Raw genomic sequence first — 57,671 nt, 5'->3', positions numbered from 1 at the left:
ATAAGCGGACTCGCGGGAATATACGCGGGCGGCCTCCCACAGTGCCTTCCAGACATCCGAGCCGATTTCGGGCAAGGGCTCGTCGGCGAAGAGATCGGCGGAGGCGGCGGCTGCGGCAGCACGCGCGGTTACGACGCGCGTATGCGCCTTGTCCAGTGCGGTCCGGTTTTCCTCGGTGGCGGCCGTGATCAGCCGCTCAAGCTGTTCGATTATCGTCTTAATGCGGGCTTCCTGCGCCTGGAGTTGGCGAACGGTTCGAGCGGGGTCGCTGGCGAGATCGGAGGTGAGGGTCTGGAGTCGAGCCTCTTGCTGCGCATTCAGCCCCGCCAGCGTCTCAACGGTCTCCGGCTTGGTCTTGCCGGATAGCGAGGAGATCAGTTTGCCGACCGCCGTATCCGGCTTGCATTCTGGCTTCGCCAGGACGACGGGCGTCTGCCGCTCGAGCGCCTGGGCGTCAGCGGTCAACTTCGCCTTCACCTCCTGGCAAGCCTGCGCGAGACCGGCGAGAATGCGCAACGGAAGGGGGGTGTAAGCGAGATCGTTGGTGTTCTCGACATGGACATTAGCCGTGCGCGAGTCGAAGACGCTGACGGCCGACAGCATCGGGTCGGTTGCGCCGCCTTGGGTCCAGGACGTGTTTCGCTTCTGTCCGCCGATGAAGAAGTCGACACTTGCGGTCGGCGTGCCGCCTGTGGCCGCGTAGATGTTGGGCAGGATCGCGTCGCCCTTCGGTGAGCGGGCGCGGCAGAGTTGCTTCAGAACGCGGGCGTAGCCGGATTTGCCGGCACCGTTGTCGCCGTAGATGACGGTGAGGCCGGTCTTGCCGAAGGACAGGCGCTCGCCTGGCGCGAGGGCGTTGACGTTCGATAGGCCGTGGAGAGCGCCGAGGCTTACGACCGCGTGGCTTGCGGCCGGGTCGCGGATGTGGCTGGCGTCGAGCGGGGCGGCCTGGTCGGTGGCTTTGCAGATAGCGACGAGGGCCGTGATGTCGGCAGGTTCCAACTTGGTCTGACCGCAAAGCCGGCGCAATGCGTCGCGTTGCCAGGCCGGCAGGTCGGCCGACCATTTAAGGATATCGGCCAGCGCCGCCGTCTCGTTCGAAAGGTCGCTATCCTGTGCTCCCATATTCTTGTGCCTCCCCAGATATTGCCGCGCCTGTTGCGGCGGGCCGTTTCCCCTTGATGCTTATTTCCTGCGGCCTCCCTTTCAGGTGCCGCCAATGATGCGTCGCTCCTCACCGAGCGGGATGATCCAGCCGCCGGCGCGATCGGGCCGGGCAAACTCGTCGGGACTTGCCGTATCGGCGAGACGGCTGCGCACCGCTTGAGCCTCGGCGTCGATGGCCGCGCGAATGCGATCACGCTCGACTCCTACAAAGACGGGGCGGAGATTGAGTCGGGAGAGCGTCTCCTGATCGGCGGGGTTGACGGCTGCGTCGGTGATCGGGCCAGCGCGGGTAACGATCCCACCCACCAGCCCGCCCATGGCGCTGGCCTTCTCCATGTCTCTTACCGGGGCTGTATCGACAAGCGCTCTGGCGCGGGCGATCCAGTCGGGCAGGTCGCCTCGGGAAAGGCGTTGGATCTTGACCTGCCTTCGGCGATCCAGATCGATTGTCCGGCTGCCGAGGTGGGCGAAGATCGAAAGATTGAAGTAGCGCTCGAGATTGGCGCGAGCGACGAAGCGCCCGAACAGGCCGGAGAGAGCGACTTTGACTTCGCGCGCCTGTCCGAGGGGCTCCCTGAAGATGAAGGGTGTGCCCGTGCCGGTTGGCGTCAGCAGCGCATCCAGAATGGACCACGCGCCATATGCGGCGCCCGGCGTCTGAAGCACCTCCCGAATACCGGCGTCCTCGATGTCCGAGACGTCCAGGTCAACTGTTGGGCCGGCGACGGGGCTCGCGGTTGCCGGCTCGAAACTGTGAAGGAAGCTTCTCGTCATAGCGCCAACGCCCGCTTGAGATCGTCGTGCTCGAAGGCGCTGGCCATGCGGTTAATCTCCGCTGATCGGGCGCCGACCACCTTGGCAGTGTCGCGCCAGGTCGCCGTGACCGTCGCGACCTCTCTGATGATCGTGCGTGCCTGCGGCAGTGCGAGCCCGAAAAACTCCGAAGCCGCTTCCAGCAGATCGATCGAGCAGGTGCCCTCGTCGAGGTCGATGTTCGTCGTGAGCACCCGCGCTTTGAGATCGGTCGGCACGGGGTTGAGGTCATAGGCGGGGGAAAGCAACCACCCTGTCTTGCCGAGCCACAGGAAGCCGTGGTTGCGGAGGTGGTCGTCAACATTCGAGATCAGGACGTTGAAGACGACACGCCGATAGAGAGCATGCGCGTCGGTCTTGCCTTGCGCGCCGTGCTGCACGAGCGCGTCGACGATTTCCGGGTAGCTGCCGCGTTCGCCATCCTTCGATCCTGTCATCGCCATAGCGGAGAGAAATGGGATCCGAATGGCTCCGGCTCTGTCGAAGCGCCGCGAGAGCAACACCGCCTTCCCGGCGACCTGCAGCAGCTCATGATAGGGGGTCGCGATGCCGGCACGCGCGGCCAGCCGCAGGGCGATCTCCTCCCAGGTTTCCATACTATAGTCGTCGGTCTCCTTCGGAAACTTGGCGATGGAGAGGTGCCCATGCTGATCGATGACCGATGCCTTGGGCCGTGCGCCGCCGAGGGACGATCCCGGCGCAAAGATCAGTTGGAGATCCTCGTCCGTTTCTTCGTCCCGGAGAATCCGCTCGGTGATCTGGAGCAGGCGGCCGAGTTCGATCAGGGCGGGAACACCAGCGCGGATCGGCGCCTGGAATGCCTCTTCGCCCACCCAGCGGAATCGGAGCGCGCCAAGACGTGTCTCGTCTGCGACGCCGAGCAGATAATCGCTCTCCGCCAGAGTGCGGACGGCGCGGCCTTCGCGTTCGGCGAGACGTCGTTCGGCTCGTTGCATCAGGCGGCGGCCCCACGTGTCGGGCGCGGAGTCACCGATGGAGCCGAAGGTGGCCTGCCCCGTAGGAGGGGCGAAGGCACCTCGGGTCAGGGTAAGAGCGGGCTCAAGAGAGAAGCGTTCGGGGTCGTCGAGCCATCCGGCGGCATATTCGAAGAGCACGGTTTCCGTGCCTCGGACCCGATTGCTTCTCGCCAGCCCGACCGGCCGTGTGCGGCCATCCAGCTCGATATGGATCTCGAAGTCAGCCATCGTTGGACGATCCGGCTGTTCGTTTGAGGTGGACGTGCTTGGGCAGATCGGCGCTTGCCAGCGCCTGTCCGACGCTGTCGTTGCTGATGTCGGCGACCTGGCTCAGGCCCTCGAGCAAGCCGAGCGCCTGAAGGACAGCGGCGTAGATGCCGATGCTGACATTGGTGTCGCCGGCTTCGATCTTTTGCAGGGTCGAGCGGGACGTAAAGGCGCGCTCCGCCACCACCGCCATCGGCAGCCGCCGCCGACGCCGGGCGTCGTGGATGTCCGCGCCGAGCTTGCGTAGGGTGCGGCGCACGGCGGCAGGAGGGTGGTGTGGAGTGGGCATTTGATATCTTCGCGCTACGGATCGACGAAATATGTAGCACGAAGCTTACAAGAACTCCAGCCCTCGGGGCGGCGGTGTCGAGAGGCCGACCTCCAGAGGGAGGGGGCCTATATGGTGGCCGTGACGGTATAGCTCTTGGCGCACCGATTGCCGCCCGCGTATTGCCGCGAGGCTACGGGGAACGTGCGATGAACCGCGGTTTCCATCGGGTTGGAAACTCTCCGAGAATGTCGTCGGAGCGCGCGAGTTCGAAGCCGGCGGGATCGAGCCACCGAATGTTGGTGCAAGGCATGCCCCCGACCCAATGGCACCCACTTCGTAAGCGTGGTATGGATCGGTGAGGGTACTTTTCGAGACGGAGTCGGGCGCGCCGCCGGACGCCGCAGGGTGCAAAAATCGTCCGACTGGTCCCGATAGTTGGCGAAACCTCAAAATAAATTCTACGGCGATTTTCCCTTTAAAATCAAAAGCGTAACTTTTTGACGGCCTCATTGCCGGAGTTCGCGCGTCGTCAGATTAAATTTACGAGTGATTTCAATTGGTTATAGGCTGTTTAAACAATCGAGTGGGGTTCGTACCAGCGGCGGGCCTGCGCGATCTCCGCCGGCCATCCGTCCTCGCCGGCGCCAAGCCGCAGCAGGGTCTCCGTGAAACTCATCCAGTCGGCGCCGGCGCGCGGCGGCGCCGGCATGGCGGAAAGCGCGGAAAATGGATCCGGCCGATCCGCCATCAAGTCGAGCGCACGCTGCGCCGAAGTCGGCCCGACGCCCGGCAGCAGCTGCATGAGGCGAAAGCCGGCGACCCGGTCGCGCGGGTTTTGCGCGAAGCGCAGCATCGCCAGCATGTCCTTGACATGGGCGCTGTCGAGGAATTTAAGCCCGCCGAATTTGACGAAAGGAATGTTGCGGCGGGTCAGTTCGACCTCGAGCGGGCCGCTGTGATGGGAGGCGCGGAACAGGACAGCCTGCTGCTTCAGCGCCGCGCCGCCCTCGCGGTTCTCCAGAATTCTTTCGACCACGTAGCGCGCCTGGTCGGCCTCGTCGCGGACGCTGACGAGGCGGGGGCGATCGCCCGACTGACGCTCGGTCCAGAGGTTCTTGGTGAAGCGTTCGGAAGCAAGATCGATGACGCCATTGGCGGCGGCGAGGATCGGCTGGGTCGAGCGATAATTGCGATCGAGCGTGATGATTTCGGCCGGCGGGCTGAACGTAGTCGGAAAATCGAGAATGTTGCGCACGGACGCCGCGCGGAAAGAATAGATCGATTGCGCGTCGTCGCCGACGACCGTGAGGCCCTCGCCGCCGGGTTTCAGCGCCTTCAGGATCGAGGACTGCAGGCGGTTGGTGTCCTGATATTCATCGACCAGCACATGATCGAACCGGCCGCCGATATCGCCGGCGAGCAGCGGATCGCTGACGGTCTGCGCCCAGTAGAGCAGGAGATCGTCGTAGTCGAGAACGTTCTGCGTCTGCTTGGCCTCGACATAGGCCGCGAACAGCTCGCGCAATTGCACGCTCCATCCGGCGCACCACGGATAGAAATCGCGCAGCACGTCGTCGAGCGGCAATTCCGCGTTGACGGCGCGGGAGTAGATCGCGAGACAGGTCCCTTTGGTCGGAAACCGGCTCTCCATCTTTGAGAAGCCAAGTTCGTGCCGGACGAGGTTCAATAGGTCGGCGCTGTCTTCGCGATCGTGGATCGTGAAACCCGGGTCGAGCCCGATCTGTTCGGCGTAATCGCGCAGCAGCCTTGCGCCGATCCCATGAAACGTCCCCGCCCAGGCGAGCGCGTCAGTGACGGCGCCGGCCCCGCCGCCCAGCGCCGCGCCGCAGATGCGCTCGACGCGCCGGCTCATTTCGGCCGCCGCCCGGCGCGAAAAGGTCATCAAGAGGATGCGCCGCGGATCGGCGCCGTTGACGATCAGATGGGCGACGCGATGCGCCAGCGTGTTCGTCTTGCCGGAACCGGCCCCCGCGATGATCAGCAGCGGACCGCCGATGGCGCCATCGGCGCGGCCAATCCCATGCTCGACGGCGCGGCGCTGTTCGCTATTCAATTTCTCCAGATGCGCCGCGCTCACCAATGCCCCGCTATCTTGCTGTTATTTTGACGCGATCAGGCGGCGATCCTTGATTTTCGCCATTCGATCTTCCGGGTCCGCGGCAATGAAGATTGATGCGGCCGATTGACTCGCATGGCTCGTTAAGAACGTATAGGGAACATATCACCGCGAAAACCCATTGGGAAGACCGCCGGAGGCCTTTTGTCCTGTGAATGAAACCGCCGCCAATCCAGTCGTCGCCGAGCTTCGCGAGCGCATTCAGCGCCTCGAAGGCGGACCGGCGCGCCGTCGCGCGGTGCTGCCCTTCGGGATCAAGGAGATCGACGGGCGTCTGCCGGGCGGCGGGCTGGCGCTCGGCGCGCTGCATGAGGTCGCGGGCGGCGGCAATGGCGCGATCGACGGCGCCGCGGCGGCGCTGTTCTCAGCCGGGATCGTGGCCCGGATACGCGGAAAAATCCTGTGGTGCGTCACGCGCCAGGATTTGTTCGCCCCGGCGCTCGCGCAAGCGGGGCTGGCGCCGGGTCGCGTGATCTATGTCGAGGCCGGCGACGAGAAGTCGGTTCTCGCTTGCTTCGAGGAGGGCCTGCGTCACGGCGGGCTTGGCGGCGTCGTCGCCGATGTCGCGCGCCTCTCGATGACCGCCTCGCGCCGGCTGGAGCTCGCGGCCGAGGCCTCCGGCGCCATCGGCATCGCCATCCGGCGCTGGCGGCGACACGCCGAGGCCGCCGATTTCGGGCAACCGACAGCCTCCGTCACGCGCTGGCGCGTCAGCGGGCTTCCTTCAACCGCTTTGCCGGTCCCGGGCGTCGGACGCGCAAGGTGGCGGCTCGAATTGATCCGCTGTCGCGCCGGCGAGAGCGCCGATTTTGAAGTGGAGGCCTGCGATGGCAAGGGTCGTCTCCATATTCCTGCCGACCTGGCCCACGGATCGGATCAGAAGACTATTGGGCGCCGCCGCGCCGCCGGCTGAGCCGCCGCTCGTGCTCATCGGCAGGGAAGGGCGACGGCGCGTGGTTCTGGCCGCGGACAGAGCCGCTGGAGCCGCGGGCCTCTATATCGGCATGCCCGTGACCAAGGCGCAGGCGCTGGCGCGAGGCCTCATCGTCAAGGACGCCGATCCCGCCGCCGACGCCGAAGCGCTCGAGCGCCTCGCCCTTTGGGCGCTCAAACGCTATGCGCCGATCGCCGCCGCCGACCCGCCGGACGGCATCGTCATCGACGTTTTCGGCGCGGCGCATCTCTTTGGCGGCGAAGACGCCATGGCGAGGGATATGGTCGCGCGGATCGAAGCTTCTGGCGTCGCCGCCCGCGCCGCGCTCGCCGACAGCTGGGGCGCCGCTCATGCGCTGGCGCGTTTTTCCGCGCGTCCAATCCTCGTCGTCGCGCCGGGCGAGAGCGCCAGGGCGATCCTCGATCTGCCGATCGCCGCCCTCCGCCTGCCGAAGCATATCGTGGACGGCCTTCGCGTCCTCGGTTTTGAGGCAATTGGGGAATTGGCGGCAAAACCCCGGGCCCCGCTCGCCCTGCGCTTTGGTCCCGAACTCGGCCGCCGCCTTGATCAGGCCTTGGGACGGCTCAGCGAGCCGATCGATCCAGCGCGGCCGCCGGAGCTTATCGAGGAACATTCGTGCCACTGGTCTTCCAGCCTGGCGAAGCGTTTCAGTTCGATTGGAGCGAGGACTGGGCCATTGTCGCCGGCGAGCGAACCAAGCTGCAGGTTGCCCATACCAAACTGTCGCACAGCCGGGCGTTTATCGTACGGGCCTATTTGCTTCAGACCCACGAGATGCTGTTCGACGCGCTGGCCCAGGCATTCCGGGTGCTGGGCGGCGTTCCCCAGCGCGGGATATTCGATAATATGAAGACCGCGGTCGATCGCATCGGGTCGGGCAAGGCCCGGCAGGTCAATGCCCGGTTCGCCGCCATGGCCAGCCATTATCTGTTCGAGACGGATTTTTGCAATCCGGCCTCTGGCTGGGAGAAGGGGCAAGTCGAGAAGAACGTGCAGGATGCAAGGCGCCGGCTATGGCAGCCGATGCCCAGCTTCCCCGATCTGGAGGCGCTGAACGCCTGGCTCGAGGAACGCTGCATCGAGCAATGGGGACAGATCCAGCACGGCATCCTGCCCGGCGCGATCGCCGATGTGCATGCCGAGGAAGTCGGGCGCATGATGCCGCTGGGGCGCCCCTTCGATGGCTTCGTGGAACATACCAAGCGCGTATCGCCGACATGCCTCGTGAACTTCGAACGCAATCGCTACAGTGTGCCGGCCTCCTTCGCCAATCGGCCCGTCAGTTTGCGCATCTACCCGGAACGGATCGTGGTGGCCGCTGAAGGGCAAATCCTGTGCGAACACCCGCGGATCATCGATCGATCCCATCATCAGCCGGGGCGGACGGCCTATGACTGGCGTCACTATCTGGCGGTGATCCAGCGCAAGCCCGGCGCCCTGCGTAATGGCGCCCCCTTTACCGAACTGCTGGAAGCCTTCAGGCAGTTGCAGAGCCAGCTCCTCAAGCGTCCCGGCGGGGACAGGGAAATGGCCGAGATCCTGGCCCTGGTTCTATGCCATGATGAGCAGGCCGTGCTCTGCGCGGTCGAACTGGCGATCGAGGCTGGCGTCGCCACCAAGACCCATGTTCTCAATCTGTTGCACCGGCTGACCGACGGCAAGTCGCCTCCGGCATCCCCGATCGACGCGCCCCAGGCTCTGGGCCTGAAGCGGGAGCCGCTTGCCAATGTCGAGCGCTATGACGCCCTTCGTGACAGGAGGCTACGCCATGCGTCATGATCCCGCCAGCGCCGCCGTCGTGGTCATGCTGCGCGGCCTCAAGATGTATGGCATGGCGCAGGCCGTGAGCGACCTGATCGAGCAAGGAGCCCCGGCCTTCGAGGCCGCCGTGCCGATGCTCGCCCAGTTGCTCAAGGCGGAAATGGCCGAGCGCGAGGTCAGGTCCATTGCCTATCAGATCAAGTCGGCCCGGTTCCCGGCCTACAAGGACCTGGCCGGCTTCGACTTCACCGCCAGCGAGGTGAACGAAGCTCTGGTCCGGCAACTGCATCGCGGCGAGTTTATGGACGGCGGCGACAATGTCGTGCTGATCGGCGGGCCCGGAACAGGCAAATCTCACATAGCCACCGCCCTTGGCGTCCAGGCCGCCGAACATCACCGCAAAAAGGTCCGCTTCTTCGCCACGGTCGACCTCGTCAATGCGCTCGAGCAGGAAAAGGCCATGAACAAGGCAGGCCAGTTGGCCGAACGCCTGCTGCGTCTCGACCTCATCATCCTCGACGAGCTCGGCTATCTGCCGTTCAGCCCGTCAGGCGGCGCCCTCCTGTTCCACCTGCTCAGCAAACTTTACGAGCGCACCAGCGTCGTCATCACCACCAATCTCAGCTTCAGCGAGTGGGCCGGGGTGTTCGGCGACGCCAAGATGACCACCGCACTGCTCGACCGGCTAACCCACCATTGCCACATCCTTGAGACAGGCAACGACAGCTTCCGGTTCAAGGCAAGCGCCGCAGCTCCCAAAACACGAAAGGAAAAATCCGCTGCTTGACCCACCGCCCGCAACGCGGGACACATCATCCACCCGGGTCAATTCTCGGCTCTGACGCATTTTTGCTGAAGGCGATCAGCTACCCCGCGCCGATCAGTCGCGCCTGAAGCAGATCGATTTTGGCGCGCCCGTACATCTGGCGTTTGATGAGTTTCAGACGAGTGATCTGCCCCTCCGTCTGTCCATTGGACCAGGGCGAGATGATCGCATTTCGGACGGCGGCCAGATCTTTCTCGACACCATTGGCGAAAGATCCGACAAGGGTTCCCTTCCCAGCTTCGAGCCACGCGTCCAGCTTGGCGGCCGCCTTTGATCGGATCATGGATTGGAACTCCATGATGGCCTCGCGAGCAACAACCAGATCCTGGACATTTCCTTCAATGGCCGCCACCAGAATGGCTTCAGACTTTGTCAGGTCGTCACGTGCCGACGTCATTAGACGGGCGATGATCCGAGCTGACGGCGTTCGCGCCAGCGCGTTTTGACCTGCCTTTTCCGCAAGGCGTCTGCGTTGCGCCCATTGTGACACCACGCCGCTTCGCCCGGAAAAGCCCGCCACACGCATTTCGCGCCAAAGCGCCAGCGCATTGCGCTCCCCTTTCTCCCAGCGCTCATTCAGCCAGGGCGACCAGCTATCCAGCGAACTGGGCTTTGTCCGGAAGACATCCGTCCGCTGGCCGCGCAGGACGTCGCGAACAAGCTTGCGGCTGTGTCCCGTCTCCCTCACGATTTGCCTGATTGGGGCGCCTTGCTTCGACATTTTCAGAATGGCCTCATTTGTCTCTTGCCGACGCAGATATCCCTGGTACTGGAGGCGCTCAGCACAGGTGAGAAGCTTGGGATCTATGACGCTGCTGCCGATGGCCTTTCTGATCTGCCGCATGGATTTGCCAACCGCATCGAGAAAGGCTCGGCTCGAGTTTTCCAGGAGATGCCAACGATCCGCGACTTGTTCAGCGTGCGGCAGGGCTTTGGCGATGGCCTCGCCGTAACCGCCGCCCCGGTCCCGGGCGACCGTAAGTATTGAAGGCCGCTCAGCCAGCCACGCCCGAGAGGTGTCCAGCGCCCGATCTGGCAACAAGATCACGGGGCGACGGCGCTCAAGATCGCAGACGATCGTTCCATAGGTCTGTCCTCGACGAAACGCGAAGTCGTCAATGCCGATGACCGTAAGCTCGGCGCCATCGGTCTGGGTGCTGCGGCGACGCACGACACGCAGAAGCGTGTCGTTGCTGACGGGCATCATCAAGCGAAGGGCGAAAGCCGCCGCAGGTCTGCCACCCAAGGCCAGACCGAGATGATGGACGATAGTCTCAAGCCTTCCGGTGCGCCGGCCGTATGGGGAAAGGACGCCAGTCTCAAATCGTTCGCAAAAGATGCGCCGACCGCACAAAACCGCGTCGCACCAGAACCGTCGCGCAATAACCATCAGTTCGACTTGGCGGCCGCCAAGGGGAAGGTCGGCGGGGCGGCGCAAATACCGACTCTGAATCCGGCGGCTTCTTCGACCGCAATCTGGACAATGACCAAACGGCCGAAGGGACCGCAACCGGATCTGGAGCCGGGCGCCTTCCACCGTGACACCATCAACTGCAAAGCCATCTGGCGCCAGGCTGGCGCGTTGAAATTGCTGACCCATTCACAGCTCCTCCGACGAATCAGCAAGAGCGTCCCGGCGAACCGCAGCAAATATGAGTCAGAGCCAATTCTCGATGAAAATCCCGGGTCAATTCGAAGCGGAAATCAACAATCTGTGCGGCGACGGGCGAGGCATGGGTCGGATCAAGTCTGCGCGTGGACACCCAGAAGAACAGGATTTGGTTTGAGCTCGGCCTGGGAAAGAGTCCCCATGCCGCACTTCAGGCCGCATGGAATCAGCATGGCGGGTCTGTGTTCCGGTTCGAGGAGCTTGAACGGCTTCGGGAAGATTTCCCCGAACTCGAACGCGACGACGAGCTCAAGAAGCGCCAGGCCCTCTGGCAATCGCGGCTTCAGGCGTCGGCCGTATAATGCGTAGGCAATCTGCCGTCGTTGTTCACGAAGTCGATCCCTTTCGATGACTGCGGGATCTATCTTCGCCGCGCTCGCGTGCCAGAACTCCCGCGCGATTTCCGCTCCCGGCGAAGGCGCCTTTCGGTTACACTTTCGCTCGCGCCGTGGTGGTGGTGGAGGGCATGACCGTCAGACCTTTATCTCACGGAGTTCGCCGCCATGATCATCTTTGGACCTCGGCTCGTCATCCTCGGCATCGGCTTCTTCTGCTGGCTGCTGTTCACCCTTGCTGTCTTCGCGCTGCCATTCTTCGTCGGTCTGACGATCGGCATATGGGCACTCCACACCGGGGCCGGCGTGCTCGGTGGAATCGCCGTGGGCCTCGTCGCGGGCGGCCTGACATTTGGCATTGGCCAGCTCGCGCTCGCCTTCGTGCCGTGGGCGTGGCTTCGACTCCTGATCATCCTGCTCTACGTCGCGCCCGCAACCGTCGCCGGTTATAGCGCGACGCACGGAATTGCGCAGATGGCGATGCCTTCACCAACCTGGCAGACGATCTTCGCCGTCATCGGCGCGATCGCCGTCAGCGTCACGGCGTTCGTCCGCTTCACCGGAATGGCCGCGCTTGAACCAGCCGGACATGGCTTAGCGCGGGGCTGAAACCGTCACACCGTCCGGGTGAGCCAAACTAGGATGCCAAAACGCCACGGTCCTTTGTCAGGAGCTAAACCGGCTGCAGGTAGAGCGACCTAATCCGCAGCCTTTCGGTGAAAGAAACGATCAGTTCTGAGCCTTTCGTGATCTGGTTGCCCATGTGAGTCGACTTACCAACTTGCTGGTGGCTTATGCGGCAAAGTTCTGCGGAAACATCGCGCGCTTGGCCTGCTCATCGAGTTCGGACTTGAATGTGTGTTTTGCCTTGAGCTCCAAGGCGCGCACGACGGCGGGCCGGACGTTCATCTCTTCCACGAACCGCGCCACATTAGGATAATCGCCGAGGCCTTTCTCGCCGAAGATGAAGCCTGCGGAGGCCGCCCAGCCGAAAAGAGCGATATCCGCGATGGTGTATTCGCCTCCGGCGAGAAACTTCGACCCACCCAAGCGCTCATCAAGAACGCGGTAGTGTCGCTCGACTTCTCTGACGTAGCGGTTCTTCGCGTAGGGAAACTCATCCGATGCATAGTGCAGAAAATGGGCCGCCTGACCGGAAAACGGTGACAGGCCGGTAGCAACGAATTCAAGCCAAGAGAAGGTCGCCGCGCGGGCCGCTATCTCCTGCGGCAGATACTTGTGATGCTTCTCGGCAAGGTAGAGCAGGATTGCGTGAGAGTCGAAGACGGTCACGCCGTCGCCAACGATCGCCGGCACCTTAGCGTTCGGGTTGATCTTCCGAAACTCCGCAGTGTGCTGCTCGCCCTTCATGATATCGATGGTCTCGACTTCGTACGGCAACTCAAGCTCCTCGAGGAGCACCGCGACCTTCGTCGAATTCGGCGTGGGATGATAATACAGCTTCAGCATCTTGGTGTCTCTCTGTTACAGCGCCTGCGCGCGAATCGGGACTAGTGGCGCGGTTTCGGCGGGCCCTGGTCATCCAAGATCCCTCAGCGAACCCGGCATGGCCACCTCGTTAGAATTCGATCCTGCCCGTCCAATACGCAATTCACCAATCGATCTCACCGATAGGACCTATTTCCATCGCTGGTTTGTGGGCCTTTCCAGCCGTCCCTAAGTTTTAGGCGACGGTCAGATGACGACCTGTCCTTGCGCTACAAGAGGTTTCGATGGGTGGATCTAGGCCAGTATTCCAAATCGGCGATGCGTCACTGGTGAAGGTCGAGGAGCAGCTTCTTCACGCTATTCCTCCCTCGTTTCTCTATCCCGGAATGACGCCGAAGGAGTTTGCGGCCGTTCAGCCAACACTCACAGCAAGCGATCTCGAACCATCTCGAGATGCGCTGGTATTGAGCGTGCATACCTGGGTGGTGCGAACGCCACGGCATCTGATTCTGATCGACACCGGGAGCGGGAACGACAAAGAACGGCCGACCAACCCGCTCTTTCACCGCCAAAACTTGCCATATCTAGAACGTCTGGATCAAGCCGGAGTCGATCCGGAGGCTGTAGACTTCGTCTTCAATACCCACCTTCATGTCGACCATTCCGGATGGAACACTCGTCTGATCAACGGCAAATGGATTCCCACGTTTCCCAATGCGCGTTACGTCTTTCCGAAGGCCGAGCGTGACTATTATTCCAGCCCGACCAGCCACAACGAGGCCAACCGTCCGAGCCTTGGCGTGTACGAGGATAGCGTCCTACCCGTGATCGAAGCGGGCCTTGTAGACTTCATTGCCCCCGAGGGCGGCAAGTACCTCGACATCTTCGAATTTATCCCGACGCGCGGACACAGCATCGGCCATATGTCGATCGGACTTACCTCCGGCGGCGAGACCGCCATTTTTGCGGGCGACGTCCTGCATACTGCGCTGCAGTTGGCGCGCCCCGACGTGAACAGTGTCTTTTGTGAATTCGCTGCTGACGCTCTGGACTCGCGCCAGAGGCTGCTCAAGCGCGCCGCCGAGACGCGCGCGCTCTACCTATCTTCCCATTTTCCTGGGTCTTCCGCCGGCTTTGTCGCAGCGGACGGGGACCGGTTCACCTGGCGCTACGTATAAGGAGGATCGTCATGACATCGTCAGATCGCCCCGATCTTGGTCAGATCGTCTTTGAAGAGCACCGCATAGCGGCCGGTACGCCGGGCATCCTCCTTTACCTCCGCAACAAGCACCCGCGATCGATGACGCAGTTCTCCGCCGAGCGGACGATCGTCATGGTGCATGGCGCCACCTATTCGTCTGGCAGCCTCTACGACGTGCGCCTGGGCGGTTTCTCGTTCATGGATTACCTCGCGGCTCAGGGCTACGACGTCTTCGCGGTCGACGTGCGGGGTTACGGGCTTTCCAGTCGCCCGCGAGCCATGGAGGAAGACGAGCGGCTGAATCCTCCGCTGATTGGCACCGACACGGGCGTGTCCGATTTCTCCACCGCGGTGGATTTTGTTCTTAAGCATCGTGGATTGGATCGAGCGAATCTCTTCGCGATGTCTTGGGGCGGTACGGTCGCGGGGGCCTACGCCGCCGCCAATCCGGCGAAAGTACGCAAACTTGCCCTGCTGGCGCCGCAGTGGTTGAGCGACAAGCCGATCCCGCTCGACACGGGGGGCGAACTCGCTTCGTACCGCCTGGTTCCCGTCCTTGAGACTCTGCCGCGATGGCTGGGGACAGCACCCGAACATGCGCGTGAGAGCATCATCCCGGACGGTTGGTTCGGACAGTGGGCGCGCGCGACTCTCGCCGAGGATCCCTGGGCCCAGGAAAGGACTCCGGACCGGTTGCGTGCGACAAACGGCCCGATCGAGGATATCCGTAAATATTGGCGAGCCGGTAAGCCGTACTATCAGCCATCGACTATCGTCGTCCCGGTTCTGTTGCTGCACGGTGAATGGGACATCGATGTGCCAATAGAACTCGCGCTCGCCTATTTCCGCGAGCTTCAATCGGCGCCTTATCGCCGCTGGACGGAGATCGGCGAGGCGACGCATATGGCCCTACTTGAAAGGAACCGACTGCAGGCGTTTCGCGCCATCACCGATTTCCTGCTCGAGGACTATCGGCCCGAATAATTGCGGGTCGAATCGATCGGTCATTCTCTCCGCCAGCTACGAGTCGAAGAACGTATGAACCCCATCGATTGGTCCGATCACCCGGCGCAATTTCTCACGCCTTGGGTCGGTCCCTAAGTTTGTCGAACCAACACTCAGACAAATGGTCCAACAGATGATTATTCGTTCTACTTTGGCTATCGTTGCCGTATCGGCGATACTTAGCTACTCGGCTCCAGTCTTTGCGGAAACGCTGGCGCACCCGCCCGAGATCGCCTTCAGCGCCGGACAACTCTATCCGGAGACCGCGAGCTGGTCTGAGAAGGAAAAGGCATTTTTCGTTAGCTCCGTTCGCCACGGAACGGTCGGCAAGGTCACGCTCGACGGGAAATACACACCCTTCATCACCGACGACAACCTCGTGTCGACTGTGGGGCTCCTCGCCGATGATGCGCACAACACGTTATGGGTAACGAACTCCGACCCCGGCGCGGGCGATCGCACCAATGCGGCGACCCAAGGCAAGCTGGCCGGCGCTGCAGCCTACGATGAAACCACCGGCGTGCGCCGGGCCTATTACGACCTGAGCAGTCTGAGCCCGGGCGCGCATTTCGCGAACGACATTTCGATCGATGACGACGGCAACGTCTACGTCACCGATAGTTTTTCACCAACCGTCTTCCGCATCGGCGCCGACGGCAAAACATCGATTTTCGCCCAGAACGCATTGTTCGGCGATAGCAGCGGCTTCAATCTCAATGGTATCGCCTGGCACAACGGTGGCTTTCTCCTCGTCGGGAGGTACAATACTGGCGAATTGTTTCGCGTAAACGTCGCCGATCCAACCAAGGTCGATAGGGTCGAGCTGTCGGAAGTGTTGAAGGGCGCTGACGGTTTTCATCTCATCGATAGTCAACATCTCATCGTCGCGCAAAACCTCGGAGTCGATCGGATTGTGGAGTTGGTTTCTACAGACGGCTGGAAGTCCGCCAAAGTTGTCCGACAACTGAAAAGCGTGTTGTCGATGCCGAGTTCGGCGACTCAAGTCGGGCAAGACATCTACGTGCTGGATTCACGCATCGACACCCTCTTTGACCCGAAGGCTGTGAAGGTCGGCGACTTCCTGCTGCAGAAGTTCTGATGTGGTCGCTGCTTGCTGGGCGAAGACACTCAGCAAGCAGCAGCGCACCTGCACGATTAGGATCTGCGTTGCCGGCTGGTTGCTTGTGTAATTTGGTTGCGCAGCCAGATGTGAGCTGGATCAGTCTGCAACCGGGGATGCCAGAAGAGGATCATCTTAATGGGCGATAGCAGCAACGGCGGCGCGTAAATCTCGAGAACGTCCGTGAAACGCTCTAAGAACCTTCTCGGCAATGTGCAAATACAGTCGCTATTGCTCAAGACGAGCGGTGCTAAGGCGTAACTTTGGATCGAGACTGACACGGAGCGCTCGCGGCCCTCCTCTGCAAGGGCTGCATCGATCATGCCTTGGAATTGGCCTCCGCTCGTCGAGATCAAAAGATGATCTAGCAGGCTGCTGAAAAACCCTTTCGCTTAAGCCGCGTTCATGATTCCCTCGCGTTGCGAAGGGAGCGAACGAATGCGCGGGTCGGACGAACAGGCGGGGCGGCTTTTCAGCTATGTCGATCTGGAGACGAGGGTGCGGCGGGATCATCCGCTGCGCGCGATCCGGGCGATTGTGAACGATGCGCTGTCGGCCTTGGCGCCGGATTTCTCGGCGCTTTATTCGAAGACCGGCCGGCCGTCGATCGCGCCGGAGCGGCTGTTGCGCGCCATGCTGCTGCAAGCCTTCTATTCGGTGCGCTCCGAGCGGCAGTTGATGGAGCGGCTCGACACCGATCTTCTGTTTCGCTGGTTCGTCGGCCTTTCGGTCGACGATGCGGTGTGGGACGCTACCGTGTTCTCGAAGAACCGCGACCGCCTGCTTGAAGGCGCCATCGCGGCAAAATTTCTGGCGGCGGTTCTGGCTCGGCCCCGCGTGAAGAGGCTTCTGTCAAACGAGCATTTCTCCGTTGACGGCACACTGATCGAGGCCTGGGCGTCGATGAAGAGCTTCAAGCCCAAGGACGGCTCGGGCAAGGAGCCGCCGCCCGGCTCCGGACGCAACACCGAGGTTGATTTCAAGGGCGAGAAGCGCTCGAACGAGTCGCACGCCTCGACCACCGATCCCGAGGCCAAGCTCTACCGCAAGGGCGCGGGCATGGAAGCCAAGCTCGCTTTTCTTGGCCACGCCTTGATGGAGAATCGCTCCGGCCTCATCGTCAACGCCTGCCTGACCCCAGCCGACGGCCAAGCCGAACGAACCGCCGCGCTCGTTATGATCGAGCCGCTCGCCAATCGCCCGTCCGGCGTGACGCTTGGCGCCGACAAGGGCTATGACGCCCGCGTTTTCGTCAATGAGCTGCGCTCGATGAACGTGCGGCCGCATGTGGCGCAAAACAACAATGGACGCCGCTCGGCCATCGACCGGCGCACGACGCGCCATCCCGGCTATGCGGTCAGCCAGCGCATCAGAAAACGTATTGAAGAAGCGTTCGGCTGGATGAAGACGGTCGCTGGTCAGCGCAAGACAAAATTTCGCGGGGTCGATCGGGTCGCCTGGTCCTTCGCCTTCGCAGCCGCCGCCTATAATCTCATCCGATTGCCGAAGTTGATGGGGGAAACCGCGTGATGGAGCGCTAAGCCCAATCTCGCGCCGCTGCGCGGCGCCTCAACCGCACGGCGCGGGGGCGCCCGACGCCCGCGAAAATCACGCCCCAACCCCGAAAATCGCAAAGGCAAGGCGTTTTTCAGCAGCCTGCTAGGGAGCAGAACTCGTCGAGGGTTATTGGCTGTTTACCGCGCGGGTGGCCGATCCGCTGGGCCGTCACAAACTCGTCTTCGAACAGGGTTGTGGCGATCAGTTCATTCGAGCCGTCCTCCATCGTACCGACAAAAAGATCAATATCCCCCTGTTCGAGGTGCGTCGCAATCCTTGCCTTGTCCGGCAACGTGAAGGCAATCTTTATCTGAGGGGCTTGCGCTTTGATCATCGGGATCAAATCGGGCGCGAGGATCGCGGCTGGATTGTCGGTCGCCGCGATTCTGAACACGCGCTCGCTGTTTTGCGGATCGAACACATGTGCCGTCTTGATGAAATTGCTTAATCGATCGATGAGCTTCGCCAATTCGGGTTGAAGCGCGCTGGCATGAGGTGTCGGTATCATTCCGCGCCCCGATGCGGCAGGAATGAACAACGGATCGTTGAGGAGCTGACGAAGGCGCGTCAGCCTGGCTGAAAGAGCCGACTGAGTTATGTTGAGCCGCGCTGCGGCGTGCGTAACATTCCGGTCCTTCAGGAGGGCGTCCAGGGTCAGCAGCAGGCCAGTGTCAAAATCCGTAAACGCTTGGGCCACGTATTGCCTCCAGTCGCGGCGTGAACAAACCCCGACAGGCGGGTCCACGGCGATCCCTTCAAGAAAAAGCTAGGCCCCGGCGAATCGCCGCAAAGCCGGTGCCGCCAATAATACCCCAAGAGCTTCTTGCATTCATTCGAAAGGCGGTATTCGACAGGAGGGCCATTCGCCAAAATCGGCGCCCCTCGATAGTCTATCTGATTCAAGTTCTCGCGGGCGTTGCGTTAATATCTTCTGGAAAACTCGCGCTGCCCTTTTTCACCGGCCTGACGATCGGCTGTTGATTTCCGCTGAGATGTGACCCAGGAAGGCCAGAAATTTTCACTGAGAACTGGCTCTGACTCATATTTGCTGCGGTTCGCCGGGACGCTCTTGCTGATTCGTCGGAGGAGCTGTGAATGGGTCAGCAATTTCAACGCGCCAGCCTGGCGCCAGATGGCTTTGCAGTTGATGGTGTCACGGTGGAAGGCGCCCGGCTCCAGATCCGGTTGCGGTCCCTTCGGCCGTTTGGTCATTGTCCAGATTGCGGTCGAAGAAGCCGCCGGATTCAGAGTCGGTATTTGCGCCGCCCCGCCGACCTTCCCCTTGGCGGCCGCCAAGTCGAACTGATGGTTATTGCGCGACGGTTCTGGTGCGACGCGGTTTTGTGCGGTCGGCGCATCTTTTGCGAACGATTTGAGACTGGCGTCCTTTCCCCATACGGCCGGCGCACCGGAAGGCTTGAGACTATCGTCCATCATCTCGGTCTGGCCTTGGGTGGCAGACCTGCGGCGGCTTTCGCCCTTCGCTTGATGATGCCCGTCAGCAACGACACGCTTCTGCGTGTCGTGCGTCGCCGCAGCACCCAGACCGGTGGCGCCGAGCTTACGGTCATCGGCATTGACGACTTCGCGTTTCGTCGAGGACAGACCTATGGAACGATCGTCTGCGATCTTGAGCGCCGTCGCCCCGTGATCTTGTTGCCAGATCGGGCGCTGGACACCTCTCGGGCGTGGCTGGCTGAGCGGCCTTCAATACTTACGGTCGCCCGGGACCGGGGCGGCGGTTACGGCGAGGCCATCGCCAAAGCCCTGCCGCACGCTGAACAAGTCGCGGATCGTTGGCATCTCCTGGAAAACTCGAGCCGAGCCTTTCTCGATGCGGTTGGCAAATCCATGCGGCAGATCAGAAAGGCCATCGGCAGCAGCGTCATAGATCCCAAGCTTCTCACCTGTGCTGAGCGCCTCCAGTACCAGGGATATCTGCGTCGGCAAGAGACAAATGAGGCCATTCTGAAAATGTCGAAGCAAGGCGCCCCAATCAGGCAAATCGTGAGGGAGACGGGACACAGCCGCAAGCTTGTTCGCGACGTCCTGCGCGGCCAGCGGACGGATGTCTTCCGGACAAAGCCCAGTTCGCTGGATAGCTGGTCGCCCTGGCTGAATGAGCGCTGGGAGAAAGGGGAGCGCAATGCGCTGGCGCTTTGGCGCGAAATGCGTGTGGCGGGCTTTTCCGGGCGAAGCGGCGTGGTGTCACAATGGGCGCAACGCAGACGCCTTGCGGAAAAGGCAGGTCAAAACGCGCTGGCGCGAACGCCGTCAGCTCGGATCATCGCCCGTCTAATGACGTCGGCACGTGACGACCTGACAAAGTCTGAAGCCATTCTGGTGGCGGCCATTGAAGGAAATGTCCAGGATCTGGTTGTTGCTCGCGAGGCCATCATGGAGTTCCAATCCATGATCCGATCAAAGGCGGCCGCCAAGCTGGACGCGTGGCTCGAAGCTGGGAAGGGAACCCTTGTCGGATCTTTCGCCAATGGTGTCGAGAAAGATCTGGCCGCCGTCCGAAATGCGATCATCTCGCCCTGGTCCAATGGACAGACGGAGGGGCAGATCACTCGTCTGAAACTCATCAAACGCCAGATGTACGGGCGCGCCAAAATCGATCTGCTTCAGGCGCGACTGATCGGCGCGGGGTAGCTGATCGCCTTCAGCAAAAATGCGTCAGAGCCAATTCTCGATGAAAATCCCGGGTCAATTCGAAGCGGAAATCAACATCGCCACCTCCGGCGGCCAGATGGAGCCAACCGGCAAGGCGACGCTGGATCCAACGAGATCGAACGTGCTCCACGTTCGGCTAGGCCGGGTTTTAAAGCCCGGCGTTTATTTCGTGCGCGGGTGATGTCCCGCAATAACCCCAGTTCAGGCGATTACCGCTTTACAATTATACCCTGAAAAAGGCCTGCTTCGATTGGGCAGCTGCGCCGCTTTGCGGCGCCGGCGAGCGCATCGACCGTTGGAACTTGCGCGTCGAGACGTTGATTAGCATCTGGTTCATTGCCCATTTGCCGAGTCAGTCTTCGCTTTGCGCGGTTCCACAACTGGGAAGGGCCTGCTCCTTGCCGTCGAAGCCACGAAGCCGGGGACGCGCCATTCCACCCTGCCGCCGCGGAAGCCGATCTTGCCCGTCGTCTTGCCCCAGCATGCGCCTAGCGCCGGCGGCCCCGTTCATGGCGCTCACTACAAGCCGCCAGCGCGTCCTGCTCAGTGGCTTTCAAAGAACGAGAAATAGCCCATGATGCGCTCGATGAGGGTCGCCGCCGTGCCTATTGATGATACTTCGAGTCCTTCATGGCATGGTCGACAGGACACGACCGTCGGCGCGCACCAGCAGGGCTGCGAGGCCGAGACGAGAGGCGAGCTCCAGACCGTGATCGGCGCCTGCGACCATCAGGGCCGTAGCCCATGCGTCGGCCGCCATGCACGTCTCGGCGAGGACGGTGACGGCGGCGAGGTCGTTCTCAAGCGGCGCGCCGCGGCGCGGGTCCATCGTGTGCGACAGGCTCCGCCCGTCCACCTCGACCGTGTGGCGGTAGACGCCCGATGTGGCGACGGCGGCGCCGGAGAGTTCGAGCACGCCGAGGATGGCGCGTTCGCCGGGATCGGGCTTTTCGTGGGCGACCGCCCAAGGGCGTCCGTCGGGCTTCAGGCCCATGGCGCGCATCTCGCCGTCGATGCCGACCAAACAGGAATCGAGGCCGGACTGTTGCGCCTTTCGCGCAAGTTCATCTACGCCGAAGCCCTTGGCGATCCCTGAGAGATCAAGCCGCAGCGGCGCGAGGCGCCGCGCGCGGCGGGAAGCGAGGTCGAGCTTCAGCGTCTTCGGCGGTTCGAACGACGCCCGCCCTGCGAGGCTTGCGATCAGCCCGGCGATTGGCGCGCGCGATCCGCCTCCAAAGCCCCAGGCGCGGACAAGGTCGCCGACGCCGATGTCGAAGGCCCCGCCCGAAAGACGGCCGATCTCAAGCGCGGCGGCGAGCACGACTGAGAGTTCGTGCGGGATCTCGACCCAGGCGCCGATCGGCGCGGCGTTGAGGCGCTCGAGATCGGAATCCGGCCTCCATGTCGACATCTGCTGTTCGACGCGATCGACGGCGCCCTGAAGGCTGCGGCCGAGCGCAGCCGCATCGAAGTCGTCGGCGGCCCAGAAGACAGCGGACCACCGCGACCCCATGGTCGGACCGTTCAATGCGTGACGACGAAGCGCCGCAGGATTGGAGAGCGTTTCAATAGACATCTTCGACATAGCGTCCCGAGGATTTGAGGATGGCGAGGTCGAGGCCAAGCGGCCGGACGACCGGGTCGAGCGCGTGGGTTACGGCCTGCGCCATGTCGCGCCCCCCGCACACCAGAATCTGCGCGCCTTGCCGGATCAGTTCGCGCAAGCGGGGCGCGTCCGCGGCGATGCGGTCCTGCACATAGGCCCCGCCGTCCGGGCCGCGCGAGAAGGCGGTCCTGAGGGAGGTCAGGCGCTTTTCGGCAAGGTGCTGGGCAAGTTCGCGCTCGTAGAGAAAATCCGACGCCGCGCTACGGCCGCCCCAGTAGAGGTGAACCGGCCGACCGGCTTGATTGGCGCGCACGAAGCCAGCCAGCGGGCCGATGCCGGCACCCGCGCCGATCAGAATAAGCGGCGCGCTGCCCCTGTTTGGCCGGAAGGCCGGGTTTTCGCGGACGAACGCCTGAATGAGGTCGCCGGGCGCGAGAGCATGGAGGAAGGTCGAGCAGAGCCCGCCCTCGCGCAGCCGCACGCAGATTTCGAGCACGCCATCGCGCGCCGCCGACGCCAGCGAATAGAACCGCGGCATCGGACCGCCCGGCGGCAGGACGCCGACGAGATCGCCCGGCTCGAACGACGGCAGGCGGCCGGCGTTCGCGCCAGTTCCGGGCGCCCGAAAGCGCAGAATCGCAACCGGCGCGCCGACGGCGACGCCATAATCCTCGCGCTCGACGAGTTCGAGCGCGAAAGTCTTCGGCGGCTCGCAGACATGCTCCAGCGCGAGATCATGACCGAGCGCGGCGCCGAGGCCATGGCCCCATTGCGCGAATTCCTGCGCCGAGCAGCGATCGATCCGCTTCATCGGCAGGATCTGCGGCCAGCCCTTCGCCGCGATCGCCGCCGATACGTCATCCGCAAAGCCGCAGAAGCGCCCGAAATTGCGGTCGCCGAAGCCGAGCAGCGCCACCGGAACCGGATCGTTCAGCGCGGCGAGGCGCACGAGGAAGTTCTTCGCCGAGGCGGGCGCCGCGCCGTCGCCGCAGGTCGCCGCAAGAATCAGCAGGCGCCCGGCGCTCGCGTGGACCGGCGCCAGATCGTTCATGTCCCCTGTGTGGATATGGTGACCGGCGGCGGTCAGAGCCGCGTGCAGCGTTGCGGCGAAACCCCAGGTCGAATTGCCTTCGCTGCCGACGAGGATGATCGTATCGGCGGAGCGGGCCGAAACATTCCTCGCGATGCGCGGGCGCGCGGCGCGCCGGCGCCGCCACGACAGGAAACCCGTCGCTGCGAAAACCGGGACCGTCGCCGCCGAGAGGCCGAGCCACAGGCCGAGCGCCCAGGCGCCTCGCCCCGTGTGGAGCATGCGGACCAGATCCTGGAGGCGGTCGAGCGTCGTCGCAGGCGCGAAAGCGACGGCAGCGCCTGTCGCCGCGTCGATCCGCGCCTCTCCCGCCGAACTGCGCAGCCGGTAGACGTCCGTGCTGTCCCCGGGCGCCGGGAAGGTCAGTTCGCGCAAGTCGGCGACGTCGGCGACCTTTAGCGCCGCGAGAGTCCCGACGGGCGCCGGCGGCCCGGCGCTCGCCACGACGTCCGGGATCGCGGCCTCGCTCTCGGGGATGAAGCCAAAAGTGCTCGCCGACATCCAAAGTCCGGTCAAAGACGACAGCAACAGGCCGGCGGCGGCGAGACGGCCCAGCGCGCCGTGCCAGCGCTGCGCGGGCGCGCCCGGGATCGGGCGAAACAGCGCGCGCGGTCCGCCGAGACGACGGACGAGCATGACCATGCCCGATGCCGTCAGCGCGAGCATGGCGAGCGCGCCGATCCCAGCGGCCGCGCGGCCCGCGTCGCCCGCCAGAAACGAGCGGTGCAAGTTGGTGATGAAGCGGGAGACTTCCGACGCCCGGTAGTCGCCGAGCCCCATCCCGGTAGCCGGATCGACCCTTTCGACGCCGGCTATGTCGCCGTCGGCGAAGGCGACGGTGATCGATCCGTCTGGCCGTTTGCGGATCGAGTCGATGCTTTGGTGACGGGCGGCGACCGCCTCGGCCAGAGCGGCGACGCTGGCGCCGCGCACGATTGCGGGCGTCGCCAGACGGTCGAGCGCCGGCTGCACGGAGAGCGCCGCCCCGGTGAGGGCGATCACGGCGAGGCCGAGCGCAAGCGCGACGCCCGTTAGCGAGTGAAAACGGCGAAGCATGACGGGACTTTCCGATCGGTTCAGAAGGAGACCGAGAAGGACTTCACATAGCCCTTGCCCGGGACAGGCTTGCCGGAGGTTGAGGCGTCGAGCGGCAGGACGGCCTCGGAGGGATTGTCCCTCCCGTCCTCGACCGCGGTGTCGACGTGGAGCTTGTACCCTGCGTCGATCATGGCGTCGGCGAGGTCGAAGCTCATCTTAAGCGTCTTGCCCGAGCCGATGCTCGCGCCGGTGACGCCGTCGATCTCGGCCACCGCGCCGCCCGAGGCGCGCTGCCAATCGGAAAGATGCCGGTAATATTTCGCCTTGCCGCCGGCCATCCAGAGGGTCCCCCTGTATTTGCCGGCGGCGTCGGTAACATAGAGGACGACATAGGCGCCGTTGCCGCCATAGTTCTTGAGCGTCGTCTCGATGGTGATCTGGCGGGCCTCGGCGAAGCCCGGAGCCATCAAGGCGGCGGATGCGGCGATGGCGGGCAGGACGAATTTCATCGGTCTGTTCCTCGAAGGAGATTGGGGAGGGCGCGGCGGTCGATCACTGGACCTCGACCTTTGGGCGGGCATGGCCATTGAAGAGGCCATTGTCGGGAACCGGCGCATTGGGATCGGTGGGGCCGGCCTGCGGGATCGCGCCGCGGCCGCCGCCTTCATCGTCATCGTCGCCGTCATCCTCTTCAGGGCGGCTTCGCGCGGAATATTCCCGCCCCTGCGTCTCTTCGGCGAGGCGGAGCGGAGCCCGCTCTGCGTCGACAGCCTCGACGCCGTGACGCGCTTCCTGGCGATGGCCTTCCGGAAAATCGCGGTCGGTCGCCGCCAGCGCGACGCCAATGGCGACTGTGGAAACGAGGAGCGCCGCTCCGATCAAAATGGGTTTCTTCATAGGATGTCTCCGGTTGCATTGACCGGAGCATTGTCGCCATCGCGCCTGACGGCCGCCTGAAGGAAAAGCTGAATTGCGTTCAGCTTCCCGTCAGGCTTGCGGCGCTGGCGTGGCGAAGCGCACTGTGGCGCGCAGGCCATCGGCTTCGCCGGGGATCGGCGAGGCGAGGTCGAACGCGAGGCCCGCACCGCGGCAGATGGCGGCGGCGATCGCAAGGCCAAGGCCGGACCCCTCCGACCGCGTCGGGCCGCGCTCGAACGGCCGGACGAGCCGCTCCAGCTGTTCCGCCGGCACGACGGCGCCGTGATTTGAAACCTCGAACAGCCCCTCTGCGAGCCGCACCGAGACGGGCGCATCGGGGGCGCCATGCTTCAGCGCATTCTCGATGAGGTTGCGGGCGAGAATCGCGAAGGCGTCCGGATCGAGATCCGAAAGGGGGCCGCCGTCCGGCGTGATCGAAACGGCCAGCGCGTCGCCACGGTCGGTCTGGCGGTCGATTTCCTCGATGACGTGGCGCAGCACTAGCCCGAGCGGCGCCGGCGTCTCGGCGAGAAGGCCGCCGCCCTCGGCCTTAGCGAGCTGCAGGAGCTTCTCGGAGAGGCGCGAGAGGCGCCGCAGCGCGGTCGCGATGGAGCGGGCGCGGTCGCTGGCCGGGCTCTCAGGCAATTCGGCGATGAGGCGCTGGGTCTGCGCCAGCGCGGCGGCGATCGGCGTTCTAAGTTCATGGGCGCTGTTGGCCGTGAAGCTGCGCTCGGCTTCGAGGGCGCCGCGCAAGCGCTCCATCAAGGCGTTGACCGACGCCGCGACGGGCGCGATCTCGTCCGGCAGCCCAGCTGCCGCGACGGGCGCGAGATTGCCGCGGCCACGCGCTTCGATCGCGCTGCGGAAGGCGATCACGGGCTTCATGGACAGCCGGATCGTGAGCCACACGCCAAGCAGGGCGATCGGCACGAGGGCGACGAGGGGCCAGATCAGGGCGGCCACGGCGCGCCGGACCGCCGCCTCGCGGTGACGCAGGTCCTCGGCGGTCGTGACGAAGATGGTCCCCCGGACCGCGGCCTCGGTATAGGTGCGCAGCCGGTCGGTGGAATGGTAGCCGGGCGCGAGGCCGCCTGGAATGCTCATGAGGTCGGCGCCGCTGGACTGGAGCAGTTCGTGCCCCCCTTTGTCGCGGACCACATAGGCGATGTATTCCCTGTGCGGACCGATCGGCGCCATGTGCTGGGTCGCACCGCCATCCTCGCGCGAGAGCAACTCGGAATAGGCGAGGGGGAGCACCCGCTGCGCGACTTCCTGCAGCGCGCTGTCGAACACTTCATCGATCTCGTGGCGCAGCACCAGGCCGGCCACCGTCGCTGCGGCGAGCCACAAGGCCGTGACCGCGACGGCGAGCCATAATCCGATGCGTCGGCGCAGGCTCCATCCAGCGGACGGACGCCCGCCGCTCACGCGCGCGTCCCCGGCGAGCCGAGACGGTAGCCTATGCCGCGAACCGTCTCGATCGCCTCCGCTCCAAGCTTCTTGCGAAGGCGCCCGATATAGACTTCGATCGTATTGCTCTGGATCTCGGCTTCGAAGGAATAGAGCCTTTCCTCGAGCTGCGATTTGGAAATCAGCTGATTGGGGCGCTGCACGAAGGCTTCGAACAGCGACCACTCGCGGGCGGTCAGCTGAACCAGCCTGCCGCCGCGCCGGATGGAGCGGGCGGCGAGATCGACCTCGAAATCGCCGAAGGCGACAAGCGGATTGGGATTGCCACAATAGCGCCGTCCGACCGCGCGGATCCGCGCGGACAGCTCGAAAAGGTCGAAGGGCTTGATCAGATAGTCGTCGGCGCCGACGTCGAGGGCGGCGATGCGGTCCGAGATCTGGTCCAGCGCCGTCAGCACCATCACCGGCGTGACGTCGCCCGCCGACCGCAGGCGTTTCAGGAAGTCGAGACCGCGTCCGTCCGGCAGCATCAGGTCGAGCAGGATAAGTTCAAAGGCGGCGGCATGGATCGCGACGCCGGCTTCGTCGAGACGCTTTACCCAGTCGGCGGTATGTCCGTCGTCCATAAGCTGGTCACGCACCGCCATTCCAAGGATGGGATCGTCTTCGACCAATAGAATGCGCATGCGTCGCCTCGGCGTGTCTTGTGCAAACTTATCCTGCCGGGCTGGCGAAGTAGTCCTAAAATTGTTTGAGTCGTTCAGGAAGGCGTCAGTTTGGCGTGCTTCCTCGGCTATCCGGGGCGCCAGCAGGAGAGCATCAGTGAAAAGCGCGTTGGGTGCGGCAATTTTGGCCCTCATGGCATGTCTTGGCGCCGCGCGGGTCGCGGCGGATCAGGCCTGCAGCGCGCCGCTGGCCGACTGGCAGCCGCGCCAGGCTTTACAGGCGAAGCTCGAGGCCGAAGGCTGGACCGTGCTGTCGATCCGCTCCGACGACGGCTGTTACAAGGTCAGGGCAACGAAGGCGGGAGGGGAGCGCCTCGACGCAAAGTATGCCCCGGCGAGCCTCGAACGCGTCCAGCGCAAACAAGATGAAGACGATGACTGACGGCTCCGAAGCGATCTGTTTCAGTTCCGCCGCCCCAGCGCCGCCGGGGGGCATTGTCACATTGGCCAAGAATAGTCGATTTTTGAGCGATTTATCAGAGCAACGAGCACCATAACGCATTGACAATGTGTACATTTTGGCTTTGAACGCCCGTCGCGATTGACAAGTAAAACGGGGCGAACGTGACGATGGCGATTTTGGACATCGTGGAGAATAAGCGCCAGAGAGCGGAGCCTGGCACAGGCACCGTGACAATGCCCACGGGAGCGTTTGCAGTGACCGCGTGATAACGACCGTGCGAGTCATCTATTCATCTATCGACTCAAGCGTCAGTTTTTTTTATCCGCTCAGGCCGCGCAAAGGCCCCTTCTGGTAGCATTTTCCGCCGCCCCCTAGCCCTAACGCTTGAGCGACACTCCTCCAGCGTCGAGAACCCGCAGTGGCTATGCGCAACTGCGCCTAATCGCTCTGGGCCGCCTACGTACTTGGCGCAATAGGTTGCAGCATCGGCAGAGCCCAGAAAAGCACCCATCCCCATGACCGTCGCTATGATTGTCAGACGAAGCATGACTGCCTACCCCTCAAGCCTAAAGTTAGTCGGCGCGCAATGCGCTGAATCAATTCTGAAGACGGTCCCCATCAATCGCTTAAGTCGCGTTCGTCGCCGTGCTGCCCGGCATCCATGGTGACCGGGCCTCAATGTGAGGGTGACTATCCAGCCTGGGCGGGTCCTCCGCAGAGGGTCGACAGCGGGGGGCGCCGCCCCGGGATTTCAATCAATTCTCAGTGGAAATTTCTAACAGCCTTCACGGTAACGGCGCCGCAGGCGTGGCGTGAAATGCAACGTGAGCATGACAGCCAATTATTTTTTTACATGTTCGGTTTGCTGCGATAAAGATCCCAACGGTCCCAAGAGCGAAGGCGGCGGCAACGCTGATCGATGTCCATGGGCTCTCGGAATCGAGAGCCACGTGCCTATCACTCGACCTTTTCAAAGGACGAGCATTGCCCGTTCGCCCCAGCGACCTGGTCGCGCTTCTGTTTGTCAAGCAGCGGTTGGGTCGCTTGCTTATCGTCTCTCCTGCGCTGCGGCGATTTTGGCCGCTCGGGCTATGGTGCAAAAGTTCCGGGAGCGCACAACGAAACGGCAAGGACAGAACTGCATTCCAGGTTTTGCGGCCTGTGCGAAACTGGCCGCTGGCCGCGGCGATCACAGAGGAGGTCGTCACGCGCCGAGTTGCCGCCGCCGCCCGAGCCGTTGTTGCCCTCTCGATTGATGCTTGAAAGGGGCGCGGATCAATTTTGGCGCAAAACTGGCCGACCTTGATGCCGGCGACGCTCTCGCAACCAATGGACTGGATTTCGCCCGACTCCCAGAGCGGATTGCTACGGCCTCGAATTGGCTTAATGACGCTGATCGCGGCCGCCATGCGGTGCCTCGGGACCTGGCGAGGCCTCATGCGCCGGAGCGGTGCGGCGCACCGACGATGCGAACCATGCGCCGCCGAGGACCAAAATCGCCAGCGCGGCGGCCGCAACGCGGGGCGCCTATCCGGTTCTTATGGCGGCGCGGCCTTTGGCCGATTTCGATTTGCCTGCACCGAGTCAGCGCTTCTCGGCGATCCGCTCCGAACCGGCGTTTTCATAGATGTCCTGCTCCTGGGCATTATGAATCCGAACCAGCGATTCGATGGATTCGATAATGCGTTGCCCATCCCTGATCAGAAATCGATCAGCGTCATTCGGACCGAGCCCATCGACGAGGCGGCCCAGAAGTCGCGCCATGTGCAGGATCTCGCGATGGGCGCGGCTCATGGCGAAGAGTCCGGAGCTATCGGATAGAAGATTCAAGAGCTGCGGATAGACGTAGCTTTCGTCTGCGCGTTCATGCTCGACGATCTCCTCTGCGACGATGCGATTGGCCTCGGCGAGATATGCGACGGCGGAATTCGCATCCATATCGTCGAGGGCGTCGGCGATCTGCCGCAGACGATCGAGGCTCGCGTTAAGCCTGTCGTGGTCCTGCCTCAGACCGAGCGCGTCGCTCTCCGCCATCGAAGCACGTCGCTGCGCCCCGCCGGGACTGAGCGCCCTCAATGCGTTGAGGATCACGGCGATGTCGATTGCCTCCTGGGTTAGCGCGCCAGCGACCGGCGTGAGCCAGCCAAACGCCGCGGCGCCCATCGCGACCCCGGACAACGCCATGCCAGCGAAGATGCTTTGGAGCGCTATGGCGCGGGTGCGGCGGGCGATGACGACGGCGTCGGAAACGCGGTCGATCTGATCGACGAGAATGACGACATCGGCCGCCTCCGACGAAGCGCTCGCGCCGCGCGCGCCCATCGCAATGCCGACGTCGGCGGCCGCCAAAGCGGGGGCGTCGTTGATGCCGTCGCCGACCATGACGGTCGGATGCAACCGCTGCTCCAGTTCGACCGCCTCGACCTTGTCGGCGGGGACGCGGTCGGCGAGCACGGCGTCGAGATCAAGCGCCGCCCCGATCGTCTCGGCGGAGTCGGCGCGGTCGCCCGTCACCATGACGATGCGCGCGACGCCAGCGGCCCGAAGAGCGCGGATGGCGCGCGGCGCCTCCGGCCTCAACTCGTCGGCGAGCAGCAAGGCGCCGGCGGCGCGCCCGTCGATCGAGACGAACACACTGAGAGCCGAGCGCCAGGACGCGCGCCGCAGAGCGCGCGCCGCCCATGAGTCCATCTGTGACCCGCCGCAGACAAGCTGATGCGATCCGGCGCGGACGACGCGGCCTTCGACGACGCCCTCAAGCCCGGACCCCATTGTTTCGCGCACGTCCTCCGGGATCTGGAGTTTCAGACCCTTCGCGACGGACGCGGAGACGATGGCGGCTGCGACGACATGGTGCGACGCCTGCTCCAGAGAGCCCACCAACCGTAGAAGGTCGTCTGGCTCCTCGCCGGGGGCGGCCTCGACGGCGACCAGGCGCGCACCGCCGACGGTCAGGGTGCCTGTCTTGTCGAACATGACCGTGTAAACGCGGGCGAGGGCCTCGAGCGGGCCGCCGCCCTTGATGAGGATCCCGCGCCGGGCGGCTTGCGCAGCGCCGGCGATAAAAGCCACGGGGGCCGCGAGAATGAGTGGGCAAGGAGTCGCCGCAACGAGAACAGCGAGCGCCCGTATAGGATCTCCGGAAAAAAACCAGGCGGCTCCGGCTACGACAAGCGTCACCGGCAACAGGATCAACGCAAAGCGATCGGCCATCCTGATGAAAGGCGCTTTTGCGGTTTGCGCCGAACTCACCATTTTAACGATGCCGGCGTAAGTGCTCTCCCCGGCGGTAGCCGACGCGCGCATCTCGAAGGTCTCGCCCGCATTGATCGCGCCGCTGCGGGCCGCCTCGCCAGCGAACCGCGTCACGGGGATCGGCTCGCCCGTGACGGCCGATTCATCGAGGGACGCGCTGGGACTCGCGATCTGTCCATCGACAGGGACGACCTCGCCCGCGCGAACAAGAATTGTATCGCCGACGGCGACCTCTTCGATGGCTATGTCTTCAAAAGATTCGCCGGTCTTTCGGTGTGCTGTCCGCGGCGCGCGATCGATAAGCGACCTGAGGTCCCGCTCGGCCCGTCCGACCGCGTAATCCTCAAGGACGGCGCCGCCGGCGTACATGACGGCCACGACGATCGCCGCGAGCGCTTCGCCAAGAGCCAGAGCCGCCACCATGGCCAACAACGCCACGGCGTCGACGCCCATCCGGCCGGCCCTGAGATCGCTGACAATCGAGATGGCGAGGCTCACGACGACAGGGATCGCGCCAGCCGCCCACAGCCATTGCGCCAGTTCAGGCCACGCGACAAATTTGACGGCGATTCCGCCGGTCAGGCCGATAAGCGCAATCAAGATAAGGGCGCGACGCGCCATTCGCGCGTTGATCATCGACGTCGCTCGCGACTCAAACAGGAGCGATCGGCCGGAGAACGTGCGCCGCCGCGAGCACGGCCTTTTTCCGCCAGAAGGGCATCAATTCTGCGAATGACTTGGCGCACTGTTAACCCCGGAGTTTCGAGCGACGCGTTCATGCGAGGGGCTCCGTCCCATCCTCGCGCGAACGGACGCCGCTCGCGGAAAGTGGATCTTCTGGCGGATCGCCGAGGCCCTGCTGCACATAGAGAACCTCCAGCGTGACAATCAGGAGCAAGGTGAGGGGCGCCGCCAGCACCACGCCTAAAGGCCCAAACAGGAGACCGAACGAGACAGTCGACAGAAGAGCGAGGACCGGTGGCAACGAGGTCGCTTCGGCCTGCACCAAGGGGGTAATGAAGTTGCCTTCGACGAAATGGACGCCGGCATACATCAGGATGACGAGCGCGGCATCGCCAGGTCCCTGGGTGAGGGCGACCAGCGTCGCAGGAACCGCAGCCAGTATCGCCCCGACAAACGGAATGAAGCAGAGCAAACCGCCCATTAACCCGAGCGCGAACGCGGCTTCGATGCCGAGGAGCCACAATCCAATGCCTGTCAGCGAGCCGATGGTGCACATGACCACGAGTTGGCCGACCAACCAGCGCTCAAGAATGTTCCCAATTGCGTCAAAAAGGTGTTCGGCCTTCAGGCGATGCGCTGGCGGAACCAGGCGAATGCAGAGATGACGATAGAGGTCGGGCTGAGCGGCCAGATAGATCGCCATGAAAAGAGCGATCACCGTATAGCCGAGGGCGTGTGTGATCGAGCCGACTGCCCCGCCGCCAACCGATGTGGCCCAGCCGGTGGCCCCAGCGACATTGATGCCGCGCACTTGATCAAGGAATTGGCGACCGTATGGATTGCCAGTCAGCTGGTCCATGACGAGCTTAAATCCGGCGGGCGCGACCTTGAGCACGTCGCTCAACTGGACCGCCATGACGGATCCGAATAGCCAAAGCGCGGCCCCAAAGGCGGCAAGACCGGCGACGGCAACGCCCGCCAATGCGAGCGCCTCGCGAACGCCGGTCCGGCGCGCCAGACCTCTTGCCGCCGCGTGAAGCCCTATCGCAAGCAGGATGGCGCCGAAGAGAAGCACGAGGACGTTGATGATCCGCCAGAGCGCAGCCGCCAGAGCGGCGATGACGACGACCACCAGCAAGCGCGAGGTGAACGCGCCAAGCGAGCGGTCTCCGGAAATAGGGGCTTTTCGACTCTCGCCGGACTCTGTTTGACCGCTCATCGCAAAATCACCGCCGCCGCGACAGCCCATGCCGCGGCGATCGACAGTAGGAGGCCTGGAACGATGCGCAGAGCGAAACCATGTGAACCTGCGGCGAGGGCCATCCCGGTCTTGGCAATCACGTTGGTCGTCATCGCCGCCAGAATCGGCAACACGGCCTCGCGGGGCGTCAGTTTGGCCGCGGCGGCCAGCGAGGCCACGGAAATCGCAGCCGAATGGGTGTCGACGAAACCGGCGACCGCGGCCCCCGCAAGGATGCCTGTTTCCCCGAGCCAGTTCTTCAAGGCCGCGCCCGCGACCAGCATGACCGCCATCATCGCCGCCAGCCCGAACGCCGTGGCGACGCTAAAAGCCCGTCCTGGTTCCGAGCTCTCGGCGGAGGTTGATGAAATGCCTGCAACTGCGAAAGCGAGCCCATAGATCGCGGCCACGACGCCACCCGCCGCCAAGGCAGGCGCCATCATGATGAGTGTAGGTGCGCTGATGGCGAGCAGCAGCAGCGCCATCTGAACGAAGGTGGCGACCGTCGATAACGTCGCTCCAGCGACCGCGCCTCCCAAACTTGCTGGATCCTTCGCCGCCCGGCCGGCCATCGAGCCGATAGTCGCCGTGCTCGAGACAAAGCCGGAGGCGAGTCCGGCGATGGGCAGGCCGAAACGCGGCCCGAGCAGTCTCGTCGCCGCATGCCCGCAGGCCCCGAGCGCGAGCACCAGGACGACCAGCAACCAGATGCTATGCGGATTGAGCGCCTGAAACGGCCCGATATAGCGATCGGGCAACTGCGGCCAGATCACAACGCTCACGACCGCGAAAACAAGACCATCATTGACCTCGGCGTCGGTGAGCACGCCCTTGACGAAACGGTGCAATGGCATCTTCGAAGCGAAGACGGCGGCGACCGCCACGCCGAGCGCGGAGGCGAGGAGCGTATCGGACATTGCGAGGCCGCCGAGAAGAGGCGCAGCCATCAGGCCGACCTCGGTCGTCAGGCCGGGGTCGGGATCGCGGCTATAAGACAGCGCGGTCAGAACGATGACGCCGCCCGTTGCGAGCGCGAGAAGCGCGACGCCCCCAATGTGAGCCGCGATGGCGCCGAAGAGCGCGACAAGTCCAAATGTCCGGATACCCGCTGGGCGGCGGCCCAGACCTTCGCCTTTGCTGCGTTCGCGCTCGAGCCCGATCAGCATGCCCAACGCGAGGGCAATCACAAAATTGAACCATGGCGAGGCTATCATTGGTGTCATCATTGGTGAGAGCAGCAAAAAACTCTGGGGTTAATGCGGCTCTGAACAAAGGCGGGGTTGGTTGAAAGATCGGGTGGAGGGGGAGCGCAGGCAGGACAGGCTTGTGCCGGAGCCGTTGTCTTAGATTGCCAATTCACCATCGCCGCTCTGACCTGGAGCATAGCATTTGCGCCCGAGGGGGACCAGCGCATTTGCTGGCATTTGACCGTTCTTTTCGCAACCAGGGAATTGACCGCGGATTCCGCCAAGCTGGTCGAGAACGATGACTGGACACGCCGAAGCGCTCGTCGCATCCGATCCCGCTCATGACGCAAGACCAGCTCAATATCCAGTCTCTTCATCGCGTTTGTGCGCGTCTGATTGGCGCGCGCACCGCGCTGGTCAACCAGCTTCGCGGTATTCTGTTCGACCGCGGAATAATCATTCCCATGGGAGTTCCAAGCCCGATCGCTGGCCGCGTGAGGAGCTTCCGTCGGCACCCGGTTTGACGGGCCGAATGGGCCAGTTTATCGACAATTTGGTTGAGGAACCGCGAGTGATAACCGATCGCATTTCTACGCTCGATCGCGAGTGTGAGGCGCTTTCGCGGGCGAGCAATGCGCCAATCGACTAGCAAATCCAACCGACGAATGTCTCAATTCGATGATCGCAAAAACGCACATTCCATGACGCTTTTTTTTGCTCCGATTTTCATTTGAGCAAGCTTCGGAAACTCCACAACCGATCGACATGACTGCGATTGTGGACTTGCTTCAGAAAAGTGGAGAGTTTTCCTGCCATGAGAGGAGAACTCGATGCCGGAGCCAAAGCGTTTTACGCCGCAATTTGAGGAGGGGGCAGTTCGCCTGGTTCGCACGAGCGGGCGGACGCAGCGAGAAGTTGCGCACGACCTTGGAATCGGGCTGTCGACCCTGGTCCGGTGGATTGCACGCGGCCGGGATCGCTTGATCGAGGCACCAGCCGCACCGGCAGGCGGCGAATCTGTCGCTCAATTGATCTATATCAGTGCGGAGAGGATGGACACCGCGGTTGATAGGAGGTTCAACATATTCGGATCAACAAAAAGAGTCTGCAACATGAGGCTTATCCATACCATCGCGGTTTCCGCCCTGACGATCGCTGCTTCGATCACCATTGCGTCCGCTCAAACGGGCCCCGTCGCTACGGCTTGCAAGGATGACATTGCCAAGCTCTGCGCTGGCAAGGCGCACGACGGCGAGGTCCGCATCTGCCTCGAAACCAACTATGACAAGGTCGCAGCTGCGTGCAAGACCGCGCTCGATACGACGGGCGGCGGACATGGCAAGGGCCTTGGCATGGGCAGGTAAGAATCGAATGCCTTGAATTTGCAGCGCTGCACCGGGCCGGTCCGCCTGTCCGGTGCAGCGCTCAGTTTCTCATTCCGATCCCCTGGCTTATTCGATGTCAGATGCCAAATGGAGAATATGATGGAAGACCCTACACGCCTGCCACGCCTCAATGAACCTGCCCCCGACTTCGAAGCCAAAACCACGCATGGCGTTCGCAAGCTGGCTGACTACAAGGGCAAATGGCTGCTCCTCTTCTCGCATCCCGCGGATTTCACCCCGGTTTGCACCACGGAGTTCATCGGCTTCGCCAAAGCTTGGCCGGAATTTCAGAAGCTCAACTGTGAACTGCTCGGGCTTTCGATCGACAGCACCTACGCCCACATCGCCTGGGTCCGCAACATCAAGCAAAACTTCGGGGTCGATATTCCCTTCCCAATTATTGAAGACCTGTCGATGAAGGTCGCCCATGCCTATGGCATGATCCAGCCCGGCGCGAGCGACACATCAGCCGTCCGGTCCACGTTCTTCATCGACGACGAGAGCGTCCTGCGGGCGATGCTCTATTACCCGATGAGCAACGGCCGCTCAATTCCGGAATTCGTCCGCCTGCTCACCGCCATGCAGACCTCCGACACGAATGGGATCGCCACACCGGAAGGCTGGCAGCCCGGCGACAAAGTGATCGTTCCGCCGCCGCAGACCGCGCAAGACGCGGAAACCCGCGCTGGCGAGGGATACGACTATACCGATTGGTACTTCTCGAAGAAGCAGCTCTGAAGGGATGTCAGCCATGAGTTCTGGACAAACGCTCAACGACACGGAGGTTCAGGCCCTCTCCGACACGCTCGATGATGAATACAGGTCGCGCGAAACCTATGCACAGGTTATCCGCGATTTCGGTGATGTTCGGCCCTTCATCAACATCGTCGAAGCCGAGGCGCGACACGCCTCGGCGCCGATCAACCTGTTCGAAAAATACGGCGTTTCGCCGCCCTCCAATCGCTGGGCAGGAAAGGCGCCCCGTTTTTCGAGCGTTCACGAAGCTTGCGTCGCGAGCGTCCAGGGCGAAATCGAGAATGTGGCGATTTACGACCGCGCTTTGAAAAGCACCCGGCGACCAGACTTTTTAGCCGTATATCAGACGCTACGATCAGCCTCGCAGGATCGGCATCTGCCGGCCTTCCAGCGCTGCGCACAGCGCTCTCCCTAGCGCGGCAGATGATGCGCGCGGTCACCCTTCATCCAGAAACCCACCTCGTCTCTCGCATCGGATGGCTGCGGCCGGCCGTGCTCGGCGCCAATGACGGGATCGTCTCCACCGCGAGCCTGATCATGGGGGTAGCCGCCGCGTCTGCCGCACGTTCCGACATTCTAGTCGCCGGCATCGCGAGGCTAGCCCGTCTTATTCACCCAACTGGAGCGCACTAGGAAGTGCGGTCAGACGCCAGCTTACTCCAAGGTTCCAGCACGGCATTGCGAACGGCCTCGATGTCCTGCCGTAAGGTCCTGGCAAAACGCCGCATACCATAGATGCCGCATGTGCGTACGTCACTCAGCCAGATGTCCAGACGCTCGACACAAAGGGTTACTCGCCGTTGAAGAGGTTCCTCGCGTATTGAAACTGGTAAAAATATTCTTTAGTCCTTGTCCCGAGTTCCTTAAATGGGGGCACCTCAAGGTTTCGTCAGCCGGAGCCATTTCCAGGACGCCTGCGCCAGCCTCTGGCTCGCCGGCGAGTTCGTCATGATCGAAATCCCTCGATGGCGGCGGAGGCGAGAAAATACCGGCTCATTCCGCTGGTCCTTCCGGCAGGCCATCGAGCGCAGCGAGAACCGCCCGATTGAACTCCTGAACTGCCTGGCGGGTGCGCGTCGCGTCACCATCACGGGCCAGGAGGGCCAGATTGTCGAAAAGGATGCGGGCGCAATCGGCGTCGATGCGCTCCGCTTCCGCCCGAAAGCGGCAAAGTTGTCCGAAAATGACAGTGCCGTATCGAAATTCATACGCCCCCCCAATGCCGCGCCGTCAGAGATGCGCGGGCTGTTTCGCCTTCCACTTCCCCCTTCCGCGAGGCTCGACCGACTTGAGAGGTCGAAGACACTCTAACGCGAGATTGCACGATAACAGAATTAGCGTTAGTGTGCATCACTATGTTATCGAGATTGACCGACAGCGAGAAGACGTTGCTCGCGTCCGCAGCGAGCTATGTCGAGCACGTGCTGCAGACACCGCTGATTGTTGATGGACCCGCTGCCAGCGCGAAGCTGCCGGCGTTCCTGACGCAACGCTATGTCCTGGTCGATGGCGAAATCCTCGGCCGGCCGTGCATCCTGATGCTGGGAACGGGTCTCCATGACGATACGCCGGCCACAATCGCCAAGCATCGCGACCTTCTGCGCCGGCAGTCGCCGGGGCGGGCGGTCATCCTCGTGACCGAACGCCTGAGCAATCACAATCGCCATCGCCTCATTTCGCAGCACGTCCCGTTCATCGTGCCGGGCAATCAGCTCTTCGTACCGGAACTGGGCGCGGATCTGCGTGAGCATTTTCGCAGCGAACGAGACACGCCCGGCGACGGTCTGACCCCGACAGCGCAGTTGATAGTGCTGGCCGCATTGATGGGCCGGATTGGGCCAGAGACAACGCCCTCGGAACTCGCATCGCAGTTTCGCTACAGTGCGATGAGCATGAGCCGGGCCATCACCGAACTCGAGGCTTTCGAGCTGGCCGAAACTGAGGTCGCCGGTCGTTTCCGACACCTACGCTTCACCGTGCCGCGTGAGGCGTTGTGGAGTCGCGCGCGTCCGCATTTGCGCACGCCCGTGCGCAAGCGCCGACGTGTCAGGCGTCCGCCACAAGGTCTCGCGTTGCCCTTGGCGGGAGAGACAGCGCTCGCCGAAAAGACCGACTTGTCGTTCCCGCGTGTAGAAACACGGGCGATGGCGGCGTCCGAGTGGAAGGCGCTCGCAACGCGCTACGAGCTTGATCAGCCGGTGAGTTGGGACGAGCCGGTCATCGAACTCGAAACCTGGACTTATGACCCCTTGCTGCTGGGAGATGATAAACTCGTGGACACCATATCGCTTTATTTGAGCCTGCCCGACAGCACCGATGATCGCATCGAGGCCGCCAAGGATGCGCTGCTCAGGCAGGTGGGCTTGTGAAGGGGCTCGACATCTTCAGGCGGCATTTCGAAGGCCTCTCGCACCACTATGTGCTGATCGGCGGGGCCGCGTGCGAAATTATCATGGAGGAGGTCGGCCTGGACTTCCGGGCGACGAAGGATCTCGACCTTGTCATCTTGGTCGAGGCACTCGATGCAGCGTTCGGCGAGCGCTTCTGGGCGTTCGTCGAGGCTGGCGGCTATCAGCAGCGAGAGCGAAGCGGCGGCGGTCGGGAATTCTACCGTTTCCAGAAGCCTGCCGACCCCGACTTTCCAGCGATGCTTGAACTCTTCTCGCGAGCGCCCGACGCAATCACACCAGCCGAAGGCAGCGCACTTACTCCGCTCCCCATCGACGAGGACATTGCGAGCTTGTCGGCCATTCTCCTCGATGACTCCTACTACACCGCGCTGGTGGAAAACAGCCGCGCGGTCCATGGCGTCGCGGTTCTTGATGAGCGGATACTGATCCCCTTCAAAGCCAAAGCGCATCTTGATCTCGCCGCGCGGCGGGATCAAGGTGAGCACATCGACCAGAAGACCGTCCGTAAGCATCGCGCGGACGTTTTCCGTCTGTTGCAGCTACTGGCCGAGGATGAGCGGGTTGTGTTGCCGGAGGCGATTGCTGTGGACATGGCGAGCTTTGCCGCCAAGGTCGACGCGGATGGGGATTTCCAGCCGAAGGATATCGGCCTTGCCGGTGACGCGGCTGCGCAGACCGCACGACTGCGCGCCATCTATGGAATTATCGCCGCATGACGGCCGGGGACGCTCAGACCATACCCGCGGCACCGCGCGACCGTCTCGCCCACGGCCCCTGGAGCGATTTGGCGCTACACACGATCGGCTGGCGCGCCTTCCAGGATCTCTGCTCCCAGGTGTGTGAGGTAGTGCTGGGCCGCCCCGTCGAAATCTTCCGCGAAGCGCAGGATGGCGGCCAGGACGCGGTATTCCTGATCCCCTCGGGGCACGACGCGCCGCCGATCGGTACGGTGCAGTGCAAGCATACGTCCGAAGCCGGCAAGGCTTTGAGGGTCAGCGACCTCACAGCTGAGATCGACCATGTCGAGGAGCTGGTCAAAGCCGGCCAGGCCGACACTTACGCCTTCATGACCAACATGAGCGTGGATGCGCCTGTCGCCGCCGCGATGCGCGCCAAGCTGCGCGCGCTTGGCGTCCGCAAGCCTCACATTCTGGGCCGCCAGTATATCGTCAGGGTCATTAGGAGCAGCGCGCGCCTGCGCGCCCTTGTCCCGCAGGTCTATGGCCTGGGGGATCTTACTTCGATCGTCGATGAGCGGCTCAGCGAACAGAGCCGGGCGCTGCTCGATAGCTGGATTCCGAAGCTTCGCACCTATGTTCCGACCCAAGCCCATCGCGACGCGGTTAACGCCATCTCGGAACATGGCGCGGTGCTCCTGCTCGGCAATCCGTCTAGCGGCAAGTCGGCGATCGGCGCCATCGTCTCGACAATCGCTTCGGAGAATCCCGACAACACCGTCCTCGCCCTGACCAGCCCACGCGATTTCGAGGCTGGCTGGAATCCCAACGACCCGGGTCGCTTCTTCTGGATTGACGACGCCTTTGGCTCGAATGTGCTGCGCGACGATTACGTTCAGGACTGGACGTCGGCCTTCTCGAAGCTGCGTGCGGCGATCAAGCACGGCAACCGTTTCCTCCTGACCTCGCGCAAGCATATCTATGAAGCAGCGCGGCGTCGGCTCGGGCAGCGCAATCTTGCGCAATTCGCCGACGGCAGCGCTGTGGTTGATGTCGGCGAGCTGACCTTCGAAGAGAAGGCGCAGATCCTCTATAACCATGTCAATTTCGGCGAGCAGAGCCAGAGCTGGCGTTCGAGCGTCAAGCCGCACCTCGCGGCGGTCGCCGCCGTTCGCGATTTCCTACCCGGCATCGCCGAGCGTCTTGGCGACCCGAACTTCACCAAGGGACTGGCGCCGCGCGAGAGCTCACTCGTTCGTTTCATGGAGGAGCCGACCGAGCATCTCATCGATACCGTCAACGCCTTGGACGATCAGCTGCAAGCGGCGCTCATCCTCGTCTATGTGCATCAGGCCGGCTTCGATCCAAACGATCATGATCCTTCGGCCGCACAGGCGGTCGCGGAGCTGACCGGCTACACCCTCACCAAGATCCAGGATTGCTTCGCCGAGTTGAAGGGATCTTTCCTCAAGCTCTCCGGGGCCAAATGGACCTTCGCACATCCGACGATCTCCGACGCCTTGACGGAGATCCTGCGGCAGAAGCCACATATGATGGCGGCGCTTATCCGGGGCGCGACCATCGACACCGTCCTCAGCAGCTTCACTTGCGAGGGCTCTCCTCTCATTCGAGATGCGCTCGTCATCCCAACCACCCTTGACGACGCCCTGGTCGCTCGGCTCGGCCGCACGCCCCACGAGCGGCATCGGAATTGGATGCTGTTTCACTTCCTGTCCTACCGCGCCAGCGAAGCGGTGTTCGCCAAGGCGGTCCGGCAATTTCCGGATCTGCTTCGGCGCTCGTGCTGGCTGACGGACCTCGCCGGCAACGATCCCCAAGTCGCCGCTTACGCCCGAGCCAATCATCTTGGTATCTTACCGGATGACCTGCGCTTGGAGGCTGCGGACAGTCTAGAATCCGCTGCGCTCACCCACCTTGATGTGTCCTTCTTCGACGAAGAAGAGATGCTCGCGCTCATACCGCCGCTACGCCTCGTCGGCCTCGGCCTAGCCCTGCGGACAACCGTTTTGCCGTCGCTCGAAGAGCGGATCGACGAGATCGCCGTAGACGCCGACTTGGACGAAGAGCCCGACAGCCATTTCAAGAAGCTGCTCAGCGTGCTCGATCGCGTAGAAGCGATCGGCGTCGGTGGCGACACCGCGGCCTTGATCGACGACGCGCGGGATCAGGTGAAGCGCTCGGTCGAGGCGCTTGAGGAGCGCAAGCGGGAGCGCGACGAAGGGGCCGACGATGACTCGGACTGGACTCACATAGTGACGCAGAAGAAAGAGGAGTCTCCCCCTTCCGCTGCTGCCGCTACGAAGCGCTCGGTTTTCGACGATGTCGACAAATAATTCTAAGCACATGGATCGATCGGGTACATGCGAACCGAAATCGACCGAGGACGAAGCCGCTGTGGCGAGGCGACCGCTACGAGGTGCGGCTGCTGCCCAAGCCGGTTTCGACTATCAGCTTGACGTTTCGATCCTCGCGGCCTTGCAGCTTCTCCTCATTTCCAAAGCGGCTACGCGCCTCGTCCTAGAACCGGCCAATGAGGAGGATGTCAGATGGCAGTTTGGAGGGCTCTGCTTCAATCTCGGTGCAAGGTCACGGTCGCGGCACGCCGTAACCGGCCGAGAACGCGTGAGAATCCGGTCCGGCGGGGCTGCGCAGTTTAACGTCATGGATGACGCGACCGAAATTGTCTGAACCCCAAGCAGTTTCAGCAGGTTCCCTTCTTCCTTATTCCACAGACTGCACCGAGATTGAAGCAGAGCCCCATTACGTACAGCGCAACAATAATGCTCAAACTGGCGGATGCCCGCGCCTAATTTTTATTCGAAACACGACGTTGGCGCGACGATGGGCAAACGCCCCTGACGAGGACCTGCGACATGGCGGAAGTACCGGCAGCTGCTAACGTTTCCCTCCCGAAACGCACCGGGGTGGCCCTCTTGACGGCCGTTACATGCGCTTGCGTCGCCTTCTACGCAAACGAAACAAATCTTGCGATAATCGGAGCGATCGTGGGGGGAGCGGCCGCAGGAATCGGAAGTATCCTTTATGGGCCGACACGGCTCTACAAAGACTTCTCGCGCGCGGACATAGCGCCTTTCATTTTAGCGACATCAGTCGGGATCGCTTTTGGCCCTACGTTCGCAAAGGCGGGCGAGTTCCCTCCTAACGCCGTCGGCGCCGCCTCGACCGCCGCGGTGCTCGCGGGAGCAAGCGAAATCGTCAAGGGTTCAGGATTCAAGGCGGGCTACGAGGCGCTTTTTGCGACAATGATCATCACGTGCTCGAGTATTTTTTTATCGGTGGCGATCGGCCAATATATTGCCTTCCCCTCGCTCGTCGGGGCTGTGATTGGATTATTCGTGATCATAGTCGCGCCCAGCCCTTGGGGCGCCTTTTTTGGCATAGCATCAGGTGAAGCCGTTCGCTCCGGACTTGATGCCGGGATTGCATGGCTGCACCTGGGCTGAGATCGCCCCCGCCGGGAGTGATGCAATAACACTGGGTAGCAATAAACCCATCTAACCGAAATATGGAATTCACAAAGATGGCCGAATGGGCCGTGTTTCATAAAGGGGTGCCCCATCAAATGGCGGCTCCGCAGGGTTTGGCAATTATGACTGCATCTTGCCCGGACGAACGATCGGCAAAGGAATTCTCGCGTTCACATATTGAAAAGGGAACGTTTGTCGAGGCAAAATGCGGAGACCGAAGAAAATCTTAAACGCCGCGGACCTTGCCGCCCCTGCGTCGCGGCGAGGCGCGTGCATTCTCCGCCGCCGATGCCTTGGGCGCCGCCCGACGTATTTAGAGGCCCAGGCTCAACTGAGGCTTCTCGTTCGTCCGCTCCTCGTCCAGCGAGGACAGTGACACGCCGAGAAGCCGGACGCCTTTTGCCACCGGAAAAAGATGCGCGAGAAGCTCAAAGCTTTGCCGTTCCAGCTCAGCGCGGGTCGCGAAGGGCGACGCGGCCGTCCGGCTTCGCGTGATCTGCTGGAAATCGGCATATTTGACTTTCAGCGTCACGGTCCGCCCATGCGTTCCGGCGTTCTCGCACCAGCGCCAGACCTTGTCCAGGATCGGCTGCAGCGCGGCGCGCGCCGCATCGAAAGTGAAGAGGTCGGCGGCAAAGGTGTTCTCGGCGCCGACCGACTTCCTGATCCGATCGGCACGAACCGGCCTTTCGTCGATCCCGCGCGCGATCCAGTAATAGTACGGCCCTGACTTGCCGAAGTGCTCCTGGAAAAAGGCCAGCGAATGAGCCTTGAGGTCGAGCCCCGTCTCGATTCCGAGGCTCATCATCTTCGCCGCCGTGGCGGGTCCGACGCCATGGAACTTTCGCACCGGCAATATCTCGACAAAGGTCGGCCCCATCTTTGGCGTGATCACAAACAGCCCGTCGGGCTTGCGATGATCCGATGCGAGTTTCGCCAGGAATTTGTTGTACGACACGCCGGCGGAGGCGGTGAGGTTCGTTTCGCTGCGGATCCTCGCCCGGATCTGTTCCGCGATTTCGGTCGCGGAGGAGATGCCCTTCAGATTCTCGGTCACATCCAGATAGGCTTCGTCGAGCGAAAGCGGCTCGATGATCGGCGTGTATTCCGCAAAGATCGCGCGCATCTGCTGCGAGATTTCTTTGTAGACCTCAAACCGGGGCTTCACGAAAATCAGGTCCGGACACTTCCGCTTCGCGATGACAGACGGCATCGCTGAATGAACGCCGAATTTGCGAGCCTCGTAGCTCGCGGCCGCGACGACGCCGCGCTCGCGTGATCCGCCGACCGCGACCGGCTTCCCGCGCAGCCAGGGATCGTCGCGCTGCTCTACCGATGCGAAAAACGCGTCCATGTCGATATGGATGATTTTGCGTCGCAGCGCAGGCGCGATCGGCAAAGGCCGGTCCTGACGATAGGGCAGGGTCGTCCCCCACTTTCGATCAGCGTCGCACGCGAGCATGTTGATCAGGCCGCGAGGCCTCCCTCGTCCTTGTTTTGCCCCCTCGCCACGATCATCAGAGCATCGTCGGGAAGCGGCCGCTGCAGCTTGAGCGCCTCCGTCGCAGGCGCGTCCATCCAGACGTCGATCTCTTGCCTCGTCGTCAGAATGACGGGCATGGCTTTCGGATGGATCGGGGCCACCACCGCGTTCGGCTCGGTCGTCAGAAATGCGAAGATGTCGTTGTTCGTCTCGCCTTCCTTCACTTTCCTGACCGACGTCCAATTGGTCCAAATTCCGGCGAAGAAAGCGAGAGGTCTGCTCTCGTCGAAGGCGAACCACACCGGCGGCCGACTACCATCCGGCAGCGCCTCGTTCTCGGCGAAGCTCGTGAAAGGAATGAGGGCGCGGTGCTCGACTGCGAGCCATCGACGCCAGTGCGGCGACTTCACATTGCGGACATTTGTGACGCCCGGATCGCTTTTCTTGCCTTTCAACGCAAAGACAGGCGAGGGCATGCCCCAGCGCGCCATGACGAGTTCGCGGCCGTCCGGCTGATTGCGCACGATCGGAGCCGCATAGTCCGGAAAGATTCCCGGAAAGGGCGGCAAATTGCCCGTTCTGTCGCTCATGACGCGGGCGAGCTCGCGGATCGCCTGCTGCCCACGAGTCATGGAGTATAAATTACACATCGCCGAGCTTCCTATCGCCACATGCCGCGCATGCGGGCGCCGACATCGACGCGAACCTGCCGCGCTCCGAGCTTTCCATTAGCCGCGGGCGCAAGCGGCCAGGCGACAATCTCGAAAAGCCGCAAAAGCCCAGCGGGAATGAAGCGCGTGCGCGCGGCGTAGACATGTCGGTCGCCCTGCGCATTCTGGCCATGGGTGAAGAAGCGCTGCGGCAAGACGAGATGAAGATCGTCTTTCGCCCGCGTCATGGCGACGTAGAGAAGGCGCCGCTCCTCCTCGATTTCGGCCGTGGTTCCAGCCCCGAGATCGGACGGAATGCAGCCGTCGACGACGTTGAGGAGAAACACGGACTTCCATTCCTGCCCCTTGGCGGAATGGATGGTTGAGAGGATCAGATAGTCCTCGTCGAGATGCGGCGCGCCGGCCCGATCGCTTGTCGCGTCCGGCGGATCGAGCGTCAGCTCGGTCAGGAAGCTCTCGCGCGAGGGATAGCCGGCCGCGATCTGTTCGAGCTGCAAAAGATCGGCCTGCCGCATCGAAGCGTCCTCGTGGATGCGGTCGAGATGGGGCTCGTACCAGCGGCGGGCCTGCGCGATCTCCGCCGGCCAACCGTCCTCGCCGGCGCCAAGCCGCAGCAAGGTCTCGACGAAACTCATCCAGTCGGCGCCGGCGCGCGGCGGCGCCGGCATGCTGGAAAGCGCGGAAAATGGATCCGGCTGATCGGCCATCAGGTCGAGCGCGCGCTGGGCCGAGGTTGGCCCGACGCCTGGCAGCCACTGCATGAGGCGAAAGCCGGCGACGCTATCGCGCGGGTTTTGCGCGAAGCGCAGCATCGCCAGCATGTCCTTGACATGGGCGCTGTCGAGGAATTTGAGGCCGCCGAATTTGACGAAAGGGATGTTGCGGCGGGTCAGTTCGACCTCAAGCGGGCCGCTGTGATGCGAGGCGCGGAACAGGACCGCCTGCTGCTTCAGCGCCGCGCCGCCCTCGCGGTTCTCCAGAATTTTTTCGACGACGTAGCGCGCTTGGTCGGCCTCGTCGCGGACGCTGACGAGGCGGGGGCGATCGCCCGATTGACGCTCGGTCCAGAGGTTCTTGGTGAAACGTTCAGAGGCGAGATCGATGACGCCATTGGCGGCGGCGAGGATCGGCTGGGTCAAGCGATAATTCCGATCGAGCGTGATGATCTCGGCCGGCGGGCTGAACGCGGCGGGAAAATCGAGAATGTTGCGCACGGACGCCGCGCGGAAGGAATAGATTGATTGTGCGTCGTCGCCAACGACCGTGAGACCCTCGCCGCCGGGCTTCAGCGCCTTCAGGATCGAGGACTGCAGGCGGTTGGTGTCCTGATATTCATCGACCAACACATGATCGAACCGACCGCCAATATCGCCGGCGAGCAGCGGATCGCTGACGGTCTGCGCCCAGTAGAGCAGAAGATCGTCGTAATCGAGAACGTTCTGCCCCTGCTTGGCCTCGACATAGGCCGCGAACAGCTCGCGCAATTGCGCGCTCCATCCGGCGCACCACGGATAGAAATCGCGCAGCACGTCGTCGAGCGGCAATTCCGCGTTGACGGCGCGGGAGTAGATCGCGAGACAGGTCCCCTTGGTCGGAAACCGGCTCTCCATCTTCGAGAAGCCGAGTTCATGGCGGACGAGGTTCAAAAGATCGGCGCTGTCTTCCCGATCGTGGATGGTGAAACCCGGATCGAGACCGATCTCGTCGGCGTAGTCGCGCAGCAGCCTTGCGCCGATCCCATGAAACGTCCCCGCCCAGGCGAGCGCGTCCGTGACGGCGCCGGCCCCGCCGCCCAGCGCCGCGCCGCAGATGCGCTCGACGCGCCGGCTCATTTCGGCCGCCGCCCGGCGCGAAAAAGTCATCAGTAGAATACGCCGCGGATCGGCGCCGTTGACGATCAGATGGGCGACGCGGTGCGCCAGCGTGTTCGTCTTGCCGGAACCCGCCCCCGCGATGATCAGCAGCGGACCGCCGATGGCGCCATCGGCGCGTCCAACCCCATGCTCGACGGCGCGGCGCTGTTCCCCGTTCAATTTCTCCAGATGCGCCGCGCTCACCAATGCCCCGCTATCTTGCTGTTATCCTGAAGTGATCAGGCGGCGATCCTTGATTTTCGCCATTCGATCTTCCGGGTCCGCGGCAATGAAGATTGATGCGGCCGATTGACTCGCATGGCTCGTTAAGAACATTTAGGGAACATATCACCGCGAAAACCCGTTGGGAAGACTGCCGGAGGCCTTTTGTCCTGTGAATGAAACCGCCGCCAATCCTGTCGTCGCCGAGCTTCGCGAGCGCATTCAGCGCCTCGAAGGCGGACCGGCGCGCCGGCGCGCGGTGCTGCCGTTCGGGATCAAGGAGATCGACGGGCGTCTGCCGGGCGGCGGGCTGGCGCTCGGCGCGTTGCATGAGGTCGCGGGCGGCGGCAATGGCGCGATCGACGGCGCCGCGGCGGCGCTGTTCTCAGCCGGGATCGTGGCCCGGATACGCGGAAAAATCCTGTGGTGCGTCACGCGCCAGGATTTGTTCGCCCCGGCGCTCGCGCAAGCGGGGCTGGCGCCGGGTCGCGTGATCTACGTCGAGGCCGGCGACGAGAAGTCGGTTCTCGCCTGCTTCGAGGAGGGCCTGCGTCACGGCGGCCTTGGCGGCGTCGTCGCCGAGGTCGCGCGCCTCTCGATGACCGCCTCGCGCCGGCTGGAGCTTGCGGCCGAGGCCTCCGGCGCCATCGGCATCGCCATCCGGCGCTGGCGGCGACACGCTGAGGCCGCCGATTTCGGGCAGCCGACCGCCTCCGTCACGCGCTGGCGCGTGAGCGGGCTTCCTTCAACCGCTTTGCCGGTCCAGGGCGTCGGACGCGCAAGGTGGCGGCTCGAATTGATCCGGTGTCGGGCCGGCGAGAGCGCCGATTTTGAAGTGGAGGCCTGCGATGCCAAGGGTCATCTCGCTCTTCCTGCCGACTTGGCCCACGGGCCGGATCAGAAGACTATTGGGCGCCGCCGCGCCGCCGGCTGAGACGCCGCTCGTGCTCATCGGCAGGGAAGGGCGACGGCGCGTGGTTCTGGCGGCGGACAGAGCCGCTGGAGCCGCGGGCCTATATATCGGTATGTCCGCGACCAAGGCGCAGGCGCTGGCGCGAGACCTCATCGTCAAGGACGCCGATCCCGCCGCCGACGCCAAAGCGCTCGGGCGCTTCGCGCTTTGGGCGCTCAAACACTATGCGCCGATCGTCGCCGCCGACCCGCCGGACGGCATCGTCATCGACGTTTTCGGCGCGGCGCATCTCTTTGGCGGCGAAGACGCCATGGTGAAGGGCATGGTCGAGCGGATCGAAGCTTCTGGCGTCGCCGCCCGCGCCGCGCTCGCCGACAGCTGGGGCGCCGCTCATGCGCTGGCGCGTTTTTCCGCGCGCCCAGTCCTCGTCGTCGCGCCGGGCGAGAGCGCCAGGGCGATCCTGGATCTGCCGATTGCCGCCCTCCGCCTGCCGAAGGATATCGTGGACGGCCTTCGCGTCCTCGGTTTTGAGGCAATTGGGGAATTGGCGGCAAAACCCCGAGCGCCGCTCGCCCTGCGCTTTGGTCCCGAACTCGGCCGCCGCCTTGATCAGGCCCTGGGACGGCTTAGCGAACCGGTCGATCCAGCGCGGCCGCCGGACCTTATTGAGGTTCATCGCGCCTTTGCCGAGCCGATCGCAGCGGCGGAAACGCTTCGCCGCTATGTCGGCAAGCTCGTCGGCGAGCTTTGCGAGGCGCTGGAGGCGAAAGGGCTCGGAGCGCGGCGCCTCGATCTGGTCTTTCATCGCGTCGACGCGCGCGTCAAAGTCGTCCGCATCGGAACGGCGCTGCCCGTTCGCGACGTAAAGCGCGTGACCCGCATGCTCTGGGACAAGATCGAGACTGTCGATCCCGGTTTCGGCATCGAGCTCATGAGCCTCGCTGCCTCCGTCGCAGATCCCCTGGACGCCAAACAGCTGATCTCGTCACTGACGGAGGAACCGGAGGCCGATGTCTCGGGCCTGATCGACACGCTCGCCAATCGCGTCGGTGAAGGCCGCCTCTATCGGTTTGCCCCGGTCGCCAGCGATGTCCCGGAACGCTCGATCCAGCGGATCGCGCCCTTGGCCCCCGACGCGGGCGAGGCGTGGCCAAGCCATTGGCCGCGGCCTTCGCGCCTGCTGCCGGCGCCGGAGCCGATCGACGCCATCGCGCTGCTTCCCGATCATCCGCCGGTCAGCTTCACCTGGCGCGGCGTCCGCCGCCGCGTCAAACGCGCCGACGGTCCTGAGCGCGTCTTCGGCGAATGGTGGAAACGCGACGCCGAGCTGGCGGCGGTGCGCGATTATTTTCGGGTCGAGGACGAGGCGGGCGAGCGCTACTGGATCTATCGCGCCGGCGACGGCGAGGACGCCTCGACCGGTTCGCAGCGCTGGTTCCTGCATGGGGTGTTCGGATGAGCGCGCCCCGCTATGTCGAGCTGCAATGCACGTCGCATTTCAGTTTTCTGCGTGGCGCGAGCTCCTGCGACGAATTATTCGCGGAAGCGGCGAAGCTCGGCATCGAGGCGCTCGCGATCGTCGACCGCGACAGCCTGGCCGGCGTCGTTCACGCCCATGAGGCGGCGAAGGCGACCGGGGTCCGCCTGGTCGTCGGCTGCCGCCTCGATCTGATGGACGGCATGTCCCTCCTCGTCTATCCGACCGATCGACCCGCCTATGGCCGGCTGTGCCGGTTGCTATCGCTCGGCAAGAGGCGCGGCGGCAAGGCGCGATGCCGGCTCGACTGGTCCGATCTCGTCGCCTATGGCGAGGGCCTGATCGTCATCCTCGTTCCCGGCGAGGCCGATGACGCCTGCGCGCGACAGCTGCGCCGGCTCGCGCTAGCTTTTGGCGACCGATGCTACATGGCGCTTACGCTGCGCCGGCGGCCGAACGATGCGCTGCGGCTCCATCATCTGTCGGAGATGGCGGCGCGGGCAGGGGTTGCGACAGTCGCTGCCAATGACGTGCTCTTCCATGTCCCGGGCCGGCGCATGCTGCAGGATGTGGTCACCTGCATCCGGCACAACTGCGCCATCGATGACGCGGGGTTCCGGCGCGAGCGTCATGCCGATCGATATTTGAAACCGCCACAGGAAATGGCCCGGCTCTTCAGCCGCTATCCGCAAGCCCTGGCGCGCACGCTCGAAATCGCTGAGCGCTGCCGCTTCTCGCTGGCCGAACTCGCCTATCAATATCCGCAAGAAGCCGCGATCCCCGGCCTGACGCCACAACAGGCGCTGGAGCGACTGGTTTGGGAAGGCGCGAGTGATCGCTATCCCGAAGGCGTGCCGGACAAGGTCGTCGCCATCCTGGAGCATGAGCTGCGCCTGATCGAGAAGCTGCGCTATGCGCCCTATTTCCTGACGGTGAATTCGATCGTCCGCTTCGCCCGTAGCCAGGACATTCTCTGCCAGGGACGCGGCTCCGCCGCCAACAGCGCCGTCTGCTACGTGCTCGGCATTACTTCGATCGACCCTGAGCGCAATGACCTTCTGTTCGAGCGTTTCGTCTCGGAGGAGCGCCGCGAGCCGCCGGACATCGATGTCGATTTCGAGCACGAGCGGCGCGAGATCGTCATGCAATGGGTGTTTCAGACCTATGGCCGCGATCACGCAGCACTCTGCTCGACCGTCATTCGCTATCGCGCCAAGGGCGCGCTTCGCGACGTCGGCAAGGCGCTCGGCCTGCCCGAAGACCTCATCAAGATGCTGTCGTCAGAGGTTTGGGGCTGGTCGAAGGAAGTCGTCGAGGCAAAACACGTCGAGGAGATGAACCTCAATCTTGAGGACCGGCGCCTGCGCCTGGCTCTCGACCTCGCCCGCGAGCTGATCGGCGCCCCGCGGCATCTCTCGCAACATCCGGGCGGCTTCGTCCTCACCCACGACCGGCTCGACGAACTCGTCCCCATCGAGCCGGCGGCCATGAAGGACAGGCAGGTGATCGAATGGGACAAAGACGACATCGATGCGCTTAAGTTCATGAAGGTCGATTGCCTGGCGCTCGGCATGCTGTCCTGCATGAAGCGCGGCCTCGACCTCCTCGCCGAGCACAAAGGCGTCGCGCTCGACCTCGCCTCGATCCCGGCCGAGGATCCGGGTACCTATGCGATGATCCGCAAGGCCGACACAATCGGGGTCTTCCAGATCGAGAGCAGGGCGCAGATGGCCATGCTGCCGCGCATCAAGCCGCGCACCTTCTATGATCTGGTCATAGAGGTGGCGATCGTTCGCCCCGGCCCCATCCAGGGCGACATGGTGCATCCCTATCTGCGCCGCCGCGAGGGCCGGGAAGCTGTTGTCTACCCCACGCCCGAGCTGGAAAAAGTGCTCGGCAAGACGCTCGGCGTGCCGTTGTTTCAGGAGCAGGCGATGCGGGTTGCGATCGAATGCGCCGGCTTCACCGCCACCGAGGCTGACCAGCTGCGGCGGTCGATGGCGACATTCAAATTCACCGGCGGCGTTTCGCATTTCCGCGACAAGCTGGTCGGCGGCATGGTCGCCAGGGGTTATGAGCAGGCCTTCGCGGAAAAGACCTTCAGGCAATTGGAAGGCTTCGGCAGTTACGGCTTTCCCGAAAGCCACGCGGCCTCCTTCGCGCTCATCGCCTACGCTTCGTCCTGGCTCAAATGTCATCATCCGGATGTGTTCTGCGCGGCGCTCCTCAACGCGCAGCCGATGGGCTTTTACGCGCCAGCGCAGATCGTGCGCGACGCCCGCGACCATGGCGTCGAGGTTCGTCCGATCTGCGTCAACGCCTCGCGCTGGGACTGCACGCTGGAGCCGGCGGGCGAGGATCGTTTCGCCGTTCGGCTCGGCCTGCGCATGGCAAGGGGCCTTTCCAACGCCAACGCCGCTGCGATCATCGGCGTCCGAGCCGACCGCCCCTTCGCGTCAGTCGACGATCTGTGGCGGCGCGCCGGCGTTCCCGCCGCGTCCCTCGTGCAGATCGCCGAGGCCGACGCCTTCCAGCCGTCGCTGAAACTCGCCCGGCGCGAGGCGCTCTGGGCGATCAAGGCGTTGCGCGACGAGCCGCTGCCTCTCTTCGCCGCCGCGTCGGCGCGCGAAGCCAACCCCGTGGCGGAACTCACCGAGCCGGCGGTGGCGCTACGTCCGATGACGGCTGGCGGCGAAGTCGTCGAGGACTATGGCCATGTCGGCCTGACGCTGCGCGCTCACCCCGTCTCATTCCTGCGCGAAGACCTGCATCGGAAGCGCATAGGGACGTGTTCCGAGGCGATGCAGGCGCGCGACGGGCGCTTCGTTCAAACCGCCGGGCTTGTCCTCGTCCGGCAGATGCCAGGCTCCGCCAAAGGCGTCATGTTCATCACCATCGAAGACGAGACCGGCATCGCCAATCTCGTCATCTGGCCAAAGCTCTTCGAACAGCAACGCCGCATCATCCTCTCCGCCGGCATGCTGGCCGTCGCCGGCCGCGTTCAACGGGAAGGGGAGGTTGTGCATCTCGTCGCCAACTCTTTGACCGATTTATCGGCGTCGCTTGCGACCATCGGCGACCGCGATTCGGTCTTTCCGCCGCCGCACGGGCGCGGCGACGAATTCCATCGCGGCGGCCCTGGCGTCGATCCGCGCGAGCGACCGCAACCCGGAGCAAAGAGCCGCGACATTTACGTCGAGGACCGCCGCCGCGGCACGATAAAGGTGAAGGCGCGGGATTTTCACTAGGACGCAGGCGGCGGCGCGTCGACCAGCCGTCGACTGGTTCCTGGTCGAAACTGCCGGCATCGTTCACAAGCATATGCGCCGCTCTCAGCTATTACAGCGAAGTCGCGGCTTTCGGGGAAGGAACCACGCCGGCCGGCTCGTTCGTCCTGGGACCGATCAGATGCAAGCCCATCCCATGCATCCTCAGCCAGGATTCGGCGGCAGCCACGTCTTTGGAGAGGCTTGCCACAGCCTTCCAGAACGCGGGGGAATGATTCATGTGCAAGAGGTGGGCGACCTCATGCGCCGCGAGGTAATCAAGCACGAAAGTCGGCGCCATGATGAGGCGCCAGGAGAAATTCAGTTCCCCCGACGACGTGCATGACCCCCACCGGCTGGTGGTGTCGCGCAGGGTGATTTTGCGGACGCGGACGCCAAGATGAGCCGCGTGGCGCGCGACGGCGGCCTCAAGATCGCGTCTCGCCTCGCGCACCAGAAAATCGTGGATTCGCCGCGAGACGAAGCAGGCCTCGGAGTTTACGCAAATCAGAGGCTCGGCGCTCGACCCAAAGGAGTCCTCCACGGTTTGGACCCAGACAACGCCCCGCTTCGCAGGTCGATGTTCGATCCTGTGCGGAACGCCCCGCAGCGGCAGTAATGCGCCGGGCTCGAGTTGTAGCTTCTCCGTTAACCCGCGCAGCCTCGAGCCAATCCAGGGCGCCTGCCTTGCGGCAAAGCCTTTTGCGTCGACGAGATTTGCACGCGACGGGATCGTTAAGACGACATCCTGCGTCGCAGCGCGAAACCTCAATATAAATTGGCGAGCGGCGGCGGAGCGCTTGAGTTTGACCCGATAGGTCTCGCCGGCGTGGGATACGTCGAAATGCGCGACGTCGGAAACGCGGTGCGAGCCTCTTTCTATCAAGCGCGTCAGATCACTCGCCACCGGATTTGGGGCGTAATCTCTTTCACGGAAGAATCTTTCATGCGCGCTCACGCGGCTGCTCGCCATTTTGGTTCAGCTTCGGCCGCGAGCGCTAAAAGCGGCATTTACCGGGAGACAGCTGCAGTTTTGAGCTTGGATAAGGCGCGAATGCTTACGCGGACGCTAGCCGGTTTCGCCGCGCCTTTGATCATCTCGCCGGTAGCGGGATTGCGAACCAGAGTTCCAGCCCGTCGAGCCGGCACTTTGCGCAGAGACACCTTCAAAAGACCTGGCAAGGTGAACTCGCCAACACCGCGGGGATGCACCGAGCCAAGGAACACCGCTTCCAATGTAGCGTAAACTGCTGCAGCCGTTTTGCGCGGAAGATCGTTCTGCGCCGCAACAAGGTTGATCAGCGCCGACTTCGTCAAGGTTTCTTTGACAGGACGAACAGGCGGCGCCCCGGTTACGCTCGCCTTACTCGTCACCGCCGGCTTACTTGTCTTCGCCTTCGCCATAGGAACTCTCCGTGCTTCGAATAACCTTTCGCATGCAGAGCATGCGCCAGCTGACTCTTGCTAAGGATTTAGGGTTAATTCCCAATTAACAAATTCTGCCGCTCCATGCCTTTTCGGACCGTGACCCAAAAGAGACCTTCCGACTTGTAGCAACAGCGGCTTCGCGCCCATGCAAGCCATTCAGGGCGGTGAGGGCCGCTCCCAAAACCGGTCATTCGTTCCCGTTGCCGAGCCCAGCCGATCCGGCCGCTTCGAAGCATCCTGATCGACAGCAAACCGGCGCTGTTGCACCTTTACGGAGAGAGCGGTGCGCTCCCCGCCATGCAAGCTGTAAGGCCTTCCAACTAGCGCCCGCACCACGCGCGTTCAGCGTTCGTGGAAAGCCGGCGCGCGGCGGATCAGGCGAAGGTTAAAGCGTGCGACAACGCTCTCGTCCAAACCTTCTGGAATATCCAGATGGGCATCGGTCAGTTGCGCGAGCTGGTCGCAGAGTTCGACCCGCGACAATTGCAGAAGTTCGATCAGCGATGGCAATTTCATGTTTCCTTCCTTTTCGGCCGCATTAGCGCGGTCGTCGAGGCCGGTTGCACCGGCTCTTAGGGGCGGCGCACCGCCTGCGGCCGGAACAGCGTGGAGGGGGGCGTTTACACTTGCAGCCGGCGCCCCGGGCCAGTGCGAGACGCCGAAACGAACGCCCTGCGAACGAAAGGGAAAACTGGAACCGCCCGCACGAACGGTTAGACTTCGTGACACGTGGCGCGGCGGCGGCCCCGACGGAGCTTTGACGATGGCGATCCTTGAGGAGCGCGGACTGTTCTGGTGGGCCGACGAGGCGGTCCCCGAAAAACAATTCGCGCCGGATTCCTGCGTTGCCGGGCTTCTCATCATCGACGACGACGGCCAGACGCGGCTGGAGCTGGACGGTTATTTCCCGAGCAAGCACGGGCCTATGACGCCGATGATGCGGGGCGGCCAGCTCATCGACAAAGACATCCAAGGAGTGCTTAGGACGTCGAACAAGCGCGTACTCCTCACTGGACTTATAGGCAACGGCGGCCAGTTCACCGCCAGCGGCATGTCCTACGAGCGTTATATTGCCGGGCTGTGTCTCGTGGCTGATGGATTTGCGAAGCCGCCCGCCACGCGTGCCTTTAAGGAAATCATTGTTCCGCTCACCGGCTTTGAAGAGTGGCTGCGGCTCGCCTCGATCAAGGTCACGTCATCGAAGCGTATGGTCTCGGTCAAATACAAGCGACCAAAGGATGCCGTCTATCCAACCGCCGACGGGAAGCTGTCGATTCATTTCGAGAGTGCCGAGGATTCGTCGGGACCGGTCTTTGGCATGGCGCTTTCCCTGAAACAAACGGCGTCCGCTGTGCTCCGCTTCAGGAAGCCGCTCGCCCTCAAGGACCTCATCGCGCAGTACAAGTTGCTCGAAGATTTGCTATTGATGCTGACGGGCTCTGATCACACCCTCGATTGGCCGTGGATTGCGGCGGGCAAGATCGCGCAATACCGGCTTTATTTCCCGAAGCCCGGGAGCAAGGCGGCGTCGCCGCCGCCCAAGGCGCATGAGTGCATCACCAACTTCATGCAGTTGCGCGAGCGGTTCGGCGAAATCTGGTCCGATTGGAAAAAGAAGCGCGAGGCGTTCGGTCCAGGTTTCTATCTCTATCTCGGCACGCGCCGCGGCGTGAGGCTCTATATCGAAAACCGCTTCATAAACCTGGTCTTCGGGCTGGAGGCCTTTCACCGCAGGAAATATCCGCCAACTGGGGAGACCAAGCTCGACGAGAAAATCAAACGGATTGTAGCGCAGGTCAGCCTTGCGAAGGATCAGAAATGGTTAGCGGACGTGCTCGAGCGCGCCAAAGACCAACCGCCGCTAGGACAAAGGCTTTACGAGACGTTGCGCGAGGTGCCGCTCGGCCTCGACGAAACGCGCCTCAGGAGCTTCTGCGAGGTATGCGGAAAGCTGCGCAACGATATTTCGCATTTCGGTGGCCAGCGCCATAACGAAACGCCGTACAACGATTTTATCCTCGATCTCGAAAGCAAAGGCCAGGCGCTCGCGACCCTCTATCAGGCGTTGCTGCTTTATGAAATCGGCATCGACGCCAGGATCATCAAAGCATGGATGTTCGATGGCTTTGGTTCGCTTCCGATCAAATACCATTTTGTGAAGGCGCACCTACTGGACAAGAGTCTGCTTGATCCGCAGCAGTGACGGAAGGTGCGGTAGCGACACCTTACGCTCGTCCGCGCGATCTAGCAGGATGCTGAAAAACCCTTTCGCTTAAGCCGCGTTGGTGATTCCCTCGCGTTGCGAAGGGAGCGAACGAATGCGCGGGTCGGACGAACAGGCGGGGCGGCTGTTCAGCTATGTCGATCTGGAGACGAGGGTGCGGCGCGATCATCCGCTGCGCGCGATCCGGGCGATTGTGAACGATGCGCTGTCGGCCTTGGCGCCGGATTTCGCGGCGCTTTATTCGAAGACCGGCCGGCCGTCGATCGCGCCGGAGCGGCTGTTGCGCGCCATGCTGCTGCAAGCCTTCTATTCGGTGCGCTCCGAGCGGCAGTTGATGGAGCGGCTCGACACCGATCTTCTGTTTCGCTGGTTCGTCGGCCTTTCGGTCGACGATGCGGTGTGGGACGCTACCGTGTTCTCGAAGAACCGCGACCGCCTGCTTGAAGGCGCCATCGCGGCAAAATTTCTGGCGGCGGTTCTGGCTCGGCCCCGCGTGAAGAGGCTTCTGTCAAACGAGCATTTCTCCGTTGACGGCACACTGATCGAGGCCTGGGCGTCGATGAAGAGCTTCAAGCCCAAGGACGGCTCGGGCAAGGAGCCGCCGCCCGGCTCCGGACGCAACACCGAGGTTGATTTCAAGGGCGAGAAGCGCTCGAACGAGTCGCACGCCTCGACCACCGATCCCGAGGCCAAGCTCTACCGCAAGGGCGCGGGCATGGAAGCCAAGCTCGCTTTTCTTGGCCACGCCTTGATGGAGAATCGCTCCGGCCTCATCGTCAACGCCTGCCTGACCCCAGCCGACGGCCAAGCCGAACGAACCGCCGCGCTCGTTATGATCGAGCCGCTCGCCAATCGCCGGTCCGGCGTGACGCTTGGCGCCGACAAGGGCTATGACCCCCGCGTTTTCGTCAATGAGCTGCGCTCGATGAACGTGCGGCCGCATGTGGCGCAAAACAACAATGGACGCCGCTCGGCCATCGACCGGCGCACGACGCGCCATCCCGGCTATGCGGTCAGCCAGCACATAGGAAAACGCATCGAAGAAGCCTTCGGCTGGATGAAGACGGTCGCTGGTCAGTGCAAGACAAAATTTCGCGGGGTCGCCGCCGCCTATAATCTCATCCGATTGCCGAAGTTGATGCGGGAAACCGCGTGATGGGGCGCCAAGCCCAGCCGGGCCCCGTCGCGCGGCGCCTCAACCGCACGGCGCGGGGCGCCCGACGCCCGCGAAAATCACGCCACAACCCCGAAAATCGCAAAGGCAAGGCGTTTTTCAGCAGCCTGCTAGAGGGACTCCAGCCGGCCGCTGTACAGGTCGGCGAAGGTCTCAGCCATCAGTTTTTCGCGCATGTTGGTGGCGGTGCGCACAATCACGTCGAGCACGGACGCTATGTTGTCAAAACGGTAGGCCGTCGACCGTGCGCGCAGGTCAAGGAAGGCCCGGGCGTACTTTTCCTTACCGACGAGCTCTCCCTGGTAAGCCCCGATCTTGGCATTGTAACTCGACCAACGCACAGCGGCGTCAGCCGGGAGATCGAGATAGCACTCGATGGCGGCTGCTCGGCTGTTGATGTTCGCAAGATGCCGTCCGTTCGGGCCGACCGTAGTGAACGCCTTAAAGCAAGCCAGTTCGGGCAACTTGATGACAGCCAAG

General features: G+C 63.2%; 47 protein-coding genes and 6 pseudogenes (2 of these 53 only partly in view). 28 read left to right on the top strand and 25 right to left on the bottom strand.

Going from position 1 to position 57,671, the window contains the following annotated elements; all coding sequences use genetic code 11:
* The 5 genes and pseudogenes from SIN04_RS00855 to SIN04_RS00835 all read right to left on the bottom strand — a co-directional run.
* A protein-coding gene (locus tag SIN04_RS00855) for an AAA family ATPase (RefSeq protein ID WP_134493498.1) crosses the window boundary here: on the bottom strand, positions 1–1,125 show its beginning. Its footprint begins 1,500 nt before the window's first position; 1,125 of the gene's 2,625 nt are visible here — the first part of the coding sequence; the start codon lies at positions 1,123–1,125; the stop codon falls past the left edge of the window.
* 81 nt (positions 1,126–1,206) lie between these two features.
* The gene (locus tag SIN04_RS00850; protein ID WP_197732052.1) at positions 1,207–1,941 is read right to left on the bottom strand and encodes a hypothetical protein; all 735 of its coding nucleotides are present in this window, start codon (positions 1,939–1,941) and stop codon (positions 1,207–1,209) included.
* On the bottom strand, positions 1,938–3,185 hold the full coding sequence (locus SIN04_RS00845) for a type II toxin-antitoxin system HipA family toxin (RefSeq protein WP_134493497.1): 1,248 nt from the start codon (positions 3,183–3,185) through the stop codon (positions 1,938–1,940). The genes SIN04_RS00850 and SIN04_RS00845 overlap by 4 nt, the downstream gene beginning before the upstream one ends.
* A complete protein-coding gene (locus tag SIN04_RS00840) occupies positions 3,178–3,513 on the bottom strand; it encodes a helix-turn-helix domain-containing protein (RefSeq protein WP_134493496.1) in 336 nt (111 codons plus the stop codon). The genes SIN04_RS00845 and SIN04_RS00840 overlap by 8 nt, the downstream gene beginning before the upstream one ends.
* Positions 3,514–4,078: 565 nt before the next feature.
* Positions 4,079–5,596: pseudogene (locus tag SIN04_RS00835) on the bottom strand (ATP-dependent helicase); the annotation flags it as partial.
* A 187-nt stretch (positions 5,597–5,783) separates the two neighbouring features.
* On the opposite strand from SIN04_RS00835, the gene SIN04_RS00830 reads away from it, so the two are divergent.
* The 4 genes and pseudogenes from SIN04_RS00830 (at position 5,784) to istB (ending at position 9,135) form a co-directional block, all read left to right on the top strand.
* Complete coding sequence (locus SIN04_RS00830; RefSeq protein ID WP_322843384.1) at positions 5,784–6,545, top strand: ImuA family protein; 762 nt, start codon at positions 5,784–5,786, stop codon at positions 6,543–6,545.
* Positions 6,460–7,194, top strand: a pseudogene (locus tag SIN04_RS00825) (Y-family DNA polymerase); the annotation flags it as partial. The gene SIN04_RS00830 and the pseudogene SIN04_RS00825, both read left to right, overlap by 86 nt.
* A pseudogene (gene istA, locus SIN04_RS00820) lies at positions 7,191–8,366 on the top strand (IS21 family transposase); the annotation flags it as partial. The pseudogenes SIN04_RS00825 and istA, both read left to right, overlap by 4 nt.
* Entirely contained in the window at positions 8,356–9,135 is a 780-nt protein-coding gene (istB, locus tag SIN04_RS00815) for an IS21-like element helper ATPase IstB (RefSeq protein ID WP_134493493.1), read from the top strand. The pseudogene istA and the gene istB, both read left to right, overlap by 11 nt.
* 79 nt (positions 9,136–9,214) lie before the next feature.
* Here istB and SIN04_RS00810 read toward each other — a convergent pair whose 3' ends face one another.
* Positions 9,215–10,774: an ISL3 family transposase gene (locus tag SIN04_RS00810; RefSeq protein WP_322843383.1), complete on the bottom strand. Its 1,560-nt coding sequence runs from the start codon at positions 10,772–10,774 to the stop codon at positions 9,215–9,217.
* Positions 10,775–10,929: 155 nt separating this feature from the next.
* On the opposite strand from SIN04_RS00810, the gene SIN04_RS00805 reads away from it, so the two are divergent.
* On the top strand, positions 10,930–11,145 hold the full coding sequence (locus tag SIN04_RS00805; protein WP_134493492.1) for a GIY-YIG nuclease family protein: 216 nt from the start codon (positions 10,930–10,932) through the stop codon (positions 11,143–11,145).
* Positions 11,146–11,346: 201 nt separating this feature from the next.
* Entirely contained in the window at positions 11,347–11,787 is a 441-nt protein-coding gene (locus SIN04_RS00800) for a hypothetical protein (RefSeq protein WP_134493491.1), read from the top strand.
* A gap of 183 nt (positions 11,788–11,970) precedes the next feature.
* Here the strand turns inward: SIN04_RS00800 and SIN04_RS00795 are convergent, their stop codons facing one another.
* A complete protein-coding gene (locus SIN04_RS00795; RefSeq protein WP_134493520.1) occupies positions 11,971–12,645 on the bottom strand; it encodes a glutathione S-transferase family protein in 675 nt (224 codons plus the stop codon).
* Positions 12,646–12,911: 266 nt separating this feature from the next.
* Between SIN04_RS00795 and SIN04_RS00790 the strand changes: the two genes are divergently transcribed.
* The 4 genes from SIN04_RS00790 to SIN04_RS00775 all read left to right on the top strand — a co-directional run bounded on the left by SIN04_RS00790 (position 12,912) and on the right by SIN04_RS00775 (position 17,483).
* Entirely contained in the window at positions 12,912–13,805 is an 894-nt protein-coding gene (locus tag SIN04_RS00790) for an MBL fold metallo-hydrolase (protein WP_134493490.1), read from the top strand.
* Between the two features lie 11 nt (positions 13,806–13,816).
* Positions 13,817–14,812: an alpha/beta hydrolase gene (locus SIN04_RS00785; protein ID WP_134493489.1), complete on the top strand. Its 996-nt coding sequence runs from the start codon at positions 13,817–13,819 to the stop codon at positions 14,810–14,812.
* A 154-nt stretch (positions 14,813–14,966) separates the two neighbouring features.
* Positions 14,967–15,932: a hypothetical protein gene (locus SIN04_RS00780; protein ID WP_244606079.1), complete on the top strand. Its 966-nt coding sequence runs from the start codon at positions 14,967–14,969 to the stop codon at positions 15,930–15,932.
* A gap of 459 nt (positions 15,933–16,391) precedes the next feature.
* Positions 16,392–17,483, top strand: coding sequence for an IS5 family transposase (locus SIN04_RS00775; protein WP_134493488.1), 1,092 nt, complete (start codon positions 16,392–16,394; stop codon positions 17,481–17,483).
* Positions 17,484–17,601: 118 nt separating this feature from the next.
* On the opposite strand, the gene SIN04_RS00770 is transcribed toward SIN04_RS00775, so the two are convergent.
* Positions 17,602–18,207 (bottom strand): LysR family transcriptional regulator, encoded by a 606-nt coding sequence (locus SIN04_RS00770; RefSeq protein WP_134493487.1) that lies wholly within the window; start codon positions 18,205–18,207, stop codon positions 17,602–17,604.
* A gap of 398 nt (positions 18,208–18,605) precedes the next feature.
* On the opposite strand from SIN04_RS00770, the gene SIN04_RS00765 reads away from it, so the two are divergent.
* Together SIN04_RS00765 and SIN04_RS00760 are read left to right on the top strand one after the other, a co-directional pair.
* Positions 18,606–20,165 (top strand): ISL3 family transposase, encoded by a 1,560-nt coding sequence (locus SIN04_RS00765; protein ID WP_322843381.1) that lies wholly within the window; start codon positions 18,606–18,608, stop codon positions 20,163–20,165.
* A gap of 40 nt (positions 20,166–20,205) precedes the next feature.
* Positions 20,206–20,367: a hypothetical protein gene (locus SIN04_RS00760; protein ID WP_210234740.1), complete on the top strand. Its 162-nt coding sequence runs from the start codon at positions 20,206–20,208 to the stop codon at positions 20,365–20,367.
* A 447-nt stretch (positions 20,368–20,814) separates the two neighbouring features.
* On the opposite strand, the gene SIN04_RS00750 is transcribed toward SIN04_RS00760, so the two are convergent.
* From SIN04_RS00750 to SIN04_RS00725, 6 genes are all read right to left on the bottom strand, one after another.
* Positions 20,815–21,762 (bottom strand): FAD:protein FMN transferase, encoded by a 948-nt coding sequence (locus tag SIN04_RS00750; protein WP_244606078.1) that lies wholly within the window; start codon positions 21,760–21,762, stop codon positions 20,815–20,817.
* Positions 21,752–23,938 (bottom strand): PepSY domain-containing protein, encoded by a 2,187-nt coding sequence (locus SIN04_RS00745; RefSeq protein ID WP_134493485.1) that lies wholly within the window; start codon positions 23,936–23,938, stop codon positions 21,752–21,754. Before SIN04_RS00745 ends, SIN04_RS00750 begins: the two co-directional genes overlap by 11 nt.
* A gap of 20 nt (positions 23,939–23,958) precedes the next feature.
* The gene (locus SIN04_RS00740) at positions 23,959–24,429 is read right to left on the bottom strand and encodes a DUF2271 domain-containing protein (RefSeq protein ID WP_322843380.1); all 471 of its coding nucleotides are present in this window, start codon (positions 24,427–24,429) and stop codon (positions 23,959–23,961) included.
* 43 nt (positions 24,430–24,472) lie between these two features.
* Positions 24,473–24,817, bottom strand: a complete 345-nt coding sequence (locus SIN04_RS00735) for a hypothetical protein (RefSeq protein ID WP_134493484.1) — start codon at positions 24,815–24,817, stop codon at positions 24,473–24,475.
* Positions 24,818–24,907: 90 nt separating this feature from the next.
* Entirely contained in the window at positions 24,908–26,266 is a 1,359-nt protein-coding gene (locus SIN04_RS00730; protein WP_322843379.1) for a HAMP domain-containing sensor histidine kinase, read from the bottom strand.
* On the bottom strand, positions 26,263–26,934 hold the full coding sequence (locus tag SIN04_RS00725; protein WP_134493483.1) for a response regulator transcription factor: 672 nt from the start codon (positions 26,932–26,934) through the stop codon (positions 26,263–26,265). Before SIN04_RS00725 ends, SIN04_RS00730 begins: the two co-directional genes overlap by 4 nt.
* Positions 26,935–27,070: 136 nt before the next feature.
* On the opposite strand from SIN04_RS00725, the gene SIN04_RS00720 reads away from it, so the two are divergent.
* A complete protein-coding gene (locus SIN04_RS00720; RefSeq protein WP_244606076.1) occupies positions 27,071–27,355 on the top strand; it encodes a PepSY domain-containing protein in 285 nt (94 codons plus the stop codon).
* A gap of 1,605 nt (positions 27,356–28,960) precedes the next feature.
* Here SIN04_RS00720 and SIN04_RS00715 read toward each other — a convergent pair.
* The 4 genes and pseudogenes from SIN04_RS00715 to SIN04_RS00700 form a co-directional block, all read right to left on the bottom strand.
* The gene (locus SIN04_RS00715) at positions 28,961–31,267 is read right to left on the bottom strand and encodes a heavy metal translocating P-type ATPase (protein WP_197732050.1); all 2,307 of its coding nucleotides are present in this window, start codon (positions 31,265–31,267) and stop codon (positions 28,961–28,963) included.
* A gap of 139 nt (positions 31,268–31,406) precedes the next feature.
* On the bottom strand, positions 31,407–32,534 hold the full coding sequence (locus SIN04_RS00710; protein WP_166796094.1) for an AI-2E family transporter: 1,128 nt from the start codon (positions 32,532–32,534) through the stop codon (positions 31,407–31,409).
* The gene (locus SIN04_RS00705; RefSeq protein WP_134493481.1) at positions 32,531–33,769 is read right to left on the bottom strand and encodes an MgtC/SapB family protein; all 1,239 of its coding nucleotides are present in this window, start codon (positions 33,767–33,769) and stop codon (positions 32,531–32,533) included. Before SIN04_RS00705 ends, SIN04_RS00710 begins: the two co-directional genes overlap by 4 nt.
* Before the next feature lie 106 nt (positions 33,770–33,875).
* Positions 33,876–34,035: pseudogene (locus tag SIN04_RS00700) on the bottom strand (ISKra4 family transposase); the annotation flags it as partial.
* A 537-nt stretch (positions 34,036–34,572) separates the two neighbouring features.
* On the opposite strand from SIN04_RS00700, the pseudogene SIN04_RS20180 reads away from it, so the two are divergent.
* The 10 genes and pseudogenes from SIN04_RS20180 to SIN04_RS00655 form a co-directional block, all read left to right on the top strand.
* A pseudogene (locus SIN04_RS20180) lies at positions 34,573–34,705 on the top strand (transposase); the annotation flags it as partial.
* 149 nt (positions 34,706–34,854) lie between these two features.
* Complete coding sequence (locus SIN04_RS00695; RefSeq protein WP_244606075.1) at positions 34,855–35,106, top strand: hypothetical protein; 252 nt, start codon at positions 34,855–34,857, stop codon at positions 35,104–35,106.
* A gap of 108 nt (positions 35,107–35,214) precedes the next feature.
* Positions 35,215–35,865, top strand: a complete 651-nt coding sequence (locus SIN04_RS00690) for a peroxiredoxin (RefSeq protein ID WP_134493479.1) — start codon at positions 35,215–35,217, stop codon at positions 35,863–35,865.
* A 13-nt stretch (positions 35,866–35,878) separates the two neighbouring features.
* Entirely contained in the window at positions 35,879–36,298 is a 420-nt protein-coding gene (locus tag SIN04_RS00685) for a ferritin-like domain-containing protein (RefSeq protein ID WP_134493478.1), read from the top strand.
* 11 nt (positions 36,299–36,309) lie between these two features.
* Positions 36,310–36,483, top strand: a pseudogene (locus SIN04_RS00680) (VIT1/CCC1 transporter family protein); the annotation flags it as partial.
* 348 nt (positions 36,484–36,831) lie between these two features.
* Complete coding sequence (locus tag SIN04_RS00675) at positions 36,832–37,194, top strand: hypothetical protein (protein WP_166796093.1); 363 nt, start codon at positions 36,832–36,834, stop codon at positions 37,192–37,194.
* A 56-nt stretch (positions 37,195–37,250) separates the two neighbouring features.
* A complete protein-coding gene (locus SIN04_RS00670) occupies positions 37,251–38,252 on the top strand; it encodes a MarR family transcriptional regulator (RefSeq protein WP_134493477.1) in 1,002 nt (333 codons plus the stop codon).
* Positions 38,249–39,010, top strand: coding sequence for a hypothetical protein (locus SIN04_RS00665; RefSeq protein ID WP_134493476.1), 762 nt, complete (start codon positions 38,249–38,251; stop codon positions 39,008–39,010). Before SIN04_RS00670 ends, SIN04_RS00665 begins: the two co-directional genes overlap by 4 nt.
* Entirely contained in the window at positions 39,007–41,325 is a 2,319-nt protein-coding gene (locus SIN04_RS00660; protein WP_322843375.1) for a hypothetical protein, read from the top strand. The genes SIN04_RS00665 and SIN04_RS00660 overlap by 4 nt, the downstream gene beginning before the upstream one ends.
* A gap of 540 nt (positions 41,326–41,865) precedes the next feature.
* Positions 41,866–42,456 (top strand): hypothetical protein, encoded by a 591-nt coding sequence (locus SIN04_RS00655; RefSeq protein WP_134493475.1) that lies wholly within the window; start codon positions 41,866–41,868, stop codon positions 42,454–42,456.
* 337 nt (positions 42,457–42,793) lie between these two features.
* On the opposite strand, the gene dinB is transcribed toward SIN04_RS00655, so the two are convergent.
* The 3 genes from dinB to SIN04_RS00640 form a co-directional block, all read right to left on the bottom strand.
* Positions 42,794–43,834 (bottom strand): DNA polymerase IV, encoded by a 1,041-nt coding sequence (dinB, locus tag SIN04_RS00650; protein ID WP_244606083.1) that lies wholly within the window; start codon positions 43,832–43,834, stop codon positions 42,794–42,796.
* A gap of 113 nt (positions 43,835–43,947) precedes the next feature.
* Positions 43,948–44,613 carry an SOS response-associated peptidase gene (locus tag SIN04_RS00645; protein ID WP_134493473.1) on the bottom strand — a complete coding sequence of 222 codons (666 nt, stop codon included), beginning with the start codon at positions 44,611–44,613 and terminating at the stop codon, positions 43,948–43,950.
* An 11-nt stretch (positions 44,614–44,624) separates the two neighbouring features.
* Positions 44,625–46,691 (bottom strand): ATP-dependent helicase, encoded by a 2,067-nt coding sequence (locus tag SIN04_RS00640; RefSeq protein ID WP_322843425.1) that lies wholly within the window; start codon positions 46,689–46,691, stop codon positions 44,625–44,627.
* A 190-nt stretch (positions 46,692–46,881) separates the two neighbouring features.
* Here SIN04_RS00640 and SIN04_RS00635 point away from each other — a divergent pair, with 190 nt between their 5' ends.
* The 3 genes from SIN04_RS00635 to SIN04_RS00625 are packed head-to-tail and all read left to right on the top strand — an operon-like array spanning position 46,882 to position 52,347.
* Entirely contained in the window at positions 46,882–47,643 is a 762-nt protein-coding gene (locus tag SIN04_RS00635; protein WP_322843374.1) for an ImuA family protein, read from the top strand.
* Complete coding sequence (locus SIN04_RS00630) at positions 47,558–49,081, top strand: DUF6504 family protein (RefSeq protein ID WP_134493470.1); 1,524 nt, start codon at positions 47,558–47,560, stop codon at positions 49,079–49,081. Before SIN04_RS00635 ends, SIN04_RS00630 begins: the two co-directional genes overlap by 86 nt.
* Positions 49,078–52,347 (top strand): error-prone DNA polymerase, encoded by a 3,270-nt coding sequence (locus tag SIN04_RS00625; RefSeq protein ID WP_134493469.1) that lies wholly within the window; start codon positions 49,078–49,080, stop codon positions 52,345–52,347. The genes SIN04_RS00630 and SIN04_RS00625 overlap by 4 nt, the downstream gene beginning before the upstream one ends.
* Before the next feature lie 91 nt (positions 52,348–52,438).
* On the opposite strand, the gene SIN04_RS00620 is transcribed toward SIN04_RS00625, so the two are convergent.
* From SIN04_RS00620 to SIN04_RS00610, 3 genes are all read right to left on the bottom strand, one after another.
* Positions 52,439–53,323 carry a M48 family metallopeptidase gene (locus SIN04_RS00620; protein ID WP_244606073.1) on the bottom strand — a complete coding sequence of 295 codons (885 nt, stop codon included), beginning with the start codon at positions 53,321–53,323 and terminating at the stop codon, positions 52,439–52,441.
* Between the two features lie 53 nt (positions 53,324–53,376).
* On the bottom strand, positions 53,377–53,769 hold the full coding sequence (locus SIN04_RS00615) for an HU family DNA-binding protein (RefSeq protein WP_134493467.1): 393 nt from the start codon (positions 53,767–53,769) through the stop codon (positions 53,377–53,379).
* Between the two features lie 366 nt (positions 53,770–54,135).
* Positions 54,136–54,309 carry a hypothetical protein gene (locus SIN04_RS00610; protein WP_322843373.1) on the bottom strand — a complete coding sequence of 58 codons (174 nt, stop codon included), beginning with the start codon at positions 54,307–54,309 and terminating at the stop codon, positions 54,136–54,138.
* Between SIN04_RS00610 and SIN04_RS00605 the strand changes: the two genes are divergently transcribed.
* The gene (locus tag SIN04_RS00605) at positions 54,308–55,996 is read left to right on the top strand and encodes a HEPN domain-containing protein (RefSeq protein WP_341263895.1); all 1,689 of its coding nucleotides are present in this window, start codon (positions 54,308–54,310) and stop codon (positions 55,994–55,996) included. The two genes, SIN04_RS00610 and SIN04_RS00605, sit on opposite strands and share 2 nt — an antisense overlap.
* Positions 55,997–56,111: 115 nt before the next feature.
* Positions 56,112–57,173 (top strand): IS5 family transposase, encoded by a 1,062-nt coding sequence (locus SIN04_RS00600; RefSeq protein ID WP_134493465.1) that lies wholly within the window; start codon positions 56,112–56,114, stop codon positions 57,171–57,173.
* Positions 57,174–57,301: 128 nt separating this feature from the next.
* Here the strand turns inward: SIN04_RS00600 and SIN04_RS00595 are convergent, their stop codons facing one another.
* On the bottom strand, positions 57,302–57,671 hold the 3' portion of the coding sequence (locus SIN04_RS00595; protein ID WP_134493464.1) for a HEPN/Toprim-associated domain-containing protein. 899 nt of this gene lie beyond the right edge of the window; 370 of the gene's 1,269 nt are visible here — the last part of the coding sequence; the start codon falls outside the window, past its right edge — the gene reads right to left on this strand; it ends in the stop codon at positions 57,302–57,304.

Origin of the sequence: Methylocella tundrae, from assembly GCF_038024855.1 — a bacterium.
In the GTDB taxonomy this organism is placed as follows: domain Bacteria; phylum Pseudomonadota; class Alphaproteobacteria; order Rhizobiales; family Beijerinckiaceae; genus Methylocapsa; species Methylocapsa tundrae.
Note: the sequence above shows the minus strand (reverse complement) of the source record. Positions and strands in the feature narration are given on the sequence as shown.

Bases quoted from the DNA above. Each gene is read 5' to 3' on its own strand.
- dinB (WP_244606083.1), bottom strand. From the start codon at position 43,834: ATGGACGCGTTTTTCGCATCGGTAGAGCAGCGCGACGATCCCTGGCTG.
- SIN04_RS00760 (WP_210234740.1), top strand. From the start codon at position 20,206: ATGAAAATCCCGGGTCAATTCGAAGCGGAAATCAACATCGCCACCTCC.
- SIN04_RS00690 (WP_134493479.1), top strand. From the start codon at position 35,215: ATGGAGAATATGATGGAAGACCCTACACGCCTGCCACGCCTCAATGAA.
- SIN04_RS00715 (WP_197732050.1), bottom strand. From the start codon at position 31,267: ATGATCAACGCGCGAATGGCGCGTCGCGCCCTTATCTTGATTGCGCTT.
- SIN04_RS00765 (WP_322843381.1), top strand. From the start codon at position 18,606: ATGGGTCAGCAATTTCAACGCGCCAGCCTGGCGCCAGATGGCTTTGCA.
- SIN04_RS00685 (WP_134493478.1), top strand. From the start codon at position 35,879: ATGAGTTCTGGACAAACGCTCAACGACACGGAGGTTCAGGCCCTCTCC.
- SIN04_RS00625 (WP_134493469.1), top strand. From the start codon at position 49,078: ATGAGCGCGCCCCGCTATGTCGAGCTGCAATGCACGTCGCATTTCAGT.
- SIN04_RS00850 (WP_197732052.1), bottom strand. From the start codon at position 1,941: ATGACGAGAAGCTTCCTTCACAGTTTCGAGCCGGCAACCGCGAGCCCC.
- SIN04_RS00610 (WP_322843373.1), bottom strand. From the start codon at position 54,309: ATGAAATTGCCATCGCTGATCGAACTTCTGCAATTGTCGCGGGTCGAA.
- SIN04_RS00785 (WP_134493489.1), top strand. From the start codon at position 13,817: ATGACATCGTCAGATCGCCCCGATCTTGGTCAGATCGTCTTTGAAGAG.
- SIN04_RS00630 (WP_134493470.1), top strand. From the start codon at position 47,558: ATGCCAAGGGTCATCTCGCTCTTCCTGCCGACTTGGCCCACGGGCCGG.
- SIN04_RS00750 (WP_244606078.1), bottom strand. From the start codon at position 21,762: ATGTCTATTGAAACGCTCTCCAATCCTGCGGCGCTTCGTCGTCACGCA.
- SIN04_RS00845 (WP_134493497.1), bottom strand. From the start codon at position 3,185: ATGGCTGACTTCGAGATCCATATCGAGCTGGATGGCCGCACACGGCCG.
- SIN04_RS00810 (WP_322843383.1), bottom strand. From the start codon at position 10,774: ATGGGTCAGCAATTTCAACGCGCCAGCCTGGCGCCAGATGGCTTTGCA.
- SIN04_RS00710 (WP_166796094.1), bottom strand. From the start codon at position 32,534: ATGAGCGGTCAAACAGAGTCCGGCGAGAGTCGAAAAGCCCCTATTTCC.
- istB (WP_134493493.1), top strand. From the start codon at position 8,356: ATGCGTCATGATCCCGCCAGCGCCGCCGTCGTGGTCATGCTGCGCGGC.
- SIN04_RS00745 (WP_134493485.1), bottom strand. From the start codon at position 23,938: ATGCTTCGCCGTTTTCACTCGCTAACGGGCGTCGCGCTTGCGCTCGGC.
- SIN04_RS00740 (WP_322843380.1), bottom strand. From the start codon at position 24,429: ATGAAATTCGTCCTGCCCGCCATCGCCGCATCCGCCGCCTTGATGGCT.
- SIN04_RS00605 (WP_341263895.1), top strand. From the start codon at position 54,308: ATGTTTCCTTCCTTTTCGGCCGCATTAGCGCGGTCGTCGAGGCCGGTT.
- SIN04_RS00655 (WP_134493475.1), top strand. From the start codon at position 41,866: ATGGCGGAAGTACCGGCAGCTGCTAACGTTTCCCTCCCGAAACGCACC.
- SIN04_RS00645 (WP_134493473.1), bottom strand. From the start codon at position 44,613: ATGTGTAATTTATACTCCATGACTCGTGGGCAGCAGGCGATCCGCGAG.
- SIN04_RS00660 (WP_322843375.1), top strand. From the start codon at position 39,007: ATGACGGCCGGGGACGCTCAGACCATACCCGCGGCACCGCGCGACCGT.
- SIN04_RS00780 (WP_244606079.1), top strand. From the start codon at position 14,967: ATGATTATTCGTTCTACTTTGGCTATCGTTGCCGTATCGGCGATACTT.
- SIN04_RS00695 (WP_244606075.1), top strand. From the start codon at position 34,855: ATGAGGCTTATCCATACCATCGCGGTTTCCGCCCTGACGATCGCTGCT.
- SIN04_RS00800 (WP_134493491.1), top strand. From the start codon at position 11,347: ATGATCATCTTTGGACCTCGGCTCGTCATCCTCGGCATCGGCTTCTTC.
- SIN04_RS00615 (WP_134493467.1), bottom strand. From the start codon at position 53,769: ATGGCGAAGGCGAAGACAAGTAAGCCGGCGGTGACGAGTAAGGCGAGC.
- SIN04_RS00840 (WP_134493496.1), bottom strand. From the start codon at position 3,513: ATGCCCACTCCACACCACCCTCCTGCCGCCGTGCGCCGCACCCTACGC.
- SIN04_RS00790 (WP_134493490.1), top strand. From the start codon at position 12,912: ATGGGTGGATCTAGGCCAGTATTCCAAATCGGCGATGCGTCACTGGTG.
- SIN04_RS00705 (WP_134493481.1), bottom strand. From the start codon at position 33,769: ATGATAGCCTCGCCATGGTTCAATTTTGTGATTGCCCTCGCGTTGGGC.
- SIN04_RS00775 (WP_134493488.1), top strand. From the start codon at position 16,392: ATGCGCGGGTCGGACGAACAGGCGGGGCGGCTTTTCAGCTATGTCGAT.
- SIN04_RS00725 (WP_134493483.1), bottom strand. From the start codon at position 26,934: ATGCGCATTCTATTGGTCGAAGACGATCCCATCCTTGGAATGGCGGTG.
- SIN04_RS00735 (WP_134493484.1), bottom strand. From the start codon at position 24,817: ATGAAGAAACCCATTTTGATCGGAGCGGCGCTCCTCGTTTCCACAGTC.
- SIN04_RS00600 (WP_134493465.1), top strand. From the start codon at position 56,112: ATGCGCGGGTCGGACGAACAGGCGGGGCGGCTGTTCAGCTATGTCGAT.
- SIN04_RS00675 (WP_166796093.1), top strand. From the start codon at position 36,832: ATGATCGAAATCCCTCGATGGCGGCGGAGGCGAGAAAATACCGGCTCA.